46 protein-coding genes and 5 pseudogenes (1 of these 51 only partly in view) are annotated in these 57,186 nt (G+C 72.6%); 22 read left to right on the top strand and 29 right to left on the bottom strand.

From position 1 onward, the window contains the following. Nucleotides 1–79 precede the first annotated feature (79 nt). The 5 genes from SM793_RS19265 to SM793_RS19285 form a co-directional block, all read right to left on the bottom strand. Nucleotides 80–526, bottom strand: a complete 447-nt coding sequence (locus SM793_RS19265; RefSeq protein WP_320439449.1) for a hypothetical protein — start codon at nucleotides 524–526, stop codon at nucleotides 80–82. Then, a complete protein-coding gene (locus SM793_RS19270; RefSeq protein ID WP_320439450.1) occupies nucleotides 527–853 on the bottom strand; it encodes a hypothetical protein in 327 nt (108 codons plus the stop codon). A 63-nt stretch (nucleotides 854–916) separates the two neighbouring features. Then, nucleotides 917–1,384 carry a hypothetical protein gene (locus SM793_RS19275; protein WP_320439451.1) on the bottom strand — a complete coding sequence of 156 codons (468 nt, stop codon included), beginning with the start codon at nucleotides 1,382–1,384 and terminating at the stop codon, nucleotides 917–919. A 112-nt stretch (nucleotides 1,385–1,496) separates the two neighbouring features. Continuing rightward, complete coding sequence (locus SM793_RS19280; RefSeq protein ID WP_320439452.1) at nucleotides 1,497–2,435, bottom strand: hypothetical protein; 939 nt, start codon at nucleotides 2,433–2,435, stop codon at nucleotides 1,497–1,499. A gap of 242 nt (nucleotides 2,436–2,677) precedes the next feature. Then, on the bottom strand, nucleotides 2,678–3,673 hold the full coding sequence (locus tag SM793_RS19285) for a zinc-dependent alcohol dehydrogenase family protein (protein WP_320439453.1): 996 nt from the start codon (nucleotides 3,671–3,673) through the stop codon (nucleotides 2,678–2,680). A gap of 147 nt (nucleotides 3,674–3,820) precedes the next feature. On the opposite strand from SM793_RS19285, the gene SM793_RS19290 reads away from it, so the two are divergent. The 6 genes from SM793_RS19290 to SM793_RS19315 all read left to right on the top strand — a co-directional run bounded on the left by SM793_RS19290 (nucleotide 3,821) and on the right by SM793_RS19315 (nucleotide 8,751). Beyond that, entirely contained in the window at nucleotides 3,821–4,174 is a 354-nt protein-coding gene (locus SM793_RS19290) for a helix-turn-helix transcriptional regulator (protein WP_320439454.1), read from the top strand. A 163-nt stretch (nucleotides 4,175–4,337) separates the two neighbouring features. After that, a complete protein-coding gene (locus tag SM793_RS19295; protein ID WP_320439455.1) occupies nucleotides 4,338–5,090 on the top strand; it encodes a tyrosine-protein phosphatase in 753 nt (250 codons plus the stop codon). Between the two features lie 350 nt (nucleotides 5,091–5,440). Next, nucleotides 5,441–5,848: a hypothetical protein gene (locus SM793_RS19300; protein WP_320439456.1), complete on the top strand. Its 408-nt coding sequence runs from the start codon at nucleotides 5,441–5,443 to the stop codon at nucleotides 5,846–5,848. Nucleotides 5,849–6,018: 170 nt separating this feature from the next. Then, nucleotides 6,019–6,843 carry an ATP-binding cassette domain-containing protein gene (locus SM793_RS19305; protein WP_320439457.1) on the top strand — a complete coding sequence of 275 codons (825 nt, stop codon included), beginning with the start codon at nucleotides 6,019–6,021 and terminating at the stop codon, nucleotides 6,841–6,843. A 1-nt stretch (nucleotide 6,844) separates the two neighbouring features. Beyond that, nucleotides 6,845–8,149, top strand: coding sequence for a hypothetical protein (locus tag SM793_RS19310; RefSeq protein ID WP_320439458.1), 1,305 nt, complete (start codon nucleotides 6,845–6,847; stop codon nucleotides 8,147–8,149). A gap of 23 nt (nucleotides 8,150–8,172) precedes the next feature. Next, on the top strand, nucleotides 8,173–8,751 hold the full coding sequence (locus SM793_RS19315; RefSeq protein ID WP_320439459.1) for a hypothetical protein: 579 nt from the start codon (nucleotides 8,173–8,175) through the stop codon (nucleotides 8,749–8,751). Nucleotides 8,752–9,014: 263 nt separating this feature from the next. Here SM793_RS19315 and SM793_RS19320 read toward each other — a convergent pair. Continuing rightward, a pseudogene (locus SM793_RS19320) lies at nucleotides 9,015–9,815 on the bottom strand (pentapeptide repeat-containing protein); the annotation flags it as partial. Nucleotides 9,816–9,976: 161 nt separating this feature from the next. On the opposite strand from SM793_RS19320, the gene SM793_RS19325 reads away from it, so the two are divergent. Then, complete coding sequence (locus SM793_RS19325; protein ID WP_320439460.1) at nucleotides 9,977–11,620, top strand: DUF2079 domain-containing protein; 1,644 nt, start codon at nucleotides 9,977–9,979, stop codon at nucleotides 11,618–11,620. 27 nt (nucleotides 11,621–11,647) lie between these two features. On the opposite strand, the gene SM793_RS19330 is transcribed toward SM793_RS19325, so the two are convergent. Beyond that, nucleotides 11,648–12,445, bottom strand: coding sequence for an SGNH/GDSL hydrolase family protein (locus tag SM793_RS19330; protein ID WP_320439461.1), 798 nt, complete (start codon nucleotides 12,443–12,445; stop codon nucleotides 11,648–11,650). 416 nt (nucleotides 12,446–12,861) lie between these two features. Then, nucleotides 12,862–13,212 (bottom strand): annotated as a pseudogene (locus SM793_RS19335) (winged helix-turn-helix transcriptional regulator); the annotation flags it as partial. A gap of 97 nt (nucleotides 13,213–13,309) precedes the next feature. Between SM793_RS19335 and SM793_RS19340 the strand changes: the two are divergent. Together SM793_RS19340 and SM793_RS19350 are read left to right on the top strand one after the other, a co-directional pair. Further along, a complete protein-coding gene (locus SM793_RS19340) occupies nucleotides 13,310–14,524 on the top strand; it encodes a pyridoxal phosphate-dependent aminotransferase (RefSeq protein ID WP_320439462.1) in 1,215 nt (404 codons plus the stop codon). Nucleotides 14,525–14,759: 235 nt separating this feature from the next. Continuing rightward, a complete protein-coding gene (locus SM793_RS19350) occupies nucleotides 14,760–15,092 on the top strand; it encodes a YnfA family protein (RefSeq protein ID WP_320439463.1) in 333 nt (110 codons plus the stop codon). A 55-nt stretch (nucleotides 15,093–15,147) separates the two neighbouring features. Here the strand turns inward: SM793_RS19350 and SM793_RS19355 are convergent, their stop codons facing one another. The 4 genes from SM793_RS19355 to SM793_RS19370 form a co-directional block, all read right to left on the bottom strand. Beyond that, the gene (locus SM793_RS19355; RefSeq protein ID WP_320439464.1) at nucleotides 15,148–16,812 is read right to left on the bottom strand and encodes a metallophosphoesterase family protein; all 1,665 of its coding nucleotides are present in this window, start codon (nucleotides 16,810–16,812) and stop codon (nucleotides 15,148–15,150) included. Nucleotides 16,813–17,030: 218 nt separating this feature from the next. Continuing rightward, complete coding sequence (locus SM793_RS19360; protein WP_320439465.1) at nucleotides 17,031–18,800, bottom strand: choice-of-anchor A family protein; 1,770 nt, start codon at nucleotides 18,798–18,800, stop codon at nucleotides 17,031–17,033. A 187-nt stretch (nucleotides 18,801–18,987) separates the two neighbouring features. After that, nucleotides 18,988–19,239 carry a hypothetical protein gene (locus SM793_RS19365; protein WP_320439466.1) on the bottom strand — a complete coding sequence of 84 codons (252 nt, stop codon included), beginning with the start codon at nucleotides 19,237–19,239 and terminating at the stop codon, nucleotides 18,988–18,990. Between the two features lie 130 nt (nucleotides 19,240–19,369). Continuing rightward, nucleotides 19,370–19,825: a (2Fe-2S) ferredoxin domain-containing protein gene (locus SM793_RS19370; protein ID WP_320439467.1), complete on the bottom strand. Its 456-nt coding sequence runs from the start codon at nucleotides 19,823–19,825 to the stop codon at nucleotides 19,370–19,372. 523 nt (nucleotides 19,826–20,348) lie between these two features. On the opposite strand from SM793_RS19370, the gene SM793_RS19375 reads away from it, so the two are divergent. After that, entirely contained in the window at nucleotides 20,349–21,266 is a 918-nt protein-coding gene (locus tag SM793_RS19375; protein WP_320439468.1) for an SGNH/GDSL hydrolase family protein, read from the top strand. 127 nt (nucleotides 21,267–21,393) lie between these two features. Here SM793_RS19375 and SM793_RS19380 read toward each other — a convergent pair whose 3' ends face one another. Then, nucleotides 21,394–23,817 (bottom strand): endonuclease/exonuclease/phosphatase family protein, encoded by a 2,424-nt coding sequence (locus SM793_RS19380; protein WP_320439517.1) that lies wholly within the window; start codon nucleotides 23,815–23,817, stop codon nucleotides 21,394–21,396. A gap of 260 nt (nucleotides 23,818–24,077) precedes the next feature. Continuing rightward, a complete protein-coding gene (locus SM793_RS19385; RefSeq protein ID WP_320439469.1) occupies nucleotides 24,078–25,067 on the bottom strand; it encodes a helix-turn-helix transcriptional regulator in 990 nt (329 codons plus the stop codon). A gap of 472 nt (nucleotides 25,068–25,539) precedes the next feature. On the opposite strand from SM793_RS19385, the gene SM793_RS19390 reads away from it, so the two are divergent. The 3 genes from SM793_RS19390 to SM793_RS19400 all read left to right on the top strand — a co-directional run bounded on the left by SM793_RS19390 (nucleotide 25,540) and on the right by SM793_RS19400 (nucleotide 32,506). Further along, nucleotides 25,540–25,785: a hypothetical protein gene (locus tag SM793_RS19390; RefSeq protein WP_320439470.1), complete on the top strand. Its 246-nt coding sequence runs from the start codon at nucleotides 25,540–25,542 to the stop codon at nucleotides 25,783–25,785. Between the two features lie 7 nt (nucleotides 25,786–25,792). Continuing rightward, on the top strand, nucleotides 25,793–26,065 hold the full coding sequence (locus tag SM793_RS19395; protein ID WP_320439471.1) for a hypothetical protein: 273 nt from the start codon (nucleotides 25,793–25,795) through the stop codon (nucleotides 26,063–26,065). A 282-nt stretch (nucleotides 26,066–26,347) separates the two neighbouring features. Continuing rightward, entirely contained in the window at nucleotides 26,348–32,506 is a 6,159-nt protein-coding gene (locus SM793_RS19400; protein WP_320439472.1) for a DNRLRE domain-containing protein, read from the top strand. Nucleotides 32,507–32,818: 312 nt separating this feature from the next. On the opposite strand, the gene SM793_RS19405 is transcribed toward SM793_RS19400, so the two are convergent. Continuing rightward, a complete protein-coding gene (locus SM793_RS19405; protein ID WP_320439473.1) occupies nucleotides 32,819–33,922 on the bottom strand; it encodes a HoxN/HupN/NixA family nickel/cobalt transporter in 1,104 nt (367 codons plus the stop codon). 308 nt (nucleotides 33,923–34,230) lie between these two features. Between SM793_RS19405 and SM793_RS19410 the strand changes: the two genes are divergently transcribed. The 3 genes from SM793_RS19410 to SM793_RS19420 all read left to right on the top strand — a co-directional run bounded on the left by SM793_RS19410 (nucleotide 34,231) and on the right by SM793_RS19420 (nucleotide 37,677). Next, nucleotides 34,231–35,163 (top strand): hydrolase, encoded by a 933-nt coding sequence (locus tag SM793_RS19410; protein ID WP_320439474.1) that lies wholly within the window; start codon nucleotides 34,231–34,233, stop codon nucleotides 35,161–35,163. Nucleotides 35,164–35,381: 218 nt separating this feature from the next. Then, entirely contained in the window at nucleotides 35,382–37,295 is a 1,914-nt protein-coding gene (locus SM793_RS19415) for a CocE/NonD family hydrolase (protein WP_320439475.1), read from the top strand. A 199-nt stretch (nucleotides 37,296–37,494) separates the two neighbouring features. Then, on the top strand, nucleotides 37,495–37,677 hold the full coding sequence (locus SM793_RS19420) for a hypothetical protein (protein WP_320439476.1): 183 nt from the start codon (nucleotides 37,495–37,497) through the stop codon (nucleotides 37,675–37,677). Between the two features lie 67 nt (nucleotides 37,678–37,744). On the opposite strand, the gene SM793_RS19425 is transcribed toward SM793_RS19420, so the two are convergent. From SM793_RS19425 to SM793_RS19450, 6 genes are all read right to left on the bottom strand, one after another. Continuing rightward, nucleotides 37,745–38,722: a phosphotransferase gene (locus tag SM793_RS19425; protein WP_320439477.1), complete on the bottom strand. Its 978-nt coding sequence runs from the start codon at nucleotides 38,720–38,722 to the stop codon at nucleotides 37,745–37,747. Between the two features lie 87 nt (nucleotides 38,723–38,809). Then, nucleotides 38,810–39,862, bottom strand: coding sequence for a hypothetical protein (locus tag SM793_RS19430; protein ID WP_320439478.1), 1,053 nt, complete (start codon nucleotides 39,860–39,862; stop codon nucleotides 38,810–38,812). Then, entirely contained in the window at nucleotides 39,852–40,376 is a 525-nt protein-coding gene (locus SM793_RS19435; RefSeq protein WP_320439479.1) for a SigE family RNA polymerase sigma factor, read from the bottom strand. The genes SM793_RS19430 and SM793_RS19435 overlap by 11 nt, the downstream gene beginning before the upstream one ends. A gap of 131 nt (nucleotides 40,377–40,507) precedes the next feature. Then, complete coding sequence (locus tag SM793_RS19440; protein WP_320439480.1) at nucleotides 40,508–40,642, bottom strand: hypothetical protein; 135 nt, start codon at nucleotides 40,640–40,642, stop codon at nucleotides 40,508–40,510. Next, complete coding sequence (locus SM793_RS19445; RefSeq protein WP_320439481.1) at nucleotides 40,639–40,872, bottom strand: hypothetical protein; 234 nt, start codon at nucleotides 40,870–40,872, stop codon at nucleotides 40,639–40,641. Before SM793_RS19445 ends, SM793_RS19440 begins: the two co-directional genes overlap by 4 nt. Then, entirely contained in the window at nucleotides 40,869–41,237 is a 369-nt protein-coding gene (locus SM793_RS19450; RefSeq protein ID WP_320439482.1) for an ATP-binding protein, read from the bottom strand. Before SM793_RS19450 ends, SM793_RS19445 begins: the two co-directional genes overlap by 4 nt. A gap of 297 nt (nucleotides 41,238–41,534) precedes the next feature. Here SM793_RS19450 and SM793_RS19455 point away from each other — a divergent pair, with 297 nt between their 5' ends. The 3 genes from SM793_RS19455 to SM793_RS19465 are packed head-to-tail and all read left to right on the top strand — an operon-like array spanning nucleotide 41,535 to nucleotide 43,479. Then, complete coding sequence (locus SM793_RS19455; RefSeq protein WP_320439483.1) at nucleotides 41,535–42,401, top strand: helix-turn-helix transcriptional regulator; 867 nt, start codon at nucleotides 41,535–41,537, stop codon at nucleotides 42,399–42,401. After that, nucleotides 42,398–42,622, top strand: coding sequence for a DUF397 domain-containing protein (locus tag SM793_RS19460; protein WP_320439484.1), 225 nt, complete (start codon nucleotides 42,398–42,400; stop codon nucleotides 42,620–42,622). Before SM793_RS19455 ends, SM793_RS19460 begins: the two co-directional genes overlap by 4 nt. Nucleotides 42,623–42,654: 32 nt before the next feature. Next, the gene (locus SM793_RS19465; protein ID WP_320439485.1) at nucleotides 42,655–43,479 is read left to right on the top strand and encodes a class I SAM-dependent methyltransferase; all 825 of its coding nucleotides are present in this window, start codon (nucleotides 42,655–42,657) and stop codon (nucleotides 43,477–43,479) included. A 579-nt stretch (nucleotides 43,480–44,058) separates the two neighbouring features. Here SM793_RS19465 and SM793_RS19470 read toward each other — a convergent pair. Beyond that, nucleotides 44,059–44,667, bottom strand: coding sequence for a hypothetical protein (locus SM793_RS19470; protein WP_320439486.1), 609 nt, complete (start codon nucleotides 44,665–44,667; stop codon nucleotides 44,059–44,061). A 222-nt stretch (nucleotides 44,668–44,889) separates the two neighbouring features. Then, nucleotides 44,890–45,323: pseudogene (locus tag SM793_RS19475) on the bottom strand (glycosyltransferase family 2 protein); the annotation flags it as partial. 368 nt (nucleotides 45,324–45,691) lie between these two features. On the opposite strand from SM793_RS19475, the gene SM793_RS19480 reads away from it, so the two are divergent. Beyond that, complete coding sequence (locus SM793_RS19480; RefSeq protein WP_320439487.1) at nucleotides 45,692–46,777, top strand: UDP-N-acetylmuramate dehydrogenase; 1,086 nt, start codon at nucleotides 45,692–45,694, stop codon at nucleotides 46,775–46,777. A gap of 10 nt (nucleotides 46,778–46,787) precedes the next feature. Here SM793_RS19480 and SM793_RS19485 read toward each other — a convergent pair whose 3' ends face one another. Then, nucleotides 46,788–47,789: a hypothetical protein gene (locus SM793_RS19485; protein WP_320439488.1), complete on the bottom strand. Its 1,002-nt coding sequence runs from the start codon at nucleotides 47,787–47,789 to the stop codon at nucleotides 46,788–46,790. A gap of 910 nt (nucleotides 47,790–48,699) precedes the next feature. Continuing rightward, a complete protein-coding gene (locus tag SM793_RS19490; RefSeq protein WP_320439489.1) occupies nucleotides 48,700–49,449 on the bottom strand; it encodes a dienelactone hydrolase family protein in 750 nt (249 codons plus the stop codon). Between the two features lie 161 nt (nucleotides 49,450–49,610). Between SM793_RS19490 and SM793_RS19495 the strand changes: the two genes are divergently transcribed. Beyond that, nucleotides 49,611–50,516 (top strand): helix-turn-helix transcriptional regulator, encoded by a 906-nt coding sequence (locus SM793_RS19495; protein ID WP_320439490.1) that lies wholly within the window; start codon nucleotides 49,611–49,613, stop codon nucleotides 50,514–50,516. A 49-nt stretch (nucleotides 50,517–50,565) separates the two neighbouring features. Here SM793_RS19495 and SM793_RS19500 read toward each other — a convergent pair whose 3' ends face one another. Next, entirely contained in the window at nucleotides 50,566–52,296 is a 1,731-nt protein-coding gene (locus SM793_RS19500; protein WP_320439491.1) for a serine/threonine-protein kinase, read from the bottom strand. After that, nucleotides 52,293–53,921, bottom strand: a complete 1,629-nt coding sequence (locus SM793_RS19505) for a serine/threonine-protein kinase (RefSeq protein ID WP_320439492.1) — start codon at nucleotides 53,919–53,921, stop codon at nucleotides 52,293–52,295. The genes SM793_RS19500 and SM793_RS19505 overlap by 4 nt, the downstream gene beginning before the upstream one ends. Before the next feature lie 534 nt (nucleotides 53,922–54,455). On the opposite strand from SM793_RS19505, the gene SM793_RS19510 reads away from it, so the two are divergent. After that, nucleotides 54,456–55,619, top strand: coding sequence for a serine hydrolase domain-containing protein (locus SM793_RS19510; RefSeq protein ID WP_320439493.1), 1,164 nt, complete (start codon nucleotides 54,456–54,458; stop codon nucleotides 55,617–55,619). Between the two features lie 69 nt (nucleotides 55,620–55,688). Here SM793_RS19510 and SM793_RS19515 read toward each other — a convergent pair. Both SM793_RS19515 and SM793_RS36470 read right to left on the bottom strand, forming a co-directional pair. Beyond that, nucleotides 55,689–56,411, bottom strand: a pseudogene (locus SM793_RS19515) (putative Ig domain-containing protein); the annotation flags it as partial. Between the two features lie 210 nt (nucleotides 56,412–56,621). After that, a pseudogene (locus SM793_RS36470) lies at nucleotides 56,622–57,186 on the bottom strand (trypsin-like peptidase domain-containing protein) (its annotated part continues 53 nt past the right edge of the window); the annotation flags it as partial.

The following is a 57,186-nucleotide window of genomic DNA, read 5'->3' on the forward strand; positions in this document are numbered from 1 at the left end:
TGCGCGGGGGCGCCGCCCGGGAAGGGGACGGCCCCCCGACAGGTCGGTCCGGTGGATCGGTCTCCACCGGTACTTCAATCTAGAAGTTGAACGGCTTGAAGAAGAAGTTCAGGACCGCCGGAATGACGGTGGCTATCGTGCACCCACCGAACACCGGTGCCGGGTCCTTCGGTTCCCCCTTGATGATCCTGGGTGAGTGCCACCAGCTCTGCCGGCTGAAGATGGAGGGAGCCCGGCGGGTCTCCTTCCACCGTGCCCAGCCACCGAGCGCGGCGTTCCGCCCCGCGGCCGTGGCGCCGAACCCGGCCGCCGAGAACACGCCGTCCGCGGCATTGGCACGCCAGGTCCTGCGCCAACCGCCTCCCTCGGACGCCCGCTGCTGCGCGCGGACGCCGTAGGCCGCCGCCTGCAGGCCGGCACATGCGGCCCAGCCCACGGCGGGAATCAGGCAACCACCGGTGGCGAGACCACTGGCGACCGCGCCCCGGTTGTCCTTGACCCACTTGCCGACGGCCTTCCACGGCACCTACTTCGCCAGGCGCGTAATGTTCTTGACGAAGGGCATCCGGCCGTCCAGGTCGAGCTGGTTGACCGGGTCGGCGAAGCCGTAATCGTAGGCGTTGGCGCTGCCGCGCGCGCCCGCCCGCCCGCCTTCAGAAGGATCTACTCCGCGAACGTCGCGGGCACGGCGCCGACGGCGCTCAACGGCAGCCGTATCCGGAACAAGTTCCCGTCCCTTGCCGCCCGCCGCGGCGGGCGGCAAGGGCACCAGGGTGGGCCAGGTCGGCCGGAGCGTGGCCGGCGCATGAAAGGTCCAGCCGCCGCCGCTTCGCGTGTCGGCCAGTGCCAGCACCCGTCGATCACCTCGTCACCATGACCGGACTCCGGCTCGGCCCCAGTGGTGGAGACCCGGGGCCTACTCCTTGCCCCGGCCGGCCCGGTACCCGGAAAGGAACTCGCCCATAGCGCCCACGACCCGTGCGACTCGTCGATTGCTTTCGCCGTACCCGGCGAGCATCAGCAGCTCGATCTCCTTTCCGCTGGTCAGAGTCAGGACCGGAAAGCTGGAGGCGGCCAAGGTCCCGCCGGAAAATCCCTTACCTATCTCCGCCACATCTCCCCATCCCGCCTTCCTCGTCGCGAAGACTCCATGATAGGCGACACCTTCAGAAGACAGGACAGTGCGGCAGAACGGTATACGCAGAGTCAGCCAAATCCCCGGAATCCCGGCCAGGAGAACCGAAAATGGATCAGCAGCGATGGAAAGCTCCACAATCACCCCCACCGCTATGACCAACGCCATGACACCGATGAGAAAATGCACACACAACCACGGGTTGCGAAAGGTCCACACCGCCCCCTTCCGGCCCTTCAAAATCACCACGCCTCTCCCATCCGCCTTGAATATGGAAACGGCTTCGGGGAACCGAATTCACGTGTTCCCCGCAGCCACTGGAATCAGCGGTTCATGCACCCGTCACAGCAAGGGCCCGGTCCTACCAGTTGAGGTCCTTCCGCCCGTGACCAAGGGCATGGACTACGCCCGGCATCGCCTGGCCCATAGTGCCCATCCAAGGCGTGACACTGCTGAGACTCCATGCCGACATCGGATTTGGCACGCGCTCACCGGCCCTGATGACCTCCGTCCTGGCCCTGAGGAAGCTCGGGGCGTCTCCGCGTTCCCTCCACCGCGAAAGCCTCCCCCCGTGCGCGGTGTCGATGACGAGCACCACCGAGCCGAAGAGGTTGGCGAGTTGGAGCTTGACTGCCCCCTTGTCGGTGGCGGTGGCGGCGAAGTCGCCGTCGGTGCCGGGGACGTTGCGGATCCAGGCACCGGTCGTGTCCTCGGCAGTCCAGCGCGGGCTGTCGCTGCCGCCGCCGTAGTGGTTGAGCTTGGTGGCGGTGGTGGCCCAGCTACCGTCGGTCCGCTTCGTGGCGGTGGTGCTGCCGTTGAGGCGGCCGACGGGGTCGAGGGTCCAGGTCTGCCGGGTGGTGGCGGTCTCCTGTGAGGCGACCAGGTCGTTGACGCGGTAGCCGAGGACCCTGCCGGACGGCGTTCCGACCGTGCGACCGAAGACGTCGTAGCGGTAGCCCGCATCGGTGATCCGGTCCGCGCTGTCGTACGCGGACGCGGTCGTGGTGGCGCCGGCGGTGGCGCAGCTACCGTCGCCGGCCTGGCCGGAGGTGGACTTGGCGGTGCGGTTGCAGTGGACGTCGTAGGTACAGGTGCGGGTGGTGCAGCCGGTGGCGGCGGTGGCCTGTTCGGCCTTGGTCAGGCGGCCGAGGCGGTCGTAGCCGTAGGCCTTCAGACCGTTGGTGCTGCTGTCCTTGGTCACCCGCCCCTGGGTGGAGAGTTCCTCGTTCTGCGCCCAGACGACCTTGCCGTCGGAGGCGCGGACGGACGTGCGGGCGACGGCCTTGCCGGGGAGTGCCATGACAGTTCAGGCGCTGTGGCCCACTCCGGAACCTCTCACTCGCCACAGCCGCTCCAGAAGCGGTCCCGAGTGTCGATCCGGTAACGATGCATCGCGCACGACCCACCATCTGACGCCTTGTCACATCACTTGCGGCCGTGCGGCATTCAGAGCACTTGTCACACCCCCGCCCGGTTCCTCCCGGCGCTCGGTTCGCCCGAATGCCGTGTGACATGGCAGGCGGACGCGCCCCCGAAGGAGCGTCAATGATCGACCGTCACCACGATCTTGCCGATCTGGGTGCCGGCCTCCAGGTAGCGGTGGGCGTCGGTGATCTCGGCGAGGGGGAAGACCCGGTCGACGGTGGGGTGGAAGGCGCCGGTGCGCAGGCCGGAGGTGACGAAGGCCTCGGCGCGGCGCAGGCCCTCGGGGTCGGTGGTGATCTCGTGCAGGGAGTAGCTGCGCATGGACTTGCCCTTCATCACCGGCATCGGCGGGAAGGGGGTGTCCTCGCCGCTGAGGGCGCCGTAGAGGACGATGGTGCCGCCCGGCGCGAGGGCGCGGGCGAGGTCGACGACGGCGGGTCCGGCGACGGCGTCGAAGGCGAGGTCCGCGCCCCGGCCGCCGGTGAGTTCGAGCACGCGTCCGGTGAGGTCCTCCTCCTCGGTCACGACCACCACGGCGGCGCCGGCCGCCAGCAGGGCCTCGCGCTTGACCGGGGTGCGGGTGGTGGCGATGGGGACGGCGCCGACGCGGTTGGCGATCCGGATCGCTGCCAGTCCGACGCTGCTGGAGGCGGCGGTGATGACCACGGTGTTACCGGCGCGCAGGCCGCCGGCTTCCACCATGCCGCCGTACGCGGTGACATAGGGCATCCAGACCGCCGCGCCGCCGACCGCGTCGAGTCCTTCGGGGCGGTGCACCACCGCGTTCGCCGGGACGACGGCGCGCTCCGCGTAGACGGCGTAGTCGTTCATCGAGAAGGCCGGGACGACGCTGACCGTGTCGCCGACGGCGAACCCCGTGACGGCCGGGCCGATCGCCTCGACGACTCCCGCGGCCTCGCTGCCGAGGCGGCCGGGGAACTCCCTGACGTCCTCGATGTACTGGCCGGTGCGGTACAGCACCTCGGCCCGGTTGAGGCCGATCGCGTCGACGCGGACCAGCAGTTCCCCCGAGCCCGGCTCGGCGATCGGCGCCTCCTCCAGCCGCAGCACCTCGGGTCCGCCCAGTTCGTGGAACAGCACGGTCCTGACCATGGTTCAACTTCCTTCCGCCGCAGGTGATCAACGCGCTTCCGCGCCGCCCAGCCAAGCTCAAAGTACGGCAGGTGTCAAACTTTGATTTCTGTCGTACTTCGACCGTTGCCGTACGATGGCCGGCCACAGGACAGGAGGCCGACACCGATGGCACGAACCGCACCGCGCACCGGCTCCACCCCCGCCCGGGACCGCGTCCCCCCGCACCCCGACCTGCGGACGATCACGCTCCAGCAGGTGCTGGACGCCCTCGTCGACCCGGTGCGGCGGCAGATCGTCCGCGCGCTGCACGCGGCCGGCGAGGACCTGCCGTGCGGGGTGATCGAGCTGCCGGTCAGCAAGTCGACCGCCACCCACCACTTCCACGTCCTGCGCGAAGCCGGGCTGATCCGCCAGCGCTACGTGGGCACTTCGCGGATGAACGCGCTGCGGGGCGAGGAGTTCGCGGAGCGCTTCCCGGGCCTGCTGGAGGCGCTGGTCGCCGAGCCCGAGCGGCGTTGAGCCCTGGCGGCGTTGAGTGCGGGCGGCGTTGAGTGCGGGCGGCGTTGAGTGCGGGCGGCGTTGAGTGCGGGCGGCGTTGAGTGCGGGCGGTGTCGAGTGCGGGCAGCGCCCGGTCCGGGGCCCTCGCCGACCTCGCCTCCGACCGGCCCGATAAGGTGCGAACATGACCCGCCACATCGCCTTCGACGGACCGCACAACTTCCGCGACCTGGGCGGATACCCGACCGCCGACGGGCGGACGGTCCGGTGGGGGCGGCTCTACCGCTCGGCCTCGCTCGCGGGGCTCGGCTCGGCCGCCGACCTCGAACGGTTCCGGGCCCTGGACATCGGCACCGTCATCGACCTGCGCTACCCCTGGGAGATCGCCCGCAAGGGCCGGGTGCCGGAGTTGGACGGCGTCGCGTACCACAACCTCTCGATCGAGCACCGGCCGTACGACCAGGCCGAGATCGACCCGGACCTCGACCCGTGGCGATACCTGGCGGATCGTTTCGCCGAGGTGGCCGAGGACGGCGCCGCGGAGATCCGCACCGTGCTGGAAGTGATCGCCGACGCCGACCGGCCGGTCGTGTTCCACTGCGCCTCGGGCAAGGACCGCACCGGCCTGATCGCCGCACTGGTGCTGAGCCTGCTCGGCGTCGGCGAGGACGACGTGGCCGCCGACTTCGCGCTCACCGAACTCGCCACCGCGCGGCTGGTCGCCGACTGGCACGCCGCCCACCCGGGGCGCACGCTGCGCTGGCCCGGCTTCGGGCGGGCGCCGGAGGACGTGATCCGGCTCGTGCTCGCGGACCTGACCGCCACCCACGGCTCGGTCCACGCCTATGCCACCGGCACGGTCGGCGCGGACGAGGCGCTGATCGGCCGGCTGCGCGCACGGCTGCTTCCGGACCGGCCCGAGGGCGCCCGCCGGTAACTCGGAACCAGCCAGGGCAGCGCCGGGGCGACAATCACATGAAAAAGGAATCGGTCGAGCAGTAGAAGAAAAGCGAACACTGCGGATCGATTTTCGTCACAAAGGCGTTCGGTCAGGGAAATTTCGGCGACTCTCGATCATCCGCTTGCCAGATTTCTATCCTCCGGCCCGACCTGCCCGAATGGCCGAAAAAAATAGTGCTGGCCACCTGTTCGTGCACGCTAAGGTCATTTCCGCGAGGGCTCGTCCGACCGGGTGACCGCGACCGTTCCGGTCGAACCTCCGCTCGTTTCCTTCTGCCTGCATGGCGCCGCCCGCCCGGCGGCGCCACCGGAATGATCGGACGGACCATGGACGCAGAGAACCACTCCGGCCGCGTACTCCGCGGCCTGCTGGTGACCGCCGCGCTGCTCGGCTTCGCCGGCGCCACCCCCGCTCTCGCCGAGGGCTCCTGGGCGTCCTACATCAGCAGCTGGGGCCCCGGCTCGGAGTCCCGCCGGTGGGCGGACAGCGACCGCGACGACGTCGCCACCTCCGTCGCCTTCCAGGGCTGCCAGACCGGGAACAACGACTTCAAGGACGCCGACCTCCAGCTCTACAAGGACGTCTTCGGGCCCGACAAGGCCTATGGGCACCGCTCCAACCACTGCGACACCTCCACCTGGGGCGACCAGAGCGCCGGCGACTACTACTTCATGCTGGAAGGCGTGCGCAGCGGCTCCAGGCTCTGGGTGGACACCGTGACCACCCGGTACTGAGCACCGTCGCCCGGGCGCCCGCTCGTCCCGCCTCCTCGACCCGCCCGCACCGGCCCCACCTCTCTCACCCCGCCCTCACTGACTCACCGCCTCGACGTGCGGTGCCGGCGGCATCCCCCGCCCGCCGGCGCCCCGCGCCCCTTTCCCGAGCGAAATGCGTCGACCCTGCCATGGCCCTTGAATTCCAACGCATCGAATTCCAGTACGGCCGGAAGGCCTCTCTCTTCAACGGCCTCGATCTGCGGATCGACAATCCGGCCACCGTCCTGCTCGGCCCCAACGGCGCGGGCAAGTCCACCCTCATGGCCCTCGCCGCCTCCCAGTTGAGCCCACGCCGGGGATCCGTCAGCTGGCACGGGGTCGATCCGGCGGCCGGCGCGGGCGAGCGGGCCGCCTACCGGCGCGCGGTGGCCTGGCTGCCGCAGCAGATCACCCCGGTGCCGGGCCTCAGCGTCCGCGAACAGGTCGCGTACTGCGGCTGGTTGAAGGGCATGTCCAGGGCCGCCGCCTGGCGGGCCTCGGCGGTCGCGCTCGCCCGGGTCGGCCTCGGCGAGCTGGCCGACCGGTCCGGGCAGCGGCTGTCCGGCGGCCAGTTGCGCCGGATGGGCATCGCCGGCTGCCTCGCCCACCACAGCGAACTGATCCTGATGGACGAGCCGACCGCCGGCCTCGATCCCACCCAGCGGGCGGTGTTCCGCGCCCTGGTGGAGGAGTTGACGAGCGAGGTGAGTGTGATCGTCTCCACCCATCAGACCGAGGACCTCGTCGGGACCTACCGGCAGGTGGTGGTACTGGACCGGGGGCAGGTCAGGTTCCAGGGCGCCACCGAGGAGTTCCACGCGCTGGCGGCCGAGGGCGCGACGGGGTCCGGGTCCGGGGCCGGGGCCGACTCCGGCCGTCCGACGGCAGCCGTCCCGGGTCCCGGAACCGGAACCGTCGCGGGTGCGCCGAGCGCCGAGGCCGCGTACGCGCGCCTGATCGAGCGGGAGACCTGACATGCTGCTGCGCACCGTCCTGAGGGTCTCGGCGGGCACCCGGGTGCTGCCGTTCCTGCTCGGCTTCGTCCTGGTGGCGCTCGGCGACGAGCTGACCGCCTGGGTCACCCCGGCCTACGGGCTCGCCGCCGCCGGGCACGCCAGCCTCGCGCTGCCGTTCGCCTGCGCGGCCTGCGCCGCCGCCGGCGCCTGGGAGGGCGGCCGGCTGCACCGGGGCGGTGTGTTCAGCCGCTCGCCGGTGCGCTCCGCACTGGCCATCACCACCCCGGTGCTGCTGCCGGTCGCGCTGATGGGCGGGCTCGGCATGCTCGCCGCGCTCACCACCGCGGCGCTGGCCGGCGGCACGGCGGACGGCGTGCCCCAGCCGGGCGTCCTCGCCGTCTGGGCCGGCCTGCTGCTCGCCAACACCCTGGTCGGCTCGGTCGTCGGCCGGGTGCTCGCGCCGGTGGTCGCCGTCCCGCTCGCGCTGATCAGCAGCTTCGTCCTGAACGCCTACCCGGTCGCCTTCGACACCTACTGGCCGCGGCACCTGGTCGGCGGCGGGCTGTCGGACTGCTGCGCGGTGGACCAGGTGCTGGACGGGCGTGCGGCGGCGGCCTCGCTGGCCTTCTCCGGGGCGGTCTGCGCGGCTGCCGTCCTGCTCGTCCGGCGGCGCGGCAGTCCGCTCGCCCTCGCCGCCGCGCTCGCGGTCACGGCGGGCGGGGTCGCGCTGGGCGGCTGGACCGCCCGCGACCTCGGCCCCGAACCGGTGCGCCCCCGGTCCTCCGCCGCGCTGCGCTGCGACTCCGGACAGCCGCGCGTCTGCCTCTGGCCCGAGCTCGGGGCCGCCCGCTCGGCCCTGGTCCGCGCGGAGGTCCGGCGGGCGGCCGGAGCCCTGGCCGGACGCGGCGTCCCCGTCCCGGCGGTGTTCACCATGGCCGCCCGACCCGGTCCGGGCGAGGCCGGACTCGGGGTCCCCACCGACGCGCGGGTGCCGGACGTCACCGCCGCCGTGGTCGGCGGACTGCTCCCCCGCACCCCGGAGTGCGCCCGCCGCGGCGCCCCCTACCCCGCCGCGGCCGTCACCGGCACGGCCACCGCCTGGCTCACCGCCACCGCCGCCTCCACCGCCACTACCGGAAGCCCCGGGGGCGCCGCCGACGGCCGCTTCACCCCGGCCGACAGCGCCCGCGCGGCCCAACTGCTCGAGCTGCCCGACGCCGCCCAGCTCGCCTGGTACCGGGACACCCTGGACGCCCTCGCCGACTGTGGCACCCTGCCCCCTCCGGTCCCGCACACCGGCGAGGCGATCGGGGGTGAGCGGTGATCTGGTGGTGCAAGGCGCGCGCGGTGCCGCTGCTCGTGGCCGTCCTCGCCGGGACCGTCGCCGCCGGTCTGCTCCTCGGCGACGGCGAACTGCCGGTACCGGCCCTGCACGGGCAGGCCGGGCACTTCCTGCTCGCGCACGTGATCACGCTGCTCCCGGCGGTGTTCCTGCTGTACGGGCTGGGCCGGGGCGACCTGCGGACCGAGACCGTCGCCGGGCGGTTCCTGCGCGGACTGGACGTCGGCCTCGCACTCGCCCTGGCCGCCGCCGGAGCCACCTGCGGCAGCCTCGCGTACGCCGCCGGGCAGGGGGCGCTCGCGCTGGTCGTCGCCCGCAACATCGCCGGCTACCTCGGCCTCGCGCTGCTGTTCCACCCGCTGGTCGGCCACCGCCCGGCCGCCGCCGCCCTCGCCGTCGTCCCCCTGGTCTGCTCGGCGGCGGGCTGGCACCCGGACGGCAGCCCCCGGCCCTGGGCCTGGCCGCTCCACCCGGCCGACTCCCCGTACGCGCTCGCCGCCGTCGCGCTGCTGCTCCTCGCCGGGACCGGGTGCGCGCTGTTCCGCCGACATCCCACGACCGGTCCGCGCCTGCTCACCGGCTGACCCGGAGCGCCGGTCCGCGCCTGCTCACCGGCTGACCCTGCACCCGGAGCGGGGCCTCACCACCCCCGGCCCGCTCAGCCGCGACGCGGCCTGCCCTGACGTCCGCCACCGCCCTGCGGCCGTCCGCCGGAGCGACCGCCGGTGCCGGTGCCAGTGCCGGAACGACCGCCGGTGCCGGAGCCGGAACGGGTGCCGGAGCCGGTACCCCCCTGCGGCCTGCGGGGCGCGCGCCCGGCCGGGGCCGGGGCGTCGGCCGTCTCCGGCCAGTGCGCGGGCCGCTTCAGAGCGGCCGGAAGGCGGGTGGTGACATCGCCACGGGCCGCGTTGAGCTGGGCCTGGGTGAGGAAGAGCACCTCGGTCAGGTCGGCGCCGGCCAGGTTCGCGTCCCTCAGGTCAGCCCCGACGAGGTCGGCGAGCCGCAGGTCCGCCCCGGACAGGTCGGCCGCGACCAGCATCGCGCCCCGGAGGTTGGCGCCGCGCAGGTCCGCTCCCGCCAGGCGGGCGCCGAAGAGGTCCGCCCCCCGGTGCTCGCGCCGGCGCGGGACGGCGGCCCGGACCAGCTCGCTGGCCCGGAGCAGCAGCTCGGCCACCGTCTGCCGGTGCGCGGGGACGTCGACCGCCAGAATCTCCTCGGGCGTGCCGCCGGCCAGCCGCTCCGTCTCCTCCAGGGCCCGGCGCAGCTCCCCGTGGACGGGGCGGGCCGGGGCGAAGGTGAGCGCCTCGGTGAGGTACTGGAGCAGCTCGTGCAGCTGCCGCACCACCGGGAACACCTCGTACATCGTCCGGGCGGTCTCCGGTGCCTCCCGCCAGCTGCGCCCGCCGAAGATCACCTGGGAGACCTGCTGGCCGGCCCCGAAGCAGTCGTACACCGTGCAGCCGGGGAAGCCGGTCTCGCGCAGCCGCTCGTGGATCCCGCAGGAGAAGTCGGTCCGGAGGTTGCGGCAGGGGGTTCCGGCTGCCTTGTCGGCGGCGAAGTCCGTGCCGGCGGCGAACGGCAGCGCCACACAGCACAGCCCGAAACAGCTACCGCAGTCGGAGACGAGATTGAGGCTCGGGACGCTCACGGTGCTGTTGTTCCTCCAGGACGACGGGTGGTGCGCTGCAAAGCGTACCGACCGCTTCGAACGGCCGTCGGTTAGTGTGGTCGGCCGTACCCCGGCGCCACAGCACCGGCACCGCAGCACCGCACCGCAGCACAGCACAGCACCAACGGAGGACCCAAGGCATGTCCCGGCACGACGTGACGCCGTACCCGGACACCGAAGGCGCCGAGGACGCCACAACCACAACCGCCGACCCCGGCCCCGGCCCCGGCGCCGAACCGGCCCTGCGGATCCCGCCGCGTGCCCGCACCTTGGGCCTCACCCTGCTCTGCTTCGCGGTCTGCCTCGCGATCGGCCTCCAGCAGTGGACCACCGCCCAGCTCGGCGGCTTCGACCTCGGGATCTTCGACCAGGGCGTGCGCGGCTACGCGCACCTCGGTCTGCCGGTGTCGACGCTGAAGAGCTTCCACCACGAGTTCCCGCCCGGCTTCTCGCTCCTCGGTGACCACTTCTCCCCCGTGATCGCCCTGATGGCGCCGCTCTACTGGCTCTGGGACGACCCGCGCTCGCTGCTCCTCGGCCAGGCGCTCTGCTTCGCGGCCGGGGTGCCGCTGATCCGCCGGATCGCCGGGCGCTGCTTCGCCGACGCCGACCCGCGCACCGCCCGCCGCGCCGCCGACCTGGCCGCGCTCGCGTACGGGCTGGGGTGGCCGCTGCTGGTGGCCTCGCGCGGCGGATTCCACGAGGTGGCGTTCGCGGTGCCGCTCACGCTGCTGATGCTCGAGCGCGGGATGGCCCGGCAGTACTGGGCCTCGGCGCTGGCCGGCCTGCTGCTGTGCTGCACCAAGGAGGACATGGGCCTGGCCGTGGGCGCCTACGGCCTGGTGCTGCTGCTGCGGGCCCGGCGGGACCGGGATCCCGCCCGGCGCCGTCCGGCCGTGCGCTGGGGGGTGGGGCTGCTGCTCGGCGGTCCGCTGGCCTCGGCGGTCGCGATCGCGAAGCTGGTGCCCGCGATGGGCGGCGTGCCCGGTTACTACTGGAACTACCAGGCGCTCGGCGAGGACGGCGGCTCGGCGGTCGCCAACGTCCTGGCGGACCCGACCCGGCTGCTCACGGCCTCCTTCGACGCCCCGTTGAAGCCGCTGCTGCTGCTCTGGATCTTCGGCACCCTGTTCGCCCTCCCGCTGCGCTCGGCGACCGTGCTCCTGGCCGTCCCGCTGCTGGCCGAGCGGGTGCTGTCCAGCAATCCGAACCACTGGTCGATCGCCCGGCACTACGACGCGTTCCTGTGGCCGATCCTGCTGGTCGCCGCGCTGGAGGTGCTGGGCCGCTGCCACGGCCGGGCGTTCACCCGGCGGCTCGGTGTGGCGGCGGCGGCCCTGACCGTCGCGGTCGCGGTGCCGCTGGGGATGGCGAACCTGTTCGTTCCGGCCTACTGGCAGCCGAAGCCGAGCGAGGCGGCGCTGCTGCGCGGCGCGGCGCTGGTCCCGGACGGCGCGTCGGTGGAGGCCGACAACCAGGCGGCGCCCCGGCTGACCGCGCGGGCGGACGTGGTGCTGGTGGACGAGAAGCCGCGCGGGCGCGAGTACGTGCTGATCCGGGCGGACAAGCGGTCCTTCCCGTTCCGGACCGACCGGGAGCAGGCGGCGCGGATCGAGCTGCTGCTCGCGCACGGGTACCGGACGGTCTGGTCGGAGGACGGCGTGTACCTGCTGCACCGGGAGAGCACCGAGCCCGTCCCGGGCGAGCAGGTGCCCGGCCCGGACGCCGTCCCGTACCAGGACGCGGTGCCGTCGGACGTCGGACACCACCTGTTCCGCGGCTGACCCGGCCCGCGCCCGGAACCGCCGGCCTCAGCCCTCGTACGGCGCCAGCTCGGCGCGCTTCGGCGCCCGGCCGTCGCCGGAGGAGCGGCCGGTGAGCCGGCGGCCGATCCAGGGGCCGAGGTGGGTGCGGACCCAGCGGGCGTCGGCGGCCAGTTTCTCGGCACGGGTCGGCGGGGCGGTGGCCGGGAGCGGGGCGCGCCAGTCGAAGGCGGCGGGCCGGCCGAGCGACTCCAGCACGGCTTCGGCGACCCGGCGGTGGCCCTCGGGCGAGAGGTGGAGCCGGTCCTCGGCCCAGAGCCGGCGGTCGTCGAAGCAGGGCGCGGAGTACAGGTCGACCACCGCGATGCCCGGGTCCTGGGCGAGCTCGTGGACGAAGTCCCTCATCCGCAGGATCGCGGGGAGCAGCCGGGCCGAGCCGGCCATCCGGCGGGTGGGGTCGGTGCTGCTGAACATGACCACGGTGGCGCCGGTGGCGCGCAGCCGGGTGGCGGCGGAGCCGAGGAGTTCCTCGACCCGGGCGATGTCGCAGCGCGGGCGCAGCACGTCGTTGAGCCCGCCGGCCAGGGTGACCAGCTCGGGGCCCAGATCGGCGGCCCGTTCGACCTGCTCGTCGTGGATCTGGCCGATGAGCTTGCCCCGGACGGCGAGGTTGGCGTACCGGAAGCCGTCGGCCGGGTGTTCGGCCGCGAGCCGGGCGGCGAGGCGGTCGGCCCAGCCCCGGTAGTGGCCGTCGGGCCGCAGGTCGTCGCACATGCCCTCGGTGAAGGAGTCCCCGACGGCGACGTAACTGCGATAGGCGGTGGGCGTGTTCTGCGTGTTCTCCATGGCCCGACGATCGTACGCGCGCCGTCCCCGACCCACCCGCATACCCCGCGCACCCAGCGCACCCCGGACACTCCCCGCGCGGATCGGTGACGACTCAACGCCTGCGCCAAGCGGATGCCGATCGCCCGTTGATCGGCGGCGGGCAGAGTGGGGAAGGTCGGGAGGGACGGCCGGGGGGGAACCGCGGGCCGTGCGCTCCGCGGCGTCCGGCCTCGGGGGTGCCGGACGCCGCGGCCACTCCCCACCGCCGGTCGCGGGCGCGGCGCCTTCCATCACGGGCGCCCCCGCGACCGGCCACCCCGCCGTGACCGAACCACAGCCGGACCTCAGCCGGCCACCACCGCGCCCGCCCGGTCCACCGCGCCCACCGCATCCGCCGCGCCCGAAGGACCCGCCGTCACCGCCCCGCCGGTGGTCCAGTGCGTCCGCACCGCGTCGGTCGGCCGCTGCTCCCCCAGTGCGTCGAGTCCCCAGTCGCCGAGCGCCTCGACGACCGGCCGCAGCGCGGCGCCGCGCCCGGTCAGCTCGTAGACGGTGGCGTTGGCCGGCCGTTCCAGGCGGCGGCGCTCGACGACGCCCTCGCTCTCCAGCTGCTTGAGCCGCGCGGCGAGGATGTCGGTGGAGACCCCGGGCAGGTCGGCGTGCAGGTCGGTGTAGCGGCGCGGGCCGGCCAGGAGTTCACGGACGATCAGGAGGCTCCAGCGCTCCCCCACCGCGTCCAGGGCGCGGGCGACGGCGCAGTACTGGTCGTAGCTTCGGCGTGGCATGTGGATCAGCATAGCCAATAGGTTGGACTTTCCAAGTGTCTACTTGGTAGAACAAAGCAACCAGGGTCGGTGTGGGGTGACGGTCGGGAGGCCGCAGATGGAGTTTCGGCAGTCCAGCAAGCTGAATGACGTGTGCTACGAGATCCGCGGCCCAGTGGTCGACCAGGCCAACGCACTGGAGGAGGCGGGGCACAGCGTGCTCCGGCTGAACACCGGCAACCCGGCCACGTTCGGCTTCGAGGCGCCGGAGGAGATCCTCCAGGACATCATCCGCAACCTCCCGCGCGCCCACGGCTACAGCGACTCGCGGGGCATCCTGCCGGCCCGGCGCGCGGTCGTGCAGTACTACCAGCAGCGCGGCGTCGACGGGGTGACCGTCAATGACGTCTACCTCGGCAACGGCGCCTCGGAGCTGATCCAGATGGCCGTCACCGCGCTGGTGGACGACGGCGACGAGGTACTCGTCCCGATGCCGGACTACCCGCTGTGGACGGCGGTGGTCCGACTGGCCGGCGGCAAGGCGGTGCACTACACCTGCGACGAGCAGGCCGACTGGTTCCCCGACCTCGACGACATCGCCGCGAAGATCACCGCCCGTACCAAGGCGATCGTGGTCATCAACCCCAACAACCCCACCGGCGCCGTCTATCCGAAGGAACTGCTGGAGGGGATCCTCGACCTCGCCCGCCGGCACCAGCTGATGGTGCTGGCCGACGAGATCTACGACAAGATCCTCTACGACGACGTCGAGCACCACTGCCTGGCCGCGCTCGCCGACGACGTCCTCACCCTCACCTTCAACGGACTGTCCAAGTCCTACCGGGTGGCCGGCTTCCGCAGCGGCTGGCTGGTCGTCTCCGGCCCAAGGCAGCACGCGAGCGACTACCTGGAGGGCCTCACCATGCTCTCCGGCATGCGGCTGTGCCCGAACGTGCCCGCCCAGTACGCGGTCCAGGCCGCACTGGGCGGCCACCAGTCCATCAACGACCTGGTCCTGCCGGGCGGCCGCCTCACCGAACAGCGCGACGTCGCCTACCGGGCGCTGAACGAGATCCCGGGCGTCAGCTGCGTCAAGCCCAAGGGCGCGCTCTACGCCTTCGCCAGGCTGGACCCCGCCGTCCACCGGATCGTCGACGACGAGCGCTTCGTCCTGGACCTGCTGCTCCGCGAGAAGATCCACGTCGTCCAGGGCACCGGCTTCAACTGGCCCCGCCCCGACCACTTCCGCTTCGTCACCCTCCCCCGGGCCGACGACCTGGAGACCGCCATCAACCGCATCGGCCGCTTCCTCGCCACCTACCGCCAGGTCTGAACCCGGCCCCCCGGCAGCCCCCGCCCCCACGCGGGGGCTGCCGCACGGTGGACCTGCTGCTCTGCTCGGTCGCGGGTGCACCACAACCACCCGGTGCTGCACGTGGACAACGACTTCGCCACCGTCGCTCGCGTCATCGCCGAACTCAGGGAGCGCGACGTCCGGGCGTCCCGACACATATGTCGGCGCCGGGCCCGAAAGAGGCTCCCCGGGCCGGCCCCTACGCTGGGCCGCTATGACCGTTCTGCGTTCCGTCGCCCTGTTCGTGCTCGCCGCGCTCGCCGAGATCGGCGGCTGCTGGCTGGTCTGGCAGAGCGTGCGCGAGGCGCGGCCGTGGTGGCTCGCCGGGGTGGGGGTGGTCGTGCTCGGCGGGTACGGCTTCGTGGCGGCGCTCCAGCCGGATGCCGCCTTCGGCCGGGTGCTCGCCGCGTACGGCGGGGTGTTCGTGGCCGGCTCGCTGCTGTGGGGCGTGGTCGTGGACGGCTTCCGGCCGACCCGCTACGACGTGCTGGGCGCCCTGGTCTGCCTGGCGGGGGTCGCCGTGATCATGTACGGACCCCGGCGCTGAACGGCAGCGCCGGGGTCCGCGGATGCGTCAGTGAGCGAAAGCGGGGGGACGGGGCCTACCGGCCCCAGCCGCCGCCCTCGCCGTCGTCGTCGCGGTCGCTGTCCCAGCCCGCGCCGACCTCGCGCAGGACGGTGTAGTGGTCGACCCGGGTGCCGTCCTCCGCCAGGGCGGTGACCGTCATCTCCGACTTCTGGCCCAGGTGGGCGGGCTTGACGTCCACCTTGATGAACGAGTAGCCGGTGTAGCGCACCCGCGACCACTCCACCGTCTCGGTGACCTTGCCGCCGCCCTTGGCGAAGTAGTAGGTGTCCACCGAGTCGAGGCGCTTCTCGTGGCCCTCGTAGCTGTCCGGGGCGTCGAAGCGGTACAGGCTGCGGCCGGCCGCGCCCGCCGTCACGTAGACCACGCCGTCCGTGGCCGGCTCGACGGTGGCGCCGCTCGGCACGGCCTTGGCGACCTTGTTGCCGAGGATCGCGTCGGTGCGCTCGTAGACGTGGTTGTGACCGTTGATCACCAGGTCCACCCGGTACTTCTCGAACAGCGGCACCCAGACCTCGCGGACACCGCCCTCGGAGGCGTGCTGGTGGGTGGTCGAGAAGGCGCAGTGGTGGAAGAAGACCACGACGAAGTCGACGGTCTCGTCGTTGCGGAGGTCCTTGAGGGTGCGCTCCAGCCAGCGGGTCTGCTTGCCCGCCGAGACGCCCAGGTTGGCCGGGATCTCGTAGGAGATGTCGTTGGCGTCCAGCGAGATGACGCCGACGTTCTTGTAGCGGAAGGAGTAGACGCCCGGGACGCTGCGCCGGTCCGGGCCGTTGTCCGGCAGGTAGAAGCGGGCGTTCTCGCCGCCGTAGCCGTTCGGCGAGTACCAGGCCTCCATGTCGTGGTTGCCGTAGGAGACCATCCACGGCACCTTCGAGGCGACCGTCTCGGTCTGCACCAGGAAGGCGTCCCAGGTCGTGGCGTCGAACACCGACTTGTCGGAGTCCTGGCCGGAGCCCGCCGGGTCGGCGTAGCAGATGTCGCCGGCGTGCAGGTGGAAGGCCGGGTTCTGGGCCAGGACGATGTGGTCGTTGCCCTTGGCGTGGGCGCTGACGCCCTGGTCGCCGAAGGCGGTGAAGGTGAACGGCTCGTACACCTTGCCCCAGCGGTGGTCGCGCGAGGGCGCGGTGCGGAAGGTGCCGAGGGTGGAGATCGCCTGCGCCGAGGCCGGGTCGAAGCCCTGGTGGCCGACACCGTAGTAGTAGGTGGTGTCGGGGCGCAGGTCCTCCAGCGCCACGTGCAGGTAGTACTGGTCCACGGCCTTGCCGGTGGGGGTGAGCGCCGGGGTGTGCAGGGTGCGCACCTCCGCCTCGATCTTGTGGCTGAGGTCCCACGGGTTCCTGCCGTAGCGCAGGAACGGCCGCTTCACCGGGGCCGGCACCTGCCAGGAGACCCGGAACTGGGTGTCCGGCTCGGGACCGAAGGCGAGGTGACGCCCGATCGGGGCGACCAGCGAGCCGTCGATGCCCGCGGTGGCGCCCCCGGCCAGCAGCTGCGGCGCCGCGGGGGCGGCCGAGGCGGTGCCGCCGAGGGCGCCGCCCACGGCCAGCGCGCCCACCGAGACGGCACCGGCACGCAGCATCCGGCGGCGGGAGAAGCGGGCCCGCAGGTACTCGTGCTGCTCGGCCATGCTCATACGTTCGGCGAGCTTCGCCGGCACGCCCATGTTCGGAGTTTCCATGGAGAGGGACTCTCCCAGTCACGTGTTGACCGGACGCGGACGGGCGGTGAACGCACCCGGGCGTACCGGTCAGTCGAACGCCAATGTTCGACCATGGCTCGGCAAAACCGTATGCGGACGAATCGCTCCGTGACGAGCCGGCCGGGACCGTCCTGAGCGGGGGCGCCGCTCCGGACGGTCCCGGCCACCGGTTCACCCGGTCGAGGGAACGGCCGTCATCAGCAGTCGTCGTCCTGCTTGTTGGTGAGGGCGACGGTCACGCAGTCGTCGGCGTTCACCCGGTAGGGCCCGCTGACCGGGTCCGGCGGGAGCTGGTAGCCGTCGGGCGCGGCGGTCTCCCGCAGGTAGTACTGACCGGTCGACAGGTGGGTGAAGTCGCAGCCGCCGCCGGCCGCGGTGGTGCAGCCGCCCGCCCGGGCGTCCGGGTTGATGCCCAGGGTCTGCAGGCCGGGGATGCCGTTGGCCTCCCGCCACAGCTCGAACGCCGCGCCGTCGAGCGGCTTGCCCGACTGGGCGTCCTTCTTGGTCAGGTGGATCGAGCCGGTGGCCGGGGGCGTCGGCGACGGGCAGTCCTTGGCGGTCACCTGGACCCCGGCCGCGGCGTTGGCCGGGGTCAGCACCAGCGGACCGAACACCGGCTCGGCCGGCAGGTCGTAGCCGGCCGGGGCCGCGGTCTCCCGCCAGTAGTAGGTACCCACCTCCACCGTCCGACGGCACAGGCCGTCCGCACCCGTGGTGCAGGCCGCACCCACCTGGGTGTCCGGATTGGCGCCGGAGGTCTGCAGACCGGGGATGCCGTTGGTCTCCTCCCACAGGTCGAACACACCGCCCGCGAGCGCCGCACCCGATACCGAATCGGTCTTCAGCACCCGCACCTCGCCCGTCACCGGAGTGGAGCCGCAGGTGGGCAGGTCCCCGTTGAAGGGGTACGAGTGGAACTCCTGGCCGCCGCCGCCGACGGGCAGGCTGGTGTGGGTGAGGGAGCCGGTGGTGAAGAAGCGTCCGTTGACGCCGGCCAGGGTGACCGTGGTCTGCGAGGCCGGTTCGCCGATCAGGAAGCTGCCCTGGAACTGGCCGGTGCCGGCCAGGGTGACCGAGGTGGCGTCGGGGAAGTTCCACAGCAGGTGGTCGCGGTAGCCGTTCAGCGGGTCGTCGGAGTCGTTGATGCCGCCGCTGTAGGTGTTCAGGACGCGGGTGGCGCCGGTGACGTTGACCAGGATGGTGGCCCCGGCCGGGATGTTGGCGAAGACGACGCCCTGCTGGCCGCCGGTCGGCCCGGCGAGGTCGAAGTCGGCGTTGAAGACCTGGAGCGCCGAGCTGCCGTCACCGGTGAACAGGGTCTGGCCGCCCTGGTTGACGGCGGTGCCGGTCGGGGTGCGGGGCGTGCCGTCGACCCGGGCGTAGCAGTCGGAGGCGGCCGAGAGCTGGGCGCGCAGACCGGTGTAGGGCTGGACGGCGTTGGCGTCGGTGACGGAGGTGCCGGTCACCGTGCCGCTGACGGGTCCGGCGTGCCGGACGACGCCGCCCTCGGCCACCAGGCTCTGGCCGCTCGCGACGGTGACCCCGGCGCCGGTGGTGAGGAAGTCGGCGCCGTCCGGCGGCGGGACCCGGGAGCCGACGCCGGCGATGCCGACGTTGTAGATCGAGCTGACCCCGGCCTCCTTCGCCTGGTCGAAGGCGTTGAGGACGACGACGCGGCCCTCGGCCTCGGCGGCGCGGCCTCGGACCAGGAAGTCACCGCCGACGAAGATGTTGACGCCGTTGTCGCGGCCGGTGAACGGCAGGTTGTTGATCGAGGTGGGGTAGGTGGCGGGGCAGCTGCCGGGCACGCAGGGCCCGAGTCCGCCGGGCAGCGGGGCGGCCGCGGCGCTGATCGCGCCCGGGCCGAGCGCGAGGATCGGGACGAGGGCCGTGACGAGGGTGCACGGTACCGCGAGGGCACCGGCCCTTCGGCGGACGCGGACGAGGAGTCGGTTCAGGGAAGCCATGCTCGTAGCGTCCGGCAGTCTGTACGAACGCGGTCACCGCTGGGGCGCCCCCCTACGCTGATGCGGTGAGCGGGCGCACCCGCGCGGACCAACCGTCACCGTCCGGAGCCGGAGCAGGGGAAGGGGCGGAGGCAGGAGCAGGACCCGGGGGCAGGGCCACCCGGTGGTCCGGGGACACCCCGCGGCGTCAGGACGCGTCGTCCCAGGGGGAAGCCGCCCGGTTCCCGGTGCCGTCACAGGTGCGGCAGATCTCGTCGCGGTAGGCGTGCTTGGCGCCGCCCGCGTCGACCCGGTAGCGGACGTAGACCCCGGTGCCGTCACAGAGGAAGCAGTTGCCGCCGCCACCGCCGACCTCGGTGGTGCCGGTGCCCTGGCAGGTCCGGCAGCTGAGGCCGGCGGTGCGGCCGGTGCCCGCACAGATGCGGCAGACCGTGGTCATCGTCGTCCTCCTGTCGGCGCGCGGAGCCTAGGACGTGTCCCTCGGACCACGCCGGGCGGGCGTGGCCCGGGAGACACGCCCTGGGTCATGCTAGGCCAGCCGCCGCACGCGCGGGTCCGGGTCGGCGGGGTCAGCCCGGCAGTCCCTCCCCGACGCGGCGGGAGACCGAGATCTGCTGGAGGTCGAGCAGCCCCGGAGGTTCGGCGACACCGGGGCCGCCGGAGTGCACCCAGGTGGCGATCTCCTCGATCATGTCGTCCGCCAGCACCCAGCCCAGCCAGACCGGCCGGCCGCCGGCCGCGCGGCCCTCGCTGGAGGGGCCGACCACCACGACGTTGGAGTGCGCGCAGGTGTCCAGGCACTTCACGGCGCGGACCCGGCCCGCGTCGCCGACCGCCGCGCGCAGCCGCTCGTACTGGCCGGCGTGGTCGACGCCCGGGTGCTTCTCCTGGGTGCCGCAGCAGCAGCCCCGGCAGACGGTGACGGTCACCGGGGCCGCCGGGCCGCGTCCGCCCTGCTTACCGACCCCGCCCTGCCTGCCGGCCCCGCCCTGCTTACCGACCCGGTCGCGCTCGCGACGGCTCATGGTTCCTCGGCCTCCTCGTTCCCCAGGGCCCGCCGCCGCGCCCGTGCGCGCGGCAGCCGCAGGCCGCTGCGGCCGACGATCACGGTGGAGCCCGCCGGCCGGGTGGCACCGGGACGGCAGCCGCAGCCTACCCGGCCGCCTCCGGACGGCCGCCCCGGCCGTCACCGGCGAAATGAACTGCACACCGACAGAAGGGAATTGACGGAAACTGCCGGGGCGCTGGCCCGGGCCCGGGCGGGACGGCGCGGAACCGTCCCGACCACGCCGTCGCCCGCTCATCCCCCCGCCGCGGCAGGCCGCCCGAATTCCGCTCCACCCCGTTTCGGAATGCATTTCGACACCTCTCGGAGCGAAATTCGGAATTCCCCCCCGGAGTGCCTGCCGAAACCTCTGACGGATTTTCGGAAATGTATGCACACAGCATGGACGACCGCGAAACCTGCCAGTAACTTACCTGTCAGTAGTAGCTGTGGCCCAGCTTGCCCGACCCCCACCCACCCGTTTCTCTCCCCCAGGAGGAACCGTGCTCCGCCGTGCCCGGAATTCCCTGCTGCTCGCTTCCGCCGCGTCGGTCGCCGCACTCGCGATGACCGCCACCAGCGCGCAGGCCGCCACTCCAGCCCCCCACCGCTACGTGGCGCTCGGCGACTCCTACGCGGCCGGCGCGGGGGTCCCGAACCAGTCGGCCGGCCTCTGCCTGCGCTCCGACCGCAACTACGGCCACCTGGTCGCCGCCGCCCTGAACGCCGCCACCTACCGCGACGTCACCTGCGCCGCCGCCAAGGTCAAGTCGATCACCGAGGCGCAGTACGACGCCTTCCTCCGGGTCAACGATCCGCAGATCGACGCGGTGACCGCCGACACCGACCTGATCACCCTCGGGATCGGCGGCAACGACCTCGGCGACAGCGATCTCGGGATCGCCGACGTGATCGCGACCTGTATCGCGGGCGCCGTGGTCAACCCGCTGGGCACGCCGTGCACCGACGTCTACCACCACGGGTACTGGGACTGGTCCAGCTGGTCCTGGCAGTACGGCGACGACGACCTCGCCGACCGGATCGACCGGACCGGACCGCGTCTCGCCGACACCGTGCGGCGGCTGCGCGCCAAGGCCCCGAACGCCCGGATCCTGCTGGTCGGCTACCCCTCGGTGCTGCCCGCCGACGGCGCCTCCTGCGTCCTGCGTCAGCCGATCGCCCCGCGCGACATCCCGTACCTGCACGAGGTGCTCGGCCGGCTGAACACGATGCTGCGGTCCACCGCCCAGGCCACCGGCGCCACCTATGTGGACACGGCCACGCCCACCCGCGGGCACGACGTCTGCTCGGCCGACCGCTGGGTCGAGGGCGCGCTGCCCGGCTCCCCGGCCGTCCCCTTCCACCCGAACGCGACCGGCGAGCGGGTCATGGCCGACGCCGTGCTCAAGGCCCTGGGGTAACACCTCCGAAAAGCCCTCCCGAAAGCCCGGGGGACGCCCTCCCGAAAGCACGGGGACGCCCTCCGAAAAGCCCCGAGGGGCGGTGACCGGTCCTCGGTCACCGCCCCTCGGTCGTGCTCCGCCGGCCTCACGGCTTGATGCGGACCACCTGCGGGTCGTGGTCGCTCGCCTGCTGGGCGAACTCGGCGTTGATGTGCACCACGTCGTACTTGGCGTACCCGACCTCCGGGCTGACCAGGATGTGGTCCAGCACCTGCGAGTTGCCCTGGTAGACGTACGAGTACTGCTCCTTCTCCGGCAGCTCGTTCACCAGGTCGCGCAGCACGCCGTCCTTGGTGAGCGTGGTCAGCGCGGGCGAGAACTGGTAGTCGTTGAAGTCGCCGACCGAGACCACCTTGGCCTCCTTGTCGGCGGCCAGCAGCTTGGCGACGAAGGCCTGCTCCACCGTGGCCTGGGCGACCCGCTGGACCTCCGAGGAGCGGACCGGGGCCTGGAAGCGGCTGTCGATGCCCTGGTCGCCGCCCTTGCTGTTGAAGTGGTTGGCGATGACGAAGACCTTCTTGCCGCGGAAGGAGAACTGGCCGATCAGCGGCTTGCGGCTGTTGGTCCACGCCGCGTCGGCGGGGGCGATCCGGCCGGGCGAGGCGGTCAGCGAGACGGCGGAGCCGGTGCCGGCCACGTCGACCGCGGTGGTGGCGGTGCCACCGGGGATGTCGGTGAAGGAGACCCGCTGCGGGTTGAACAGGAAGACCTGGCGGATGTTGCCGCCGGGCTCGCCGCCGTCCTTGCCGTCCTCCGGGTCCACCGAGCGCCAGTCGTACGCCGGGCCGCCGGCCGCCTTGATGGCGGCGACGAACTTGGCGACGGTCAGGCTCGCGTCCACCGTGCCGTCGCTCTTGGCACCGTTGTTGTCCTGGATCTCCTCCAGGGCGACGACGTCGGGCGAGCGCAGGTGGGTGACGACACCGGCGGCCAGCTCGGCGAACTTGCTGTCGGGGTTGGTGGCGGCGAGGTTCTCCACGTTGTAGGTGGCGATGGAGAGCTCGCGGTCGGCGGTCGGGGCGGTCACCTCGCGCTGGAGGTGGTTGTCCTGGAGCGCGCCGAGGGCTCCGGCGACCAGGGTGTAGCCGCCGAACTGGTTGTAGTCCAGCGGGCCGTTGGTGACACCGGTCAGCACGTCGCCCACGTTGGCGACCGGAAAGGCCTGCTGGGAGACGGGCGCCTGCTGCTGCACCATCAGCCGGCCGACGTTCGGCTCCGCGTAGGACTCGTAGAGCAGGCCGCCGCGCCGGCTCTTCTGGTCCTGCCGGTCGGCGGCGACCCACAGCTCGTTGTACTTGTCGGTGGCCTGGACCACCGGGACGTCGCGGACCTCGACGAGCATGCCCTCCAGCGACTCGTAGAAGTCGAGGGTGTACTTCTCCGGGTCCAGGGTGACACCGTTGACGGTGCCGTCCGGGCCGGCCGCCGGGCTGTAGGTGCCGGGGATGTTGCGGGTGTCGACGACCACCGGGGCCGGCAGCGGGTTACCGGAGGAGACCACGGTGACGGCGGGGTTGGTCAGCTGGGTGAGCGACTGCGAGCCACCGTTGAAGTTCGGGTAGTACTCCGTCACCTTGCCGGTGACCAGCACCGAGTCGCCGACCTTGACGGCCGGGTTGGCGGAGCCGGTGTAGACGAAGACGCCCTCGCTGGTGGCCGGGTCGGCGTCCGGGTTCGGGTCCTGGATCCAGAAGCCCTTGGAGCCGTACGCGCGCACCCCGGTGACGATGCCGGGCACGCCGGCGACGGTCCGGCCGGTGCGGTCGGACACCCGGGTGCGGCCCTGGACGTCGTGGATCCGGACGCTGCCCGGCTCGGTCGGGCCGGTCGGGGTGGAGCCCTCGGCGACCTCGCCCTTGCTGTTGGTCGGCGACGGGGCGCCGGCCGCGAGGTCGGCGGCGTTGTCGTCGGTGTCCGGCAGACCGGCCTTGCGGGCGACCGAGGCGGTGTTGGAGGCACCGGCCACCGAGGCGGAGCCCTCGTGGACCACGGCGGTGCCGAAGCCGACGAGGTCGCGCACCCGCGGGTCGGCGGCGCAGTCGGCCGCGGTCTTGCAGGTCAGCGGGTCGGTGCCGCGGACCAGCGCGACGGTGCCGCTGGTACCGGAGAGCGCCAGCGAGCCCGCCGCGTCCGGGGTGGGCAGCTCGACGGTGCCCGCCGCGCCGGCGCCCTCGCCGACCAGGTAGCGCCCGCCGGGGGCGATCGAACCGGTCAGCGGGGTGACGCCCCACTGGGAGTTGGGGCCGGGCGCGGCCGATATGTACTGGACGCTCCAGCCGTCCAGGCCGAAGGCGGCGCCGCCCTTGTTGGCCAGCTCGACGAAGTCGTTCTTCAGGGTGGCGCCCGAGTTGCCGCCGCCGCCGTAGACCTCGGCGATCAGCGCGTCCGCGGACGGCGCGGCCACGGCGGCGGACAGCGGGGCCAGCACCAGGGAGGCGGCCAGGCCGGCCGGGATGATCGCCGCGCGCAGCAGGGCGCGGCGCGAGCGCGGACGGGGAGCGATGGGCATGGTCACCGGAACGGGGCTCCTAGCTCGGGTGGTGCACGGGGGTGGGTCGGCGGTCGGCCGGGCGGGTGGGCCGGGTGCATCGGCCGGTGCCCGGCCCGCTGTCCCGCTACCCGCGTAGAAATCCGCGTGGAGTCGGGAACCGCCCCCCGCAGCGCCCCAAAGATACGCGCGTAGAAAATGACCGGACAAGAGCCTGGAGGTGAACTTCTCCAGGATCTCCAGCACGGCGACGAACCGTTACCCCGAAGCTGTGACGCCGGCTACAACCAGCCGCGCTGGGCCGCCTTCAGACCCGCCTCGAAGCGGCTGGCCGCCTCCAGACGCTCCATCAGCGCCGCCATCTGCCGGCGGACCGTCCGCACCGAGACGCCCAGCCGCTTGGCCGCCGCGTCGTCGGTCAGCCCGGTGGAGAGCAACCGCAGCAGTTCGCGCTCACCGGGGCTGAGGCCGGTGCCGGCGTCCTCGGGGCGCGGGTCGCCGCCGAGCGGGACGGCGGTCTCCCAGGTCTGCTCGAACAGCGCGACCAGGGAGGCGACGATCCCGGGCTCCTCGGTGCACAGGGCGCCGGCCCTGGTGTTCTCCGGGTCGATCGGCACCACGGCGGTGGTGCCGTCGAAGACCAGCATCCGCGGCGGCAGCACCGGGGCGGTGCGCACCCGGCCGCCCAGGCCGGTCATCCACTGGGTGTAGGCGAAGGTCTCCGGGTCGTTGCGGACGCTGTCCTGGTAGATGGTGCGCAGGCTGACGCCGCGTCTCAGCGCGTCCTCGTCCAGCGGGCGGGAGGCGGCCAGGCTGGCGGCGGACTGCGCGCCGCCGGGCATCACCCCCAGGCACTCGGTGGTCAGCCGGGCGGTCAGCGTCTCCAGCTTGGCCTGGATGGCGTCGAGGCCGACCAGGCGCTCGCCGCCGTCCACCAGGGTGGCCGAGCGGAGCGTGGCGTACTCCGCGACGGCGCGCGCCACCGCGGCCTTGGAGACGGCCAGCTCCTGCTGGCGGCGGGCGAGCTCCTCCTCCTGGCGGCGCAGCAGCAGTTCCAGTCCGCGCTCGGGGCTGACCGGCCACAGCGCGCCGGGGCGTTCCCGGGAGGCGCGCAGGAGGGTCAGGTCGGCGAGGCGGTCGAGGGCGGCCCGGACGGCGGCCTCGGGGAGGTGGAGCCGTTCGCAGAGTTCGACCACCCCGCCCTCCGGATCCGCGAGCATCTCGCGGTAGACGGCTTCCGCGGTGGTGTCCAGGCCCAGCAGTTCCAGCACGTCAACGACCCCTGATCGTCACGACATCGTGTCCCACGATGGAAATCCCGGTCCCGCCCGGCGGTTCCCGATCCTTCCTCCGGCGCTCCCGCCGCCACAAGGCGTGTTCCGGTCACCCGACCCGAACCGGACCGTCCGGTCTGTTCCGCAGAGGGATCAGGCCGACCCGCGCCACCCCCGGGTTGCCGTCCCGGGGTTGCAGCAAGCTGCCTGGCCGGATGCTGCCGGGCGAACTCCCTCCCGGCGCGGACCGGGTGCCGGAAGGATGCGGTCTGCGGGCAGCACCCGACCGCGCGCACCCGCACCACGCACCACACCCGCACGACCCGGCACCACGCACCGCACGCACCGCAGGCACAGCACGCACCGCAGGCACCGCACGCACGCCCCGGCACCACGCACCGCAGGCACCGAACGCACAGCACGCACCGACACCACGCCCTGAACCACCGTGCACAGAACAGGAACCTCCGTGCCGAAGCCCGTCCGGCTGCTCGCCGCCGCCGCCCTCGCACTGACCCTCGCCGCCGTCGTCGCTCCCGCCGCCTCCGCCCAGGCCGCCCCGGCCGCCGCCCTCCCCGTGGCCACCCACGCCGACGGGACGGGCATCGGCTGGGACGGCCCCGGCATCGGCTGGGACACCCCGGGGATCCTGGAGACCGGAGGCATCGGCTGGGACTCGCCCCGCGCCGACGGCCCGGGCATCGGCTGGGACTGACCGTTCGGTGTTCGCCGTCCAACTGACTCTCCTGGACGTCTCGGCCGCGCCCGCCGGCGAGGCCGGACCCGCCGACGTCCAGGGCGCCCTGTGGGCGCGCGCGGCTCCGGGCGACGGCCTGGAACACGTTCGCGCCCGCGCTCTCCCGGGGGGCGTCGGCATCGTGCTGTACGTCCGCGCCCCCGACCGGGAGGCGGCCGAGCTGAGGGCGTACGCCCTGCTCCGCCGCGCACTGGCGGAGGGCCCCGCGAGCCGCTTCACGGTGGCGGCTCCACCGTAGGCCGCGGGGCCCTCCGCCGGACACGCTCCCGCCTTCCGTCCTGATTTCGGACGGTTGCTCACTCCCACGGATTTGGCCGATTCATGCCTATGGCCTGGACCGGTCCTTTATTGACATGCATATGCCTACAGGCATGCCCGCGCACCGGCCCGGTTCCCCGGGCCCGCACGGCCGTGCCCGGACGCGGACGCGTGTCGCCGTCGAACCCCTCATCACAGATCGTCGAGGAGCTCAATGTCACAGCCGACCGGCACACCACCCCGGCGTCACGCCGGGAACACCGTGCCAGCCGCCTCCGCCGCACGCCGCCGCAACGGCGTACTGCGCAACACCGCCGTCGCCCTCGCCGTGGTCCTCGCCGCCGAGGCCGCCGCCGTCATCATGACGACCGGCCAGGCCGTCGCCGTCACCCCCGAGGCCCCCGCCCCCAAGCCCGGCAAGGCCCTCGGCCCGGCCGAGGCCAAGGACATCGCCACCGCCCACCTCAAGGCACGGCTGGAGAACCGCCGGATCGAGGTGACCGACGAGCGCGGCGAGGCCACCACCACCTGGATCAACCCGGACGGCACCACCACCCTGGACCTCGCCTCCGGCCCCGTCCGCTTCAAGGACAAGGACGGCAGCCTCCGGCCGATCGACGTGAACCTGGCCCAGCAGGCCGACGGTTCGGTCAAGGCCAAGGGCCACCCGCTCGGACTCTCGCTGGCCGGTGCCACCGCGCCCGCCGCCGCCTCGAAGTTCAAGGCCGCCGGCGCCCCGGCCGGCGACCAGCAGGCCCCGGCCGTCCCCCTGGTCTCGCTGGACAACGGCAACGGCACCAGCATGTCGCTGTCCTGGCGCGGCACCCTGCCCGCCCCCGTCGTCGACGGCACCAGGGCCCGGTACCAGGACGCGCTCACCGCCACCGATCTGATCATCGAGTCCACCCGGACCGGCTTCGAGCAGTTCCTCGAGCTCAAGGACCGCAGCGCGGTCGGCGCCAACGGCACCGTCACCATGACCCTGGACGCGGCCGGTCTGCGGGCGCGCCACAACGCGGACAACTCGGTCTCCTTCCTCGACCCGGCCACCGGCGAGGAGAAGGGCCAGCTGCCCGCCCCGGTGATGTGGGACGCCAAGGTCGACGCGCGCAGCGGCGACCACACCCACACCGCCCCGGTCGGCCTGACGGTCACCCAGAACGGCAACGCCGTCGACCTCACGCTCACCCCGGACGCGGCCTTCCTCAACGACCCGGCGACCCAGTACCCGGTCACCGTCGACCCGGCGGTCAACATCGGCGTCGGCTTCGACACCTTCGTCCAGCAGGGCTACGCCACCGACGTCTCCGCGCAGACCGAACTGAAGCTGGGCAACAACGGCTCCGGCCAGATCGCCCGCTCCTTCCTGCAGTTCCCGATGGCGAAGATCAGCGGGAAGCAGGTCACCGGCGGCAAGCTCAACCTGTGGAACTTCCACAGCTGGTCCTGCACCGCCAAGGGCTGGGACGTCTGGGACACCGGAAGCGCCACCACCAGCACCCGGTGGACCGCGCAGCCCGGCTGGAACCGCAAGTGGGCCACCTCCACCTCGACCAAGGGCTACTCCAGCTCCTGCAACGACGGCTGGGTCAACCAGGACATCACCTCACTGGTGCAGGCCTGGGCCGGCAACGGCAACGCCAACAACACGCTGGGCATCCGCGCCACCGACGAGAGCGACCCGTACGGCTGGAAGAAGTTCAACTCCGGCAACGCGTCCGCCAACACGCCCTACCTGTCGGTGACCTACAACACCCCGCCGGCCGTCTCCACCCTGCTCGCGCCGGCCAACGGCGCGCTCACCGGCGACGCCACCCCGACCCTGTCCGCCAAGGCGACCGACCCCGACGGCGGCAACGTCCTGCTCGACTTCGAGGTCTGGGCGGCCAACGGCACCGCGGCGCTGCAGTCCGGCCACACCGCCTACGCGGCCTCCGGCTCCACCTTCACCTGGACCCCCGGCACCGCGCTGCCGGCCGGCGGCTACAAGTGGCGCTCCCGCTCCTGGGACGGCACCGCCAACAGCGCCTGGTCCGCGTTCCGCACCTTCACCGTGGACACCACCGCGCCCGGCGTCACCACGATCGCCTCCGGGGACTTCCCGGCCGGCCAGTGGGCGGGCACCCCGGACGCCAACGGCGACTACAGCGGCAACTTCACCCTCACCCCGCCGACCGGCGACGTGAAGGACGTCCAGTACAAGCTGGACGGCGGCGCCTGGGTCACCGCCACCACCACCGGCACCCCGGTCACCGCGAAGCTGACCTTCAAGGCCGGCGCCCACACCGTCACCGCGCACAGCCGGGACGCCGCGGGCAACGTCTCCGCCGACCGGACGTACACCTTCTACGCCGGCAAGGGCTCCGCCCTGGTCGCCCCCGGCGCGGGCGAGCGCCCGGCCCGCCGCACCTCGCTGCAGGCCGAGGGCAACAGCACCTACACCGGCGTGCGCTACCAGTACCGCCGCGGCGAGACGGACGCCTGGAAGGACGTCCCGACCGCCAACGTCACCACCACCGGCGGCCAGCCGGTCACCGCCTGGCCGTTCGCCGCCCCCGGCGGCAAGCCGGCCGCGCTGACCTGGAACATCACCGACACCCTGGCCGAGAACGGCCCGGTCGACGTCCGCGCGGTCTTCACCGACGGCACCGCCACCGACGCCACCGAGCCCAACACCGTCACGGTGGACCGCAACGCGGGCACCGCCCCGGAGACCGGGGTCGGCCCGGGCGAGGTCAACACCCTCACCGGTGACCTCACCCTCTCCGAGACCGACGCCGAGGCCTTCGGCCTGCACGCCGAGCGCTCCTTCTCGTCCCGCCGGCCCACCAACGGCGCGGCCCAGGAGGGCCAGGCGGCGATCTTCGGCCCGCAGTGGAGCTCCGGCACCACCGCCGAGATCACCGACGCCGACTACTCCTACGTCCGGCAGACCTCGGCGACCTCCCTCTCGGTGGTCTCCGCAGACGGCTCCGAGGTCGGCTTCACGGCCACCGGCGCGGGCGGCTGGAAGCCCGAGCCCGGCGCCGAGAGCCTCACCCTGGCCGGCGGGTTCACCGGGGCCTTCACCCTCAAGGACACCGAGGGCACCACGGTCACCTTCGCCAAGGTCGACCCGGCCGCCACCACCTGGCAGGCCTCCGGCTCCTCGCTGCCCAGCGACAACTCCACCACCTCGGTGGTCTCGGAGAAGGTCGTCACCGGCGGGAAGACCCTGGCCCGCCCGAAGTACGTGGTCGCGCCCACCTCGGCGACCGCCTCCGCCAACTGCGCCGCCGTGCCGTCCACGGCCGGCTGCCGGGTGCTGGAGTACGTCTACGCCGACGCCACCACCGCCACCGCGTCCGCCTTCGGCGACGTGGCCGGCCAGGTGAAGCAGATCCGGCTCTGGTCCACCGACCCGGGCGCCTCCGCCGCCACCCCCGTCGTCGTCTCCCAGTACGCGTACGACGACCAGGGCCGGCTGCGCGAGGTCCGGGACCCGAGGGTCGGCCCGACCCCGAAGGCCGCGTACGGCTACGACGCCACCGGCCGGGTCACCAGCGTCACCGAGCCCGGCGAACTGCCGTGGACCCTGGAGTACGGCAAGGCCGGCAACGCCGCCACCGCCGGCGAGGGCATGCTGCTCGCCGCCTCCCGGCCCACCCTCAAGCAGGGCAGCAAGGACGTCACCGACGGCACCGCGACCACCTCGGTGGTCTACGACGTCCCGCTGAGCGGCGCCAACGCGCCGTACCCGCTGGCGCCGTCCGACGTCGCGGCCTGGGGCCAGACCGACGCCCCGACCGACGCCACCGCCGTGCTGCCGCCCGACGCCGTCCCGTCGACCCACGACGGCAAGGCGCTCGGCACCGCCGCGTACAACCGCGCCTCCGTGACCTACACCAACGCCTCCGGCCGCGAGGTCAACACCGCCACCCCCGGCGGCGGGATCACCACCACCGAGTACAACGCCTTCGGCAGCCAGGTGCGGACCCTCTCCGCGGAGAACCGCGTCCTCGCCCTGGCCACCACCGGTGACGGCCTGAACAAGCTGCGCGCCCTCGGCATCGCCGGCCGCTCCACGGCCGACCGCGCCCAGGTGCTCTCCTCGACCTCCGTCCACTCCGCCGACGGCAAGCGGCTGGTCGAGCAGTACGACCCGCTGCAGCTGGTCACCCTGGAGCACGACCTGGCCGCCTCCGGCACCTCCCCGGCGCTCACCGCCGGCGCCGAGGTCGCCGCCCGCGCCCACACCGTGAACACCTACGACGAGGGCCGTCCGGCCACCGCCTCGGTCAGCGACAAGGCGACCTCGGTGACCGTCGGCGCCCGGATCGACGGCTACGCCGCCGACGCCGACACCCGCCGGACCGCCACCGGCTACGACTGGGCCCAGGGCCTGCCCACCCAGTCCGTCCAGGACCCGGCCGGGCTGAAGATCACCACCAGCACCGGCTACGACGCGAGCGGCCGGGTGACCTCGCAGAGCCGCCCGAACTCCACCGGCTCCGACGCGGCCACCACGGTGACCTCGTACTACGGCCCGAACGGCACCGGCGCCTGCGCCGGCCACCCGGAGTGGGCGGACCTGGTCTGCTCCATCGCCCCGGCCGCACAGATCGCCGGCGGCGGCACCAACCCGCTCCAGCTGCCGACCAAGACCTTCCAGTACGACCGCTGGGGCAACGTCTCGGTGCTCACCGAGACCGCCAACGGCGTCACCCGCACCACCACCCGCAGCTACGACGCGGCCGGCCGGCCGGTGAAGGTCTCGGTCTCCGGCGGCACCGGCACGGCGGTCGCGGACACCGTGCTCGGCTACGACCCGGTCACCGGTGAGCTCGCCAACATCGACAACGGCAAGGCCACCATCACCCAGGGCTACGACAAGCTCGGCCGCCAGGTCTCCTACGACGACGGCGCCGGCAACGTCACCACCACCGAGTACGACAAGCTCGACCGGCCGGTGAAGAAGTCCGACTCGGTGCCGTCCACCGTCAGCTACGGCTACGACACCGCCAAGGACCCGCGCGGCCTGCCCACCACCCTGGCCGACTCGGTCGCGGGCACCTTCACCGCCTCCTACGACGTCGAGGGCCGGCTGGTCACCCAGACCATGCCCGGCGGCAACACCCTGACCAACAGCTACGACAGCCGGGGCATCCAGACCGGCAAGACCTACACCAACCAGGCGGGCACCGTCCTGCTGGCCGACAACGCGGACTACACCGTCCACGGGCAGCAGGCCGGCCGCACCCAGTCCGACGGCAACAGCACCACCAGCGGCTACACCTACGACGCCACCGGCCGCCTGACCAGGGCCGCCGACAGCACCGGCCTGGCCTGCTCCACCCGGACCTACACGTTCGACCGGAGCAGCAACCGGACCAACCGCACCGGCGTCACCGACGACTGCGACCCGGCCACCCAGGACGCCGTCACCAAGTCGGAGAACCACGGCTACGACACCGCCGACCGCCTCACCGACGCCGGCTACGCGTACGACGCCTACGGCCGCACCACCGCCCTGCCGAAGGGCACCCAGCTCGGCTACTACGCCAACGACCTGGTCCGCACCGAGACCCTCGGCGACACCCGCAGGACCTGGGACCTGGACGCCTCCGGCCGCCTCGCGGTGAACACCACGGAGACCCGGGGCGCCGACGGCACCTGGGCCGTCACCGGCCAGGACACCAAGCACTTCGACGGCGGCACCGACAGCCCGTCCTGGTCCAAGGACGCGGCCGGCAAGCTCACCCGCAACGTCCTGGACCTGACCGGCCGGCTCACCGCCGCCACCGGCACCGACGGCGGCGCGGTCCTGCTGCTGACCAACCTGCACGGTGACGTCTCGGTCCAGATGTCGCCCGACGGCACCCAGGACCTCGCCGTCTACCACTACGACGAGTACGGCAACATCGTCGACGCCACCGGCTCGACCGAGTACGGCTGGCTCGGCGGGGCGCAGCGCGAGGGCGACAGCCTCTCCGGCCTCACCCTGATGGGCGTCCGGCTGTACGACCCGGCCACCGGCCGGTTCCTGCAGACCGACCCGGTGCTGGAGGGCTCGCCGAACGCCTACGGCTACCCGGTCGACCCGATCACCATGGACGACCTGACCGGGATGTCCTGGCGCAAGAAGTGGGTCGCCTACTTCAGCCGCGCCGAGGGCAACACCATCGGCACCCTGCTCTACGTCTCCGGCAAGATCAGCCAGGGCATCTCGAAGATCCTGCGGAAGCTGCCGCACTGGGCCGCCCGGGCCGCCGGCTACGTGCTGTGGGCGCTGGCCTACCTGATGAAGAAGGTCGGCAAGCAGTTCATCAAGGCCGCCAACAAGCGGGGCAGCCACGGGGTGCGCTTCACCTTCGGGATCTGGCGCTCCAGCCACTGGTGGGTGCCGGACCGTCCGATCTACCGGGTGGACCCGCGGTACTGAGCCGCGGTACTGACCCGCGGTACTGAGCCGCGGTACTGACCCGCGGTACTGAGCCGGACCGGTCGGCGGGGCCCTGTGCGGAACCTCTGACCGACGCTCCACCGTTGTGACATCGAAAGACAGGTAAGGCCGGGCCCCGGAGGTTCTCCCCCGGGGCCCGGCCGCTTTCCGTTCCGGCGTTCCGTTCCGCGTTCCGTTCCCGCGCTCCGTTCCGGCGCTCCGTTCCCGCGCTCCGTTCCCGCGCTCCGTTCCGGCGCTCCGTTCCCGCGCTCCGTTCCCGCGTTCCGGGCGCCGCTGCTCGCCTTCGGTCGGCTACTCGGCCTTCTCGGCGGCCGCGGCGGTGAGGCCGGCGGACCACTTCTCCTCGACGTTGCCGAGCTTCCAGTACGCGATCGCCGCCGCCCAGGTCAGGACGAACAGGCCGACGATGGCGTAGCCGACGAAGTTGAGGTCCAGCTCGCCGATCCAGGCGACCGGGCCGCTGCCGATGTCCAGCTTCTCGCCGAGCAGCCCGATCAGCTCGATCGAGCCGATGACCAGGGCGACCAGCACCGAGAGCCCGGTGACGGTCAGGTTGTAGTAGATCTTCCGGACCGGCTTGGAGAACGCCCACTCGTAGGCGAAGTTCATGAACGAGCCGTCGATGGTGTCCAGCAGGCTCATCCCGGCGGCGAACAGGACCGGCAGCACCAGCAGCGCGTACCAGGGCAGCTGGAACGCCGCCGCGCCGCCGGCCAGCACCAGCAGCGACACCTCGGTGGCGGTGTCGAAGCCCAGGCCGAACAGCAGCCCGACCGGGTACATGTGCCAGGGCTTGGTGACGGCCCTGGTCACCCGGCCGAGGATGCGGTTCATGAAGCCGCGCTTCTCCAGCTGGGCCTCCAGCTCGGCCTCGTCGTACTCGCCCTCGCGCATCCGCCGGAAGACCTTGAGGATGCCGTTGAACGCGCCCAGGTTGATCAGGCCGAGCGCCAGCAGGAAGGTGCCGGAGACGGTGACGCCGATCAGGCCGGTCGTCTCGTGCAGGGTGGAACCGTCCTCCTCGACCTGGCCGGCCAGCGAGCGGATGCCGAGCGCGAGCAGGGCGCAGAGCCCGAAGACGATGGACGAGTGGCCGAGCGAGAACCAGAAGCCGACCGACAGCGGACGCTTGCCCTGGCCCATCAGCTTGCGGGTGGTGTTGTCGATGGCGGCGATGTGGTCGGCGTCGAAGGCGTGCCGCATGCCGAGCGTGTACGCGGTGAGCCCCATGCCGGCACCGAAGACCTGGCCGCCGACCTGGTAGCGCTGGGGCGCGATGACCGCGAGCAGGGTGAACCAGCCGATCACGTGCAGCGCGAGGATGAAACCACCCATACCTGCCAGGCGGATCCACTCCTCACGGGTGAGCCGGTCGCGCCAGCGGAGGCCGGTCATCGGGGGTGTCCTTTCGTGGGGCCGTAGCGGCTCCGGGACGCCGGAGCTGGGCCATCTTTCCTTCTCGTCGTAATTAGTTGCAAGTCATGCGCAATTACGACCTGGTCACCGGGTGGTGGACGAACAGGACGCCCCCGGACATGTCGCCGGAGGTATCGCCGACCTCCCCGGGCCTCTCCCGGGCCCCTCCTGGACAGAAATGGTCATGAACCGTACAAGAAGCTGTAACCCCGACGCGCTGGCGGACGCCGTTCTACGCGCGGATACTCGGTCGTCCGGCACCCCAACCCCCTCCGGAGGGACGGCACATGATGCTCCGTCGAAGCACGCTCGCGCTGGCCGCGTCCGCCCTGCTCGCCACCGGCCCGCTCGCGCTCACCGCGCCCGCCCCGGCCGCCGCCGCGACCTCGGCGCTCCCCCACCGCGTCCTGTTCGACAACAGCAAGGGCGAGACCGCCGGCAACGCGGACTGGATCATCTCCACCGCCCAGCCCGACCCGCGCACCCAGAACGCCGACCCCACCACCGAGAAGAGCTGGACCGGCGCCCTCTCCGCCTGGGGCGTCGCCCTCCAGCGGACCGGCCAGTACAGCCTGAAGACCCTCCCGGCCGGCTCCACCATCAGCTACGGCACCGGCGCCGCGCTCGACCTCGCCAACTTCGACACCTTCGTGATCCCCGAGCCGAACATCCGCTTCTCCGCGGCGGAGAAGTCCGCGATCATCCGTTTCGTGCAGAACGGCGGCGGGCTGTTCCTCGTCTCCGACCACAACCAGAGCGACCGCAACAACGACGGCTGGGACTCCCCGGCGATCATCAACGACCTGTTCACCAACAACGGCGTGAACAACAACGACCCGTTCGGCTTCTCGGTGGACGTCAAGAACATCTCCACCGACAACCCGCGCGCCGTCAACGACGCCGCCGACCCGGTGCTGCACGGCCCCTTCGGCACCGTCACCGGCTCGATCCTGCGCTCCGGCACCACCTTCACCCTCAAGCCGGCCGACAACCCCGCGGTCAAGGGCATCGTCTACCGCACCGGCTCGTCCGGGAACACCGGCGCCTTCTTCGTCACCAGCGGCTACGGCAGCGGCCGGGTCGCCGCCTGGGGCGACAGCTCCCCCGCCGACGACGGCACCGGGCAGTCCGGCAACAACCTGTTCAACGGCTGGGACGACCCGGCCGGCACCAACGCCGCCCTCGCCCTCAACGCCACCGCCTGGCTGAGCAAGGCCTGAGGCCGGTCGGTCGCGCCCGGCGTCCGGCGTCCGGCCCGTCCGCCGGGCGTCGGGCGTCCGGCCTGTCCGCCGGGCGTCGGGCACCGGGCGTCGGGTACCGGGCGTCGGACACCGGACGCGACCGTTCCCACGGGCCTGGCCGCCCCCAGCAGGCGCACGGCCGCTTCCTCCCCTAGTGTCGGAATGATCCGCACCGACGGGACCCGATGGGAGCGGCCATGCCCTCGTACCCGCACCGCACCACCCGCGAGGACCTGCGCGTCCCCCTCCCCGACGGCACCGAGCTGTACGCCCGCCTCTGGCGCCCCGCGACCGACGCGCCCGTCCCCGTCGTCCTGGAGTACTCCACCGGCCGGCTCACCGACTGGACCGCCACCGAGGACGCCCGCCGCCACCCCTGGTTCGCCGGCCACGGCCACGCCGCCGTCCGGGTCGACGCCCGGGGCCACGGCAACTCCGGCGGACTGCCGCCCACCGCCGCCTCGGCCGACGCACTCGTCGAGGACGGGGCCGAACTGGTCCGCCGCCTCGCCGACCGGCCCTGGTGCAACGGACGGATCGGCCTGCTCGGCACCGGCGCGGCCGGGGCCCTCGCCCTGCGGATCGCCGACCGCGCCCCGGACGCCGTGCGCGCCGTCGTCACCGCCTGCCCCGACGGCCCGCACCGCCTCGGCGGCGCCGTCCTGGCCGCCGACGGCCACACCCGCGCCACCGCCCACCTCGCCGACGCCGCCCGGCCACCCGACCCGCTCTACGTCGGCGACGACTGGCGGGCCCTGTGGCTGGCCCGCCTCGCCGCCCTCGAACCCCCGCTCGCCGACTGGCTCACCGCCCCGGCGGCCCCCGCGCCGGCCGCCGCCGTGCCCACCCTCGCCATCGCCGGCTGGTCCGACCCGGCCGCCGCGACGGTGCTCGCACTCGCCGAACGGTCCACCGCCGCCACCCCCGTCCGCGCCGTCCTCGGCCCCTGGCCGCACGGACTCCCCGACGAACTCCTCCCCGAGGCCCTGCGCTGGTACGACCACTGGCTGCGCGACCTCGACAACGGCGCCCTCGACACCCCCGCCCTGCGCAGCTGGCTCGGCACCCGCTGGTCCGCCGACGACCCCTGGCCGTCCCCCGGCGTCCGCGAGGTCCACTACGGCCTCGACGGCCCGCTGCGCGCCGCCGGCACCGCCTCCGAGGACCGCTGGGTGCGCGTCCGCTCCCCCCAGCACACCGGCCTCAACGCCGGCGCGTACGTCGCGCACGGCCGCCCCGCCGACCGGCCGCCGGACCAGCGCGAGGAGGACGGCCGCTCGGTCTGCTTCGACTCCCGGCCGCTGCCCGAACCGCTGGAGCTCCACGGCTCCCCGGCCCTGACTCTGCACCCGGCCCCGGCCCCGCCCCCGTCTCCGTCTCCGTCCTCGGGAAGCGGCGGCACCCTGGTCGCCGCCCGTCTCTGCGCCGTCGCCCCGGACGGCACCTCGACCCTGCTCACCCGGGGCTTCCTCACCCTCCCGGCCGACCCCGACGGCCCCGGCGACCCCTACCCGGTCCTCGCGCTCGCCCCGGTCGGCGCCACCGTCCCGCCCGGCCACCGGCTGCGGCTCACCCTCTCCTCCAGCTACTGGCCCTGGCTGTGGCCCTGCGCCGACCCCGACGGCTTCGCCGTCGACCCCTCCCACTCCGCCCTCACCCTCCCCGTCCACGACCCGGCCACCAGCACCGACGCGGCCCCCTTCCGCTCCCCCACCCTCCCCCTGCCGCCCCCGCTGCACCTCACCGAACCGCTCATCGCCCGCCCCGAACGGGTCACCGTCCACGACATCGGCCGCCGCGAATGGCGCACCGAACTCTCCCCCGCCACCGACGGCACCCGCACCCACCCCGACGGCCTGGTCCGCGACGAGCACACCGTCACCGCCTACCGCGTCCTCACCGCCACCCCCCTCAGCGCCCAGGCCCGCACCGACCACACCCTCCGCCTCGAACGCCCCGCCCTCGGCTGGGACATCACCCTCCACACCCGCACCGAACTCCGCTGCGACGCCACCCACCTCCTCGCCCACACCCAGCTCCGGGCGGAAGAGGCCGGCAACGTGGTCTTCACGAAGGAGTGGCACCACCGCATCCCCCGCGACAACACCTGATCCGCCCCCGCCGGGCGGACGTCCGAGCTACTGTGGACAGCCCCGCCGCCGCGACGCCGACGGCCTCGCGCCGATACGGGTCGACCAGCCGGAACAGGACACCACCGTCACCGACTTCACCTCCCACCTGCTCGGCGGACCGGTCCGGACCGGCGACACCGCCGCACTCCGGGCCGCCCTGCCCGACGCCCTGCCCTGGGTGACGTTCCTCCCCCCGGAGGACGTCGACCTGCTCATCGGTGAACTGCTGGACGCCGCCCGCGACGCGGTCCCGCCCGACGACCTCGCCCCGATCGCCGTGCTGCTGACACAGTGGCGCCACACCGCCGAGGTCCACGCCGACCCCGCCCTGTACGCAGCCCTGACCCAGGAGGCGGACTGACCCAGGAGCCGCACTGACCCAGGAGCCGCAGTGACCCAGGAGGCGGACTGACGCCTGGCCGGCACCCTCACTCCACCAGGGCCAGCGCCGCCGTCAGGTTGTACTCGGCGATCGCGCGCATCGCGGCGCGGTGCGGGAAGTCGCCGTCGAGCAGGCGCAGCGGTCCGGCGACCAGGGACAGCCGGATCGCCGGCTCGTAGAGGTCCAGTCGGTGCCGGTCCAGCCCTTCGGTGCCGCCCAGGTGCGGGTACTGGTCGCCGAAGCGGATCCGCAGGAAGACGTGCTCCCACTCGACGTCGAAGTGCATCAGCCCCTCGATGTCGATCAGCACCGGCTCGCCGGCGGCGTCCACCAGGACGTGGTCCGGGCCGAGTTCGCCGTGCACCAGTCCGTAACCGCCGTCCCGGGGGGCGACGGCCGCCGCGCGGGCGTGCAGGGCGTCCGCCAGGCGCTCCTGGGCGCTCGCGATCCGGTCGTCCCGCTCGGCCGCCTCCGCGAGGTCGGCGAGCGCCCGTTCCAGCACCAGCTGAGCGGGTGAACTCCCCTTCGACACACCGCCGTTGTCCAGCAGTGCGAGCTTCCCCCAGCTGGGCGCGCGGTGCTCGCCCAGCACCCGCAGGGTGTCGGCGAGCCGCGCCAGCACGGGCGCCGCGGCCCGCGGATCCCGCTCCAGCAGCGCCTCCAGGTTCTCCCCGCCCGGCCCGGTCACGTCCTCGACCACGGCGACGTCCGCCGGGTGCCGGGTGCGGCTCCCGTCCAGCAGGTGCACGCGCGGCGTCCGGACCCCGAGCGCGGTCAGCCGCCGGTGCGCCGCCGCGAAGAGCCCGAGCCCGGAGGCGTGCGCCAACGGGTCGGCGTCGTCGGCCGGTTCGTCCGCGCCCGGCCAGTGGTTCTCGGCCGCGCTCCACACGTACGCGACCGCCGTCCCGCCGTCCTCGAACAGCAGCCGGTGGACGCCCTTCTTGCTGCCCCCGCGCAACCGCTCCACCCCGGCCAGCAGTCGCCCGCCACCGAACGCCTCCCGCGCCACCCCGGCCAGGTCCATCGCCGATCCCCCTTGTCCTGCCGCTCCCCCGTGCGGAGCGGCAGGACAGCATAGAGGAGGGGCCGGAGGAGGCGTCACCTGCGCCAGTCAGGCGATCTTGAACTCGATTCCGCGCGGCTCGGCCGGCTCCGCGCGGATGGTCAGCCTGCTGGTCCGGCCCTCGTACTCGACCGTCACGGCGCCGTTCTCCGTGTCCATCCCCACCTCTTTCGCACCGGTGGGCAGCAGCCCGGCCAGCACTGCGGCCAGCTCCGGCAGCGACTCCCCGGGCGCGGGGGAGGCGGTCACGGGGGACGGCGGGGCGGGGGAAGCGGCGGGCGTCGACGGCGGGGCGGTGGGTGCGGTGGCCGTTGACGGCGGGCGCTCCGATCCGGACGCCTTGGGCGCGTTCGGGTTCGCCGGTATCGCCGCGACCACCCGCCCCCACTCCGGCGCGGTCACCACGGCGGCGAGCTGTGCCGCGTCCAGCGGCGGCTGTTCCCTGGTCGGGCTCTCCTGGCTCCCGTTGAACTCGACCAGGCTGATCACCGTGCCGCCCGGCGTCGCGTAGACACCCCGCCACGCCCGCTGGCCCGCGAACCTGGCGTCCCCGGACTTGTCGATCAGCAGCACCGAACCGTCCGGCCGAACGGAGCGGTCACAGGAATCCTCGGGCGCCACCGGCGGCTTGCAGACAGCGGCCTGCTCGGGCGTCCGCGCTCCGCGTTCGACGAAGTAGTGGATCAGGCTCACCCCCTTGCCGTCGTCGTAGGTGAACAGCCCCATGGCCAGCTGCGGGCCGTTCGACCCCACCGTGTCGCCCGGTGTCGTCCCACGGGCATCCGCCACGGCACCCGGCGGCAGCAGACCGGCCACCAGTCGTACCACCTCGTCACCGGTCACCGGCGGCTCCGCGACGGGCCCGAGCGCTCCGGGGCCCGGCCCCCCGGTGAACGCCCCCAATCCGCCGACCACCAGCACGGCGAGCGCCGCACCACCGGCCATTGCGGCCCGCCGCCGGTTGCGCCGGCGCCGCCCGCGCCGCTCGGCCCCGGCGGCCAGGGCGAACAGCGCCGCCTCCGGCGCGAAGGCCGCAGCCCCGTGCAACGCCTGGGCGAACCCGTCCTCGAAGTCGTCCTCGAACCCGTCCTCAACCGGCATGACGCAGAACCTCCTTGTCCATGAACGCCGCCCCCAGCTTGTCCCGCATCCGGGCCAGCGCCCGGCTGCTGCGAGAGCGGACGGCCACGCTGCTCAGCCGCATCGCCGCCGCCGTCTCCTCCACACTGCGGTCCTCCCAGTAGCGCAGGACCAGCACCGCCCGGTCCTGGGGCGGCAGTTCGCCGAGCGCCCGGAGGAGGGTGAGCCGCAGGGCCGGGTCGGGGTCGGCGACCGCGACGTCCGGCAGCACGTCGGTGACCCGCTCGGTGCTGCTGCGCCGACGGCGGTGCGAGAGGAAGGTGTTGACCAGGACGGCCTGCACGTAGCCGCTGGGATTGTCCATCCGTGAGATCCGGCGCCACTTCACGAAGACCCGGCCGAGCGCTTCCTGGACGAGGTCCTCGGCGAGATGCGCGTCACCGCCGGTGAGGAGGAACGCCGTCCGCAGCAGATGACGCCCCCGCGACGCCACGAAGGCCGGAAAGTCGGGCGGCGCCCCCTGTATTTGCTCCATGCCCTACTAACGCGATCACACGGCGGTCTTGTGGCACCGGGTTTCCGGCGACCGATCCTCGCACACGGGCCGTGGCGGGCCGAGGCCGTCCGACGCCTGCTCCCGGACGGCCTCTGGTGGGTGCTGCGGGGTCAGTCGGAGGGCCCGTCCTCCTCCGGCCGCCCGGGCATCCGCCGGACGAGGGCGACGCCGAGAACGACGGTCGCCAGGGCGAGGAGGCCGAGGAAGGAGAGCGCGATCCCGACCAGCAGCCGGGTCGCGCTCACGGCCGGGCCTTCAACAGGGCGAGGAGGTTGAGGAGAGTGGCGGTCGGGGCGTTGCCGAACCGGACCAGCACCCGGCCGTCGACCACGCCTTCGGTGGAGGCCGAGGGCCAGACGATGCCGAGGGCCTTTCCGCGCTCGTGGAGTTCGAGCAGGAGAGCTTCCACCTCGCCCTCGGAGTAGGTGCGGATACGCGGGTCATGGGGCTCGATCGGCCCGTTGGCCGCGTTCACGCGGCGGCGTCCAGCTCGAACCAGATGGACTTCCCGGACCTGCGCGGGTCCGCCCCGAAGCGGTCGGTGAGCGAGCGCACGAGGTGCAGACCGCGCCCGGAGAGCGCGTAGGGGTCGTCCGCCGCTCTCTGCTCGGGCAGCTTCGGACACCCGTCCGCGACCGACACCCGGAGCACCCCGTCCAGGAGGACGACGACGACGAGCGGAGCCGGCGAACCCCCGTGCTTCCAGGCATTGACGAACAGTTCGCACAACGCCAGCTCGGCGTCGTCGGCCGTACCACCGGGCCACCCGGCGCGCACCAGCACCGCGCGCAACTCCTCGCGGGCGACGGACCAGTCGGGGGGCAGGGGGAGCGTGGACATACGGAGACCTCCGTAGGGGTGGAGTGGATTCCATCGAGCACCCGATGATCAATCAACTCGCTCTGATCACCGTGCAGCCATCACAGCGGCGCGCACAGCGACGATCGGCGATTGCCGACAGTGTGCGGCTCGTCACAATCAGCATGGGGCCTCGATGGCCAACTGCGCAACTCATCCAAGAATCTTGGATATATCCAAATCGAACACCAATCAGCGCTCCTACAGTGGCAGTTACCCGGTGGCGGAGGTGACCGCCACCGGGGCACACTGGTCCAGCGAGGCTCAGAGAGGGCGGGGATGGCCGCAGCAGCAGCAGGTCCAACAGTTCGACGGAGGCAGCTCGGTGCCGAACTGCGCCGCCGACGCGAGGAGGCCGGCCTCTCGCACGACGAGGTCGCCGAAGCGTTGACCGGCATGAGCCAGCCGAAGCTCTCCCGGATCGAGAATGGCCGCGGCGCCACCAAGGTCGACGATGTCAAGAAGCTCCTGGCGCTCTACAAGTGCGAGGACACGGACCTGGTTTCGGCCCTCGTCGATCTGGCCAAGAACGGCGCGCATCGCGGCATGTGGTGGCAGAGCTACGGCGCACACATCGGCCAGGCCCTCGGTGACCTGATCTCCCTCGAGGCCGGGGCGGCGTCCGTCCGCACCTACGAGGGCGCTTTCATCCCAGGTCTCCTCCAGACGCCTGCCTACGCGCGCGAGATCATCAAGAAGCTCAGCATGCGCCCGGACGTCAACATCGAAGCACTGGTCGATGTGCGCATGGCTCGCCAGAGTGCCCTGACCAGAGCAGAACCGCTCACTCTCTGGGCCGTGATCCACGAGGCGGCCATCCGCTCCGGCGTCGGAGGATCGAAGGTCATGGCCGAGCAGCTCGCACGGCTGGTGGACCGTGCGAGCCAGCCCAATATCACTATTCAGGTGATGCCGATCGGCGCTCCCGCCCATCACGGCATGGGCGGGGCCTTCACCATCCTCGGTTTTCCACAAAGGCAGGACCTCGATGTAGCACTCGTCGAGGGCACACTGAGCAACTTCTGGGTCGAGGATGCCGCCGATGTGGAGCAGTACGCGGCGAAGTTCGATGCCATCCGGGCCGATGCCCTGGGCTTGGACGACTCGCTCGCCATCATCACCGAACAGAGAGACAACATCACATGACGTTCATTCCGAACGCGGCAGCGCTCAATGTGACTTGGCGCAAGTCGTCCAGGAGCAACGAATCAACCAACTGCGTCGAGTTCGCATCCTCCGACGGCATGGTCTCCTACGTTCGTGACTCGAAGGACCCCTCCGGCCCGGCCCTGACACTCACCGCCGCCGCCCACGCCGCGTTCATCACCGCGGTCGCCAATGGCGAGTTCGACTTCGGTCTCTTCTGACCGCGCCGCCCCCACCCGCGAGGGACACCATGATGTCCTCCCCCGACCCCCTCGACATGACCCGCCGCCAGGTCTTCGGCAGCATCGCCGAGATATACGATGCGGCCCGCCCCGGCTACCCCGACGTCCTCGTCTCCGCCGTCCTGGACTACGCCGCCCTCGGCGACCGCCCGGCCCTCGAAGCCGGAGCCGGCACGGGCAAGGCCACCGTCCCCTTCGCCGCCGCCCTCACGACCCCGCTCACCTGCATAGAACCCGACGCCCGCATGGCCGAGGCCCTGCGCCGCAACACCGCGGCCCACCCCCATGTCCGCATCGAAGTGAGCAACTTCGAGGACTGGCAGCCCGGCGGCACCCGCTTCGGGCTCCTCTTCGCCGCGACCTCCTGGCACTGGATCGACCCGGCCCGCCGCTGGGACCTCGCCCACAACGTCCTCGCCCCGGGTGGAACCCTCGCCCTCTTCTGGAACCCCCTGGGCATCCGCGACCTGGACCTCCACGCCGCCCTCGCCGAGGTCGACCACCACCACGGACTCACCCACACGCCCCACGCCGTCCTCGCCTCCGCCTTCGGCGACACCCCGGGCCACTGGCCCGACATGCTCGGCCACTGGCCGGCCGTCGACTGCGCGAAGGACGACCGCTTCACCGACCTCCGCTCCCTCCGCTTCCGCGAGGAGGCCCACTACGAGGCGGCCGACTACATCGCCTACCTCTCCTCCCTCTCGATGTACGCCACCCTCCCCACCGACCACCGCACCCAGGCCCTCACCGACACCGCCACCGTCCTCAACACCCATGGCAATGGTGTCCCGGTCGAACGCATCCACGACCTCTTCCTCACCCGCCGCCGCTGACACCGGCTTCCCACCCCGGGCCGACGGGCCTCAACTGACCCCTCGTGTGCGGGGAGCAGTTCTTGATGGTCTCGGTGATCTGTCGGGCCTTGGGACCATCCCCACGGATGCGGGGAGCAGCCGACATCTGCTTTGTAAGAGCAGCGCTTTCGGGGACCATCCGCACGCGTGCGGGAGCAGACTTCCTCACCTGCAGCCCCAGCCGAAACGAGGGCCGAATCTCATCACTTCATGAAATCCCGACACTTTAGACCACTGCGGTAGCGCCCCCTGGACGCCACTCCCGTGCGAAGCCCCACCCACCCGGGGTTCACATCGCTCCCGACCTCCGCCCCTGTCCAAGCGCCACACCTGAAAGTCGGAGCCCCCGACTTCCTGTGCACTCCACCCATGCGCCTACCGCCTGTCGCCCGCCTTGCCAGAGCAGAGCAACTCGGCAGGGGCTGGAGTGCCCTGCGCAGGAAGTCGGCGCATCCGACTTCCTGCGCAGGCATCCAAAGCCCCCAATGCACCCGTCCGCGAAGCCGTTGGGCACCACACGGTGCCTGCCGGAGAATCGATCCTGGCAGGGCCGGGACCTCAGCCGTACGGGTTCCAGTCGCCGAACCGGGCGAGGAGGTGCAGGGTGTCGTCCTCGTTCAGGCCGAGTGCGGCGGCGGCCTCTTCGGGGCTCGCCTTCGCCCGCACGTCGTGGGCCGGCCAGTACCCGGCCCGGACGGCGGTCACCTCCAGCAGTCGGGCGGCTCTCACCGCCGCCAGAGGCGATTGTTGCGCCAGCTTCTCGATCTTCTCCGCGACAAGGCTCAGCAGGTCGGTGATGTCCTCCGGGACGGCAACAGCCGACTTCTCCACCGCGCTGGTGTGCCCGTCCCACCATTCCGTCTCGCATTCCTCCGCGAGGTCTCCAGCAGCTACCCGAAGGTCCTGGTCGCCGATCTGCTCCCAGTCGAGCGGATATTCGGTTCCGGTCCAGCCGCACGAGCACACGGCGCGCAGGGCGTGCGCCTTGGGGGTGAGGCCGAGGTGGCCGTCGTAGACGCTCCACTGCGAGGTGGTCTGCCCTCCCGCTCCGGACGACAGGGAGAAGAAGGCAGGCTGCGGGACTGTGCCGTCGGGCAGCAGTACGCCGATAGAGCCTTCGTGCGAGGACCCGAACTCGTCCGTGGTCCAGGTTTCCCGTTCAGCCATCGACGGCCCTCCATCGTCGGCCTGGTCAGCACGGCCGGTTCGCCGCACTTCGTGGACAACGATCCCGCAGCGGGCACCCGCGTACTGGCGGAACGCTGAAAGTCTTCTTATTCCCCGGACGGGGACACCCGGGCCGGTGGACCTCGCACCTGCATTACTTAAGGTCTTCGGGCCGGCACAGCAGCTGACCGTGCGCCCGGCCGATTGTCAGAAGATCGGCGGTCAGCCCAACCGCGCCATGCGGCGCACCGTGCTCCACCGCATCGGCCGCTGCGGCGGGCACGGCACCCGCCCCACCACGCCTCCAGCCCGTCCATCGGCGGGCGGCGCAGCAGGGTGTAGGCGATCCAGGAGGCGAGGTAGACCGGCAGCAGCGGTGCGGGCAGGTGCCGTTTCGCGAGCCAGACTCGGTTGCGGGCGGTCATGCGGTAGTAGGCGGCGTGGCGGGCGGGATCGGTGCGGGGGTGTTGGAGGACGATGTCGGCCCGGTAGTCGATGCTCCAGCCGGCGTCGAGGGCGCGCCGGGCGAAGTCGGTCTCCTCGTGGGCGTAGAAGAAGGGCGCGGGGAACAGGCCGACCTGGTCGATGACGCTCATGCGGACGGCGTGGCCGCCTCCGAGGAAGGTGGTGACCGGCCCGGACCGCATCGGATCGGACTACCCGCAATCGACCCGCCGGGGCGCGTCCGGGCCAGCCTGCCATGACGTCCAACCCCGCTGGTACCGAAAGCCGCTGGGTCCACCCGCAGGGGGACCGCCCTCGATCCACGGCGTCCATTACGGTGGCGCCGAAGCTTTCAACCGGCTTGTCCCTCAGTGGAGTTACCAGTGCCTGCGGCACTCGGCCACCCGCTGGGCCCTCGACCTCCGTTCGTACCTCGACTCCGGCCGCGCCAGGCAGCGGATGGCCGGCCTACGTGACAAGTTCGAGTGCTCCGACAGCTCTCTGGCGCGCGACGTCACGGACGAGATCGGCGCCGTCCTGGCCGAGTAGTCTGGCCTTCCGCACGCACCCGAGGAACCGAATGCACGTCCGCACCCAGGTCCCGCTGGCTCCGCTCACGACGCTCGGTATCGGCGGCAACGCCGCAGTTCTCGCCGAGCTGACCGACCCCGCCGACTTCCCCGACGTCGTCAACCTGGCACGTCGGGAGGGCGCTCGGCCTCTGGTCCTCGGCGGCGGCAGCAACATCCTCGTCGCCGACGCCGGATGCGGCGTGCCCGTCGTACGGATGGCCACTCAGGGCGCGGTGTTCGAGCGCGACGACGACGGCGAGGCGGTCACCGTCACCGTCCAGGCCGGCCAGTCGCTGCAGGACCTCGTCGAGGAGACCATCTCCAACGGCCTGACCGGCCTGGAGACGCTGATCGGCATCCCCGGCACCGTCGGCGCCACCCCGGTCCAGAACGTCGGTGCCTACGGGCAGGAAGTCGCCGACGTCCTCGTGCGCGTCACCGCCTGGGACTGGGCCACCGGCCGCGAGGTCACTCTCTCGGCCGAGAACTGCCGCCTGGGCCACCGCACCAGCATCTTCAAGCACTCCACCCGCTGGACGCTCCTCACGGTGACGTTCCGGCTGCGGCCGTCCGAGCTGAGTACCCCGATCACGTACGGGATGGTCGCCAGGGTCCTCGACGTCCCCAAGGGCACGCCGGTTCTCCTCGCCGAAGCGGCTGCCGCCGTGCTGACGGTGCGCCGCAGCAAGGGCATGGTCCTCGACCCCGGCGACAGTGACAACCGCAACGTCGGCAGCGTCTTCCTCAGCCCTGTCGTCGACGAGAAGGAGGCCGAGAACCTCCGGGCCGAGCAGGCGCCCGTGAACACCTTCCCCGACAGCCTGACCAGAGTCAGCGCCAGCTGGCTGGTCAAGGCCGCCGGGTTCACCCTCGGCCAGGCCATCGCCCCGGGCATCCGGATGTCGACCAAGCACTTCACGCTCGTCGCAGAAGGCCACGCCACCGCCCGCGAGTTCGCCGAGGCGGCCCGGGCGGTCGCCGAGGCCGTGAAGGAGACCACGGGAATCCAGCTGACTCCCGAGCCCGACCTCTTCGGCGACGAACCCGCCTACCTCCACCTCAAGCAGAGCGCGCTCGCCGCAGCGGCCGGCTGACGCGGCCGGGTCAGTGCGGACGGTTACCCAGCAGTGGTCGACCTGGGGGTCTGCTGGAAGGCGCGGTGCCCGGTGGCCGGTGCCCGACGGCGGTCAGTCCGGCGAGGTTGGCGCCGACGCTCTTCGCGGCGCGTAGCGCCGCGCGGGCCCGGGTGGCGCCGCAGCGAGTCGCGGCTTCGTCGGCTCCGGCGGTGGGCGTGCGGGTTCCGAGGCCCGCGCAGGGGCGGCAGATGCCGGGCCGGGGCACCGGGTCGTGGCACTTGGCGCACTCGGTGTAGCGGACCGCTGCCGGGCGCAGCGGGTCCGGAGCGGATGGCATCTTGCGCTCCAGCCGATTGCGGAGCACCGCTGTCGCGGAGTGCAGCGGCGTGGGCAGACCGGGCAGGACGGCGGCAGCCAGGTCGGCGTGAGTGGCGCCGCGCTCCAGCCACTGGACGACCAGGGGCGCGAGCGTGCGCGCCTCGGCTTCGCTCAGGTAGAGGCACGGCTCGGGCCGGATCACCCGGAACAGCATCCCGACAGCCTCACGGACCGATTCGTCCGGCACGGCCGGAGCTTCCCCGGCGTCTTGGCCGTCGTCCTCCCGGCCGGCCTCCCGGCCGTTCCCGGGCTCGGCGGGGAGGGAGGGTTCTTGGTACCGGTTACTTTCAAGAAGCGTGTCAGCACGACCGGCGGTCGCTTCACCGGAGCCCGAGCGGGTGGCACCCGGCGGCACCGCGAGCTGCGGGGTGTCGTAGACGTGCGTCTCGGTGCGGATCGTGCCGTCCGGCATCCGGATCTTCTCGACCCGGTAGAACCCGGCGCCGGTCAGCTCCTTGAGCGCCTTGCGGACCGCTCCGCGCCCCTGGGGGCTGGTGTCGGCCATGTGCCGGCCGTCCTCGCGCCAGCCGTCGGGTCGGGAGAGGAGATCCGCGAGCAGGCCGCGGGCGGTGTAGGACAGCTGCCGGTACTGCAGCATCGCGTTGGGCAGCACGGTGAAGTTGCGCACGTGGGCGCTACGATGAACACGCATCGGGAGTTGTCGCTCCTGGTGCCGGACCCCGGGGTGTTAGCGCACCGCCGGGGTCGCCTGTTTTCGGTTGGACTACGGAACGTAGCACACGCTCCGATCGGGAGATCGGCACAATCAACGAGCGATCAACATCGCGCCTCAAGTGGTCGAACGTGACCTGCGATCGTGCACAAGTGGCTGCTATGGAGGTCCACTTGGGCACGCCGGCGCCGCCGCAACTCTGCGGGCCGAGAGCTGTCGGCGTTCGATCGGCGGTGGGCGGTCCTGGACAGCTCTCCTCCCAGCCCGGCTGACCTGCGCGTCAGCCGGGCTGGGTCATGCCCGGTTCTCGCGACGAGCGCCCGCAGGGAGTTGCAGCCCCAGAGCCGGCCGGAGTGCTGATGACCAAGCCTGCGTGCACCGGCCTGAGAAGGGCTCAGCAATGGCCGCGGGCGAGAGCAATGTCCACCGGCAGTCCGTGATGTGCCCTTGCCGCTGGAAGAGCTAGCGATTCCAGCAGGCCAGCGTCGTCTGTTGGCGGTAGTCCGTGCAGTAGGGAGCATCCCCGCATGCGCGGGGAGCAGGCGACGGGCAGCGCGGCCGCGCAGGCGGCCTGGGGACCATCCCCGCATGCGCGGGGAGCAGCAAGATCGAAAAAGGCTCCGAACCATGATCGCGGGACCATCCCCGCATGCGCGGGGAGCAGAGTTCGTGACCTGCGCGTTCAGACGACGAGGAAGCCGGATTTCGCAACTTCTTGAGATTCGGACATCTGGCGCATACCCACCCCACCTTCACGACCTGCGAAACCCTCAGGAGCAACCGAAGCCTACGCCCCCAACTCAGGACCGCACCTTGCGGCCAGGTCGAACTACCCCGCCCGGCCCGCCGAGTTCGCCTCGGCGGGCCGGGCCTCGCCAACCCTCCTCCCTCACGCCGTCGAGGTGAGCGCCCGCACGCCGGTGAAGGCCAGCAGGCGGTGCCAGGCGTCCGTGCACGCGTCGCTCCAGTCCTCCGCGCTGTCGTCGAAGAACGAATGCGGGGCGCCCTCGTAGACCTTCATCTCGTACTCCTTGCCCGCCCGTTCGAGACCCCCGGTGAACTCCGCGAACTCCTCCCGCGTCGTCACCACGTCCTCTCCCGCCAGCAGCATCAGCAGCGGCGCCGTCAGCTGCTCCGTCCGGTCTCCGAAGAAGCGCGGCACCCCGTAGAAGCCCGCCGCGCCGGCCAGGCCGAGGTCGGCGGCGGCCAGGCGCCAGGAGTACGAGCCACCGAGGCAGAAGCCGACGCCGAACACCGGGTCGTCGCTCCACTCGCGCAGCTCGGTCAGCGCCGCCGCCGCGTCGGCCTCGACGTGGGCGGGTTCCAGCAGCGGCATGTGCACCGCCCAGTCGAAGTCGGCGTCCCGGGGGCTCAGGCCCGCCGAGCGGCCGTAGAAGTCGAAGGCCATCACGTGGAACCCGGCCTCGGCGAAGCGGCGGGCGAGGTCCTCGTAGAAGGGGTGCAGGCCGCGCCGGTCCGGCAGCAGCAGGATGCTGCGGCCGTTGGGGACCGACGGGGCCGCGCGGAAGGCGCTGAACCGGTTGCCGTCGGCCGCGGTGATCTCCGACCGGCCCTCCTCCGCGACCGTTCCGGTGACGACGGGGGCGGCGGGCGGGCGGCTGTCGGTGGGGTGGCACATGGGGTTGTCCCTAGGAATGTGGGGCGGTGCGGGAGCCGGCGGCTCCCCCGAACACGTCCCAGCCTGTCGGGGCCGCGCCCGCCGGCCCAGGCCCTGCTGTTACGGGTACTGCCAGGGCCACCCAGGGCACCGGTCATTCGGCACCGGTCATACTGGCCCGCATGGACGATCACCATGGTTTCGGGGACTTCCTCCAGGCCCGCCGGGCGCTGATCACCCCGCAGAGTGCCGGGCTGCGCGGCGGCGGACGGCGGCGGGTGCCGGGGCTGCGGCGCGAGGAGTTGGCGCAGTTGGCGGGGATCAGCGTCGAGTACTACCAGCGGTTGGAGCAGGGCCGGGCCAAGCACCCGTCCGACGAGGTCCTCGACGCCCTCGCCGAGGTCCTCCGCCTGGACCGGGTGGAACGCGAGCACCTGCACCGCCTCGCCCGTCCCGGCCGGAAGGACCGCCCCACCAGCGGGCCCGAACCGGACCGGGCGGTGGCGGCCCGCCCGGAGCTGGTGCGGCTGCTGGAGCACGTGCGGGTCCCGGCGATGGTGCTGAGCGACCGCCTGGACGTCCTCGCCCTGAACCCGGTCGCCAAGCGGCTGTTCGTCCACGGCGCGTCCGCCGCACCGGGCAGCTGGAACCTGGCCGTGTTCCTCTTCCTCGCCCCGGAGGCCCGGGAGTTCTACGTCGAGTGGGACCGGCTCGCCGCCGACACGGTGGGCCAGCTCCGCGCCACTGCCGGCCGCCACCCCGACGACCGTCGACTCGCCCTGCTGATCGACCGGTTCCGCGCGCAGAGCGACACCTTCCGCCGGCTCTGGTCCCGCGCGGACGTCGAGGTCCGCACCCACGGCACCAAGAGCTTCCGCCACCCGGCCGTGGGGACGCTCACGTTCAGCTACGAGACCCTCGACCTCTCCGGCCCGGAACGCCAGCGCCTGGTGACCCTCACCCCGGTCCCGAACGGCCCGACCGAGGCCGCCCTGCACCTCCTCACCACCTGGGCCACGGACTCCCCGGACTCCCCGGACTTCACGGACTCCACGGTCCCGCCCGCCCGCCAACGCCAGGACGCCTGAGCCACCCGGACCCGCGCACGGACACGGACCCGGACACGGACGCGGGCACTCAGTGCGGCATCGCCGCCAGCGCCGCGCGCGCGACCTCGGCCGCCTGCGCCTCGCAGCGTTCCGCCGGGTGCTCCGTCCCGCCCAGGCCCACCCAGAGCCAGACGTTGCCGTCCCGGACGGCGAGGACGCAGCTCTCACCCCGGCCGGGCGCGTCCCAGAACGCGTCGTCGCCCACGCCGATGCCGGGGGCGTTCCGCTTGCCCTCGGCGAAGTCGGAGAAGTCCTTCCGCTGCACCCGGGTGCCGTTGTCGCTGCCGGAGCTGCGCCGGATCTTCCAGGTCACGGTGGCGGCTGCGGTGTCGTCCTGGTAGCGGGCGCCGTCGGCCGCGAGGTACGAGCCGTACCAGTCGCACCGGGTCTCGGCGTAGGTGGTCTGTTCGAAGTAGCGGTCGTCCTCCGTCCGGCGCTGCTCGGTGGGCAGCGGCAGTTGTGGGGCCGCCTCCGAACAGATCGGCGCCTTGAGGTACTTGTCCGCGACGGCCGGACCGGTACCCGCCCCCTTGCCGCCCAGGTCGCGCAGCAGCAGGTATCCGCCGACACTGACACCGGCCAGCGCGAACACGGCGGCCACCCGGACGGCGGTCCGACGGGGACGCCGACGGGGCGGGGCGGGTGCGGGTGCGGGTACCGGTCCCGGCGTCGGCTCCGGTGCCGACGTGGCGTCGACGGCGCCGCCGGAACCCCCGGTGTCCGAACCACTGCCCGGCGCCGCATTCGGTACGGCGTCCAACGCGGTGCGCAGCGCGGTCGGTTCGGGCTGGACAACCGCGGCCGCGGGCGCTCCCGCACCCAGTACCAGGGTGCGGCCCGGATCGGCCAGCAGCCGGTCGACCTCCGCCTGCTGCGCGGTGATCATCGCGTGCACCGAGGCCGGCCACCGCCGGGCGGCCGGAGCGACCGGGCCGAGGAGTTCGAGCAGCCGGGCCGGAGTCGGCCGGGCGGCCGGGTCCTTGACCAGGCAGGCTTCCAGGAACGGCCGCGTGGCCGGCGCGACGCCGCCCAGGTCCGGCTCGCTGTGCACGACGTTGTACAGGGTCCGCAGGGCGGACGCCCCCTCGAACGGGCTGCGTCCGCTCAGCGCCAGCGCCAGGAGGGAGGCGAGCGAGAACACGTCGCTCGCCGGGGTCAGGGCCCGCCCCTCCGCCTGCTCGGGGGACATGAACGCGGGCGAACCGATCACCCCGCCGGTGTGGGTGAGTTCGGCGTCCTCCTCGACCGCCCGGGCGATCCCGAAGTCGATCACCCGCACGCCGTCCTCGGCGAGCAGCACGTTCCCCGGCTTGAGGTCGCGGTGGATGAGCCCCGCCCGGTGGATCTCCGCGAGGGCCGTCGCCAGGCCGACCGCCAGCCCGTGCACGGCGTCCGAGGGCAGCGGCCCGCCGGAGTCCACCGCGTCCGCCAGCGACGGGCCGACCACGAACACCGAGGCCAGCCAGGGCGTCACCGCCTCCACGTCGGCGTCCATCACGGCCGCCGTGTAGGCGCCGGACACCCGGCGGGAAGCGGCGACCTCGCGCCGAAACCTGGCGCGGAACGCGGCATCGGCGGCGAACCGCTCATGCACCTGCTTGACCGCCACCAGCCGCCCGTCCGGGCCCGCACCCAGCAGCACCCGGCCCATCCCGCCCCGGCCGAGCTCGGCCAGGACCCGGTACGGGCCGACCTCGGCCGGGTCCGACTCCCGGCGCGGCCGCATCGAGGCGCCCGAGAAGCCCGAGGGGCCTGTCACTTGAACGCCGGAGTCGTGGCGGACATGTCCGGGGAGGCGCCGTTCACCGTCACGTACTGCGCCAACTGCACCGCCGACGCGGCGAGCGCTTTGGTCGCCTCCTCGCACTGCCCCTTCGGGTAGGCGGCGCCCTTCACCGCGAGGAACACGTACAGGTTGACGTCCCGGACGTAGAACACGCAGTTGCTGTCGCCGTCGTCCAGGTACTTCGCCGGAAGCCAGAACGCCTCCTCCGCGAAGCCGGGGTCGGCCACGCGCGTGTGACCGCCGACGTAGAGGCCCTCGAAGTGCTCCTTCGCCCGCGCGGCACCGCTCACCCCGCCGGGCACGCTCGGGTGGACGTCCCAGACGATGCTGATCTCGTCACCGCTGCGGCTGTTCCACTGACAGGACTTCTCCGGGTACTTCCCGTAGCTGTCCTGGGCCTCCCACGTCCCGGGATTGCCCCACGGTGACGAGAACTCCGAGGGTGCCGCCACCCTGCGGGCGTCCACGCAGGTCGGCACCGCCGGCGCGTACTTGTCCTTGACCTGCGCGAGCGGCACGTTCCCGGGCGTGGGCACCGCCTCCGGGAACACGGACTCCAGATCCACCACCCCGGTGGCGACCAGCCCGCCCGCCACCCCGGCGAGCGCCAGCACCGTCGCGCCCACCGCCAGCGCGATCCGCCTGCCGCGCCGACGCGGCGGCGCGGGCACGGGCGCGGGCTGCGGGGCGGTCGGTGGCGGCGCGGACGCTGTCTCTCCGGACGCGGTCCGTGTGGACGCAGTCGGTGTCGACACGGGCTGCGCAACACTCCCCATCAACCGGGCGACCTCCGCCCGCTGCGCCGCAAGCAAGCCGTGCACCGCCTCGGGCCACGGGCGGGCCGCAGGCGCGATCCTTCCCAGCGCGGCGAGCACCGCCTGCGGGGTCGGCCGGGCCGCCGGATCCTTCGCCAGGCACGCCGCGACCAACGGCCGCAGGCCCACCGGCACCCCGCTCAGCTCGGGTTCGGCATGCAGAACGGCGAACAGGATCCGCGGCAACGACTCCCCGACGAACGCGGGACGACCGGCACAGGCCACCGCGAGCGTCGCACCGAGCGAGAACACGTCACTGGCGGGCGTCAGTTCACGACCCTCCACCTGCTCGGGCGACATGTAGCCGGGTGAGCCGATCATCGCGCCGGTGCGGGTCAGTTTGGTGTCCTGTCCCTCGGCCGCCCGGGCGATCCCGAAGTCGATCACCCGCACGCCGTCCTCGGCGAGCAGCACGTTGGAGGGCTTGAGGTCACGGTGGATCAGCCCGGCGCCGTGCACGTCGATCAGCGCCTGCACCAGCCCGGCCGCCAACCGGCGCGCCGACTCCTCCGGCAACGCCCCGACCACCCGCAACGCCTCGTTCAACGCCGGCCCCAGCACGAACTGCGAGGCCAACCAGGGCGTCTCGGCCTCCGGATCGGCGGCGATCACAGCCGCCGTGTACGCACCCGACACCCGCCGCGAAGCCTCCACCTCACGCCGGAAGCGCACCCGGAACCCGTCGTCCCCGGCGAACTCGGCGTGCACCTGCTTCACCGCCGCCGCCCGCCCGTCCGCCCCGACCCCCAGCAGCACCCGGCCCATCCCACCCTGCCCGAGCACCGCCAGCACCCTGAACGGCCCGACCTGAGCGGGACCGTACGGCCCTAGACCCTCCACGTTGACATGCCCCCCACCACCAGCATGCGACGGATCATACCGACACCCCCCACCACCAGCACCCCCAGCCCCAACCACCCGCGCAGCACATGACGCGCCGCTGGATGCCGAGGCCCGATTACGTGGGGGCCATCCCCGCGTGCGCGGGGAGCAGAGTTCCTGACCTGCGGGTCTATGCAGCGTCGGGGCCGGATCCTGCAACTTCTTCGGATTCGGTCATTTGGGACTCTCGAATGCGGAGCACAAACGCGTCACCCCAGCAGCGTACCGACACCGACCACGCTCCCGATCGTCCGGCGCCACCACGCCACTCGACGCTGCCCGCGCGATCCCGCACCCCAGGAAGTCGACGCCACCGACTTCCCGCGCAGGCGCCACTCCCCCAACCACTCTTCACCACAAGGGGGTTGTCCCCCGGACGGACACGGGGGATGGCCCGACCGCCGAACAGGCGTACACGCACGTAGCTTGGGCCGCATGAGGAAACACGCCTTACTCGCCGCCCTCGCCACCCTCGTCGGCGCCACGCTCCCGGCCGGGTCGGCCGCCGCTTCGGCGCGGCCCGCCTGCGGCAATCACCAGGCGCTGCAACATGCGTTGGACGGACTGACCGGCGAACACCGGCTGGCCGGCGCCGTCGTCGAGGTCGTCGATCCCCGCTGCGGCACGTGGGCCGGTGGGAGCGGTGTGGCCGATGTGCGGACCGGGCGGCCGGCGAGCGTCCGGGACCGGGTCCGCATCGGCAGTGTCACCAAGACCTTCACGGCCACCGTCGTCCTCCAACTCGCCGCCGAGGGCGAGCTGTCGCTCGACTCCACCGTGGAGGACCACCTGCCGGGCCTGGTCCGGAGCGGCGGCTACGACGGCCGTGCCATCACCGTCCGCCAACTCCTGCAACAGACGAGCGGGCTGCCGGACCACGCCGACGCGCTCGCCGACGCGGACGTCGACTGGCTGCGCCACCACCGGTTCGCGCCGCGGGACCTCGTCGACGCCGCGCTTCGCCTGCCGCGCCCCGGGCCCGGCTGGCACTACTCGACCACCAACTACGTCCTCGCGGGCCTCGTCGTCGAACACGTAACCGGGCGATCGGTCGAGGACGAGGTCACCCGGCGCATCATCGACCCGCTGCGCCTGCGCGACACCTACTGGCCGGGCATGGCGGAGGACATCCGCGGGCGCCACTCGCACAGCTACTTCACCACCGAGTACTTCACCGCCGAGCGCGACGGCGTGCCGGTCCGGGTCGACGGCACCCGCTGGAACACCTCGGCCGGAGGCGCGGGTGGTGCGCTGATCTCGACGCCCTCCGACGTCAACCGCTTCCTCGCCGCGCTCCTCGGTGGCCGGCTGCTGCCCGCCGAGCAGCTCGCCGAGATGCGCAGTACCGTGCCCGGCGATCCCGAGCGGCTCGGCAGTGAGGGCCGGTACGGGCTCGGCCTGATCACCGAACCCCTCTCCTGCGGCGGCATCTGGACCGGCCACACCGGCTCGACCAGGGCCGGCCACCACACCGTCACGGCGATGGCCCCCGACGGCAGGCGGGCAACGATCGCCATCAACGAATCCCCGACCACCGACGCTGCCGCCGACGCCGTCCTCGCCGCTCTCGACACCGCCCTCTGCCCGCCCCGGACGTAAGGAGGGGTGGCGCGGCCCCTCGGAGTGCGCTCCGAGGGGCCGCGCCGTCGTGTGGGTCCCGAGCGGACGTCAGCTGGTGGCGACGGACGTGTCGTCGATCACGAAGCTGGTCTGCAGCGAGGAGTCCTCGGTGCCGGTGAACTTGACCGTCACCGTCTGGCCCGCGTAGGCCGACAGGTCGAAGGTGCGCAGCTGGTAGCCCGCCGCCGCGTCGGCGTTGGAGTAGGTCTTCAGCGTGGTGCCGTTGGCCTGGACCGTCAGCTTGTCGTACGCCGTGGTGCCGGACTCGGCGGTGTCGATGTGCAGGTAGAAGCTCAGGGTCGCCTTGCAGCCGGTCGGGACGGTGACCGTCTGCGAGAGGCTGTCGGTGTGGGTGGAGCCGTAGCCGTTCAGCCACGACTTCCAGCTGCCGCCGTGCGCGGCCTGCGAGGACGAGTTGTCGACGACGCCGCTGGAGGCGGTCCACGGCGCGGCCGTGCCCGTCTCGAAGCCCGCGTTGCCGAGCAGCTGCGCCGGGGTGCAGGTGCCGCCACCGCCGCCGGAGACCACCCAGGTGAAGCTGGTGCTACCGGTCTTGGCCGCCGCGTCCTTCGCCGTCACGGTGACGTTGTAGGTGCCCGCCGTGCTCGCGGTGCCGCTGATGACACCGGTGGAGGCGTTGATCGACAGACCGGCCGGCAGGCCCGTCGCCGAGTAGGTGTACGGGGTCGAACCGCCGCTCGCCGTGATCCGGACGTTCGCCGAACCGCCCACCGCCGTCGACTGGTCGCCCGGGTTGGCGACCGAGACGGAGCCGCTGCCCGCGGGCTTCGTCAGCAGGCAGCCGCTGACGTTGAGGTCGATGACCCGGCCGTTGCCCAGGCAGGTGGTGAACCAGTAGGTCTCCTGGCCGTAACTCTGGCCCTGGTGCACCGTGGTGGTGCCGTCGGCGGCGACCTCGCACGGGTTGTTGAGGGTGCACATCTGGCCGTCGTCGTTGCCGGTGTTGTTGATGCCGACGACCTTGCGCGTGGCGGCGTCGACGATCGGCGAACCGGAGGTGCCGTGGGTGGTGTTGCAGCCGGAGCTGTAGCGGATCGAGTCGCGCCAGCTCCAGGCGTCCTCGCGCAGGTCGGTGAAGCCGTTGACGGAGCAGTTCCAGGTCTGCTTCCAGTAGGACGACGGTATGTACATCGCCGAACCGTCGACCGGGTGGGTGTCGTTGATGGTCAGCGCAGTGGCACCGAACTTCGAGGTGATCGACCCGAAGGTGTCGGTGAGCTGGTACAGCGCGACGTCCGTGCCGGTCATCGTCGCGTACAGCACCTTGTCGGCCTGCACGGTGCCGAGCGAGCCGCCGGAGGCGTTGAGCAGGGTGCCGCTGCGGCTGGCGGTCTGGTTCTGGATGACCTGGCCGGCCGGCGGCATGGTCGGCAGGCAGTGGCCGTTGGTGAGCATCAGGGCCCGGTCGGCGTCGACCGACGAGGGGTAACGCACCAGCGAGGCCGAGCAGTTGCTCAGCGCGATGGTGGACGCAAGGTCACCGGCCTGTGCCGCCTGCGCGGGGGCGACTGCCACGGAGGTGAGG

Origin of the sequence: Kitasatospora purpeofusca, assembly GCF_034043715.1 — a bacterium.
Classification (GTDB): Bacteria; Actinomycetota; Actinomycetes; order Streptomycetales; family Streptomycetaceae; genus Kitasatospora; species Kitasatospora purpeofusca_A.

Excerpts from the sequence above, each read along its gene's own strand:
- SM793_RS19280 (WP_320439452.1), bottom strand. The coding sequence starts at position 2,435 with ATGGCACTCCCCGGCAAGGCCGTCGCCCGCACGTCCGTCCGCGCCTCC.
- SM793_RS19285 (WP_320439453.1), bottom strand. The coding sequence starts at position 3,673 with ATGGTCAGGACCGTGCTGTTCCACGAACTGGGCGGACCCGAGGTGCTG.
- SM793_RS19290 (WP_320439454.1), top strand. The coding sequence starts at position 3,821 with ATGGCACGAACCGCACCGCGCACCGGCTCCACCCCCGCCCGGGACCGC.
- SM793_RS19295 (WP_320439455.1), top strand. The coding sequence starts at position 4,338 with ATGACCCGCCACATCGCCTTCGACGGACCGCACAACTTCCGCGACCTG.
- SM793_RS19300 (WP_320439456.1), top strand. The coding sequence starts at position 5,441 with ATGGACGCAGAGAACCACTCCGGCCGCGTACTCCGCGGCCTGCTGGTG.
- SM793_RS19305 (WP_320439457.1), top strand. The coding sequence starts at position 6,019 with ATGGCCCTTGAATTCCAACGCATCGAATTCCAGTACGGCCGGAAGGCC.
- SM793_RS19310 (WP_320439458.1), top strand. The coding sequence starts at position 6,845 with ATGCTGCTGCGCACCGTCCTGAGGGTCTCGGCGGGCACCCGGGTGCTG.
- SM793_RS19325 (WP_320439460.1), top strand. The coding sequence starts at position 9,977 with ATGTCCCGGCACGACGTGACGCCGTACCCGGACACCGAAGGCGCCGAG.
- SM793_RS19330 (WP_320439461.1), bottom strand. The coding sequence starts at position 12,445 with ATGGAGAACACGCAGAACACGCCCACCGCCTATCGCAGTTACGTCGCC.
- SM793_RS19340 (WP_320439462.1), top strand. The coding sequence starts at position 13,310 with ATGGAGTTTCGGCAGTCCAGCAAGCTGAATGACGTGTGCTACGAGATC.
- SM793_RS19350 (WP_320439463.1), top strand. The coding sequence starts at position 14,760 with ATGACCGTTCTGCGTTCCGTCGCCCTGTTCGTGCTCGCCGCGCTCGCC.
- SM793_RS19355 (WP_320439464.1), bottom strand. The coding sequence starts at position 16,812 with ATGGAAACTCCGAACATGGGCGTGCCGGCGAAGCTCGCCGAACGTATG.
- SM793_RS19360 (WP_320439465.1), bottom strand. The coding sequence starts at position 18,800 with ATGGCTTCCCTGAACCGACTCCTCGTCCGCGTCCGCCGAAGGGCCGGT.
- SM793_RS19365 (WP_320439466.1), bottom strand. The coding sequence starts at position 19,239 with ATGACCACGGTCTGCCGCATCTGTGCGGGCACCGGCCGCACCGCCGGC.
- SM793_RS19370 (WP_320439467.1), bottom strand. The coding sequence starts at position 19,825 with ATGAGCCGTCGCGAGCGCGACCGGGTCGGTAAGCAGGGCGGGGCCGGC.
- SM793_RS19380 (WP_320439517.1), bottom strand. The coding sequence starts at position 23,817 with ATGCCCATCGCTCCCCGTCCGCGCTCGCGCCGCGCCCTGCTGCGCGCG.
- SM793_RS19405 (WP_320439473.1), bottom strand. The coding sequence starts at position 33,922 with ATGACCGGCCTCCGCTGGCGCGACCGGCTCACCCGTGAGGAGTGGATC.
- SM793_RS19410 (WP_320439474.1), top strand. The coding sequence starts at position 34,231 with ATGATGCTCCGTCGAAGCACGCTCGCGCTGGCCGCGTCCGCCCTGCTC.
- SM793_RS19415 (WP_320439475.1), top strand. The coding sequence starts at position 35,382 with ATGCCCTCGTACCCGCACCGCACCACCCGCGAGGACCTGCGCGTCCCC.
- SM793_RS19425 (WP_320439477.1), bottom strand. The coding sequence starts at position 38,722 with ATGGACCTGGCCGGGGTGGCGCGGGAGGCGTTCGGTGGCGGGCGACTG.
- SM793_RS19430 (WP_320439478.1), bottom strand. The coding sequence starts at position 39,862 with ATGCCGGTTGAGGACGGGTTCGAGGACGACTTCGAGGACGGGTTCGCC.
- SM793_RS19435 (WP_320439479.1), bottom strand. The coding sequence starts at position 40,376 with ATGGAGCAAATACAGGGGGCGCCGCCCGACTTTCCGGCCTTCGTGGCG.
- SM793_RS19450 (WP_320439482.1), bottom strand. The coding sequence starts at position 41,237 with ATGTCCACGCTCCCCCTGCCCCCCGACTGGTCCGTCGCCCGCGAGGAG.
- SM793_RS19455 (WP_320439483.1), top strand. The coding sequence starts at position 41,535 with ATGGCCGCAGCAGCAGCAGGTCCAACAGTTCGACGGAGGCAGCTCGGT.
- SM793_RS19460 (WP_320439484.1), top strand. The coding sequence starts at position 42,398 with ATGACGTTCATTCCGAACGCGGCAGCGCTCAATGTGACTTGGCGCAAG.
- SM793_RS19465 (WP_320439485.1), top strand. The coding sequence starts at position 42,655 with ATGTCCTCCCCCGACCCCCTCGACATGACCCGCCGCCAGGTCTTCGGC.
- SM793_RS19470 (WP_320439486.1), bottom strand. The coding sequence starts at position 44,667 with ATGGCTGAACGGGAAACCTGGACCACGGACGAGTTCGGGTCCTCGCAC.
- SM793_RS19480 (WP_320439487.1), top strand. The coding sequence starts at position 45,692 with ATGCACGTCCGCACCCAGGTCCCGCTGGCTCCGCTCACGACGCTCGGT.
- SM793_RS19485 (WP_320439488.1), bottom strand. The coding sequence starts at position 47,789 with ATGCGTGTTCATCGTAGCGCCCACGTGCGCAACTTCACCGTGCTGCCC.
- SM793_RS19490 (WP_320439489.1), bottom strand. The coding sequence starts at position 49,449 with ATGTGCCACCCCACCGACAGCCGCCCGCCCGCCGCCCCCGTCGTCACC.
- SM793_RS19495 (WP_320439490.1), top strand. The coding sequence starts at position 49,611 with ATGGACGATCACCATGGTTTCGGGGACTTCCTCCAGGCCCGCCGGGCG.
- SM793_RS19510 (WP_320439493.1), top strand. The coding sequence starts at position 54,456 with ATGAGGAAACACGCCTTACTCGCCGCCCTCGCCACCCTCGTCGGCGCC.